General features: G+C 50.7%; 49 protein-coding genes (2 of these 49 cut by a window edge). 3 read left to right on the forward strand and 46 right to left on the reverse strand.

Annotation, left to right across the window (positions count from 1 at the left end; all coding sequences use genetic code 11):
- The 32 genes from DW817_RS01730 to ftcD form a co-directional block, all read right to left on the reverse strand.
- On the reverse strand, positions 1 to 813 hold the 5' portion of the coding sequence (locus DW817_RS01730) for a CCA tRNA nucleotidyltransferase (RefSeq protein ID WP_120110725.1). It extends 642 nt beyond the left edge of the window; the window shows 813 of its 1,455 coding nt (coding positions 1-813); the start codon lies at positions 811 to 813; the stop codon falls past the left edge of the window.
- Positions 814 to 834: 21 nt separating this feature from the next.
- Entirely contained in the window at positions 835 to 2,241 is a 1,407-nt protein-coding gene (locus DW817_RS01735; RefSeq protein WP_021736352.1) for an Rne/Rng family ribonuclease, read from the reverse strand.
- Positions 2,238 to 2,957: a TIGR03936 family radical SAM-associated protein gene (locus DW817_RS01740; protein ID WP_016459927.1), complete on the reverse strand. Its 720-nt coding sequence runs from the start codon at positions 2,955 to 2,957 to the stop codon at positions 2,238 to 2,240. Before DW817_RS01740 ends, DW817_RS01735 begins: the two co-directional genes overlap by 4 nt.
- Positions 2,954 to 4,816, reverse strand: a complete 1,863-nt coding sequence (locus DW817_RS01745) for a TIGR03960 family B12-binding radical SAM protein (RefSeq protein ID WP_009016074.1) — start codon at positions 4,814 to 4,816, stop codon at positions 2,954 to 2,956. The genes DW817_RS01740 and DW817_RS01745 overlap by 4 nt, the downstream gene beginning before the upstream one ends.
- Before the next feature lie 12 nt (positions 4,817 to 4,828).
- Complete coding sequence (rodA, locus tag DW817_RS01750; RefSeq protein ID WP_009016075.1) at positions 4,829 to 5,941, reverse strand: rod shape-determining protein RodA; 1,113 nt, start codon at positions 5,939 to 5,941, stop codon at positions 4,829 to 4,831.
- A 13-nt stretch (positions 5,942 to 5,954) separates the two neighbouring features.
- Positions 5,955 to 7,775: a penicillin-binding protein 2 gene (gene mrdA / locus DW817_RS01755; RefSeq protein ID WP_009016076.1), complete on the reverse strand. Its 1,821-nt coding sequence runs from the start codon at positions 7,773 to 7,775 to the stop codon at positions 5,955 to 5,957.
- A gap of 21 nt (positions 7,776 to 7,796) precedes the next feature.
- A complete protein-coding gene (mreD, locus tag DW817_RS01760; RefSeq protein ID WP_009016077.1) occupies positions 7,797 to 8,303 on the reverse strand; it encodes a rod shape-determining protein MreD in 507 nt (168 codons plus the stop codon).
- Positions 8,300 to 9,187, reverse strand: coding sequence for a rod shape-determining protein MreC (gene mreC, locus DW817_RS01765; protein ID WP_009016078.1), 888 nt, complete (start codon positions 9,185 to 9,187; stop codon positions 8,300 to 8,302). The genes mreD and mreC overlap by 4 nt, the downstream gene beginning before the upstream one ends.
- 14 nt (positions 9,188 to 9,201) lie before the next feature.
- Complete coding sequence (locus DW817_RS01770; protein ID WP_120110728.1) at positions 9,202 to 10,236, reverse strand: rod shape-determining protein; 1,035 nt, start codon at positions 10,234 to 10,236, stop codon at positions 9,202 to 9,204.
- Positions 10,237 to 10,253: 17 nt separating this feature from the next.
- Positions 10,254 to 10,943 carry a DNA repair protein RadC gene (radC, locus tag DW817_RS01775; protein ID WP_009016080.1) on the reverse strand — a complete coding sequence of 230 codons (690 nt, stop codon included), beginning with the start codon at positions 10,941 to 10,943 and terminating at the stop codon, positions 10,254 to 10,256.
- Positions 10,882 to 11,505, reverse strand: a complete 624-nt coding sequence (locus tag DW817_RS01780) for a nucleoside triphosphate pyrophosphatase (protein WP_021736351.1) — start codon at positions 11,503 to 11,505, stop codon at positions 10,882 to 10,884. Before DW817_RS01780 ends, radC begins: the two co-directional genes overlap by 62 nt.
- A 10-nt stretch (positions 11,506 to 11,515) precedes the next feature.
- Positions 11,516 to 11,785 (reverse strand): DUF4321 domain-containing protein, encoded by a 270-nt coding sequence (locus DW817_RS01785; RefSeq protein WP_009016082.1) that lies wholly within the window; start codon positions 11,783 to 11,785, stop codon positions 11,516 to 11,518.
- Position 11,786: 1 nt separating this feature from the next.
- Positions 11,787 to 12,212: a SoxR reducing system RseC family protein gene (locus DW817_RS01790; protein ID WP_009016083.1), complete on the reverse strand. Its 426-nt coding sequence runs from the start codon at positions 12,210 to 12,212 to the stop codon at positions 11,787 to 11,789.
- 10 nt (positions 12,213 to 12,222) lie between these two features.
- Complete coding sequence (locus DW817_RS01795) at positions 12,223 to 12,723, reverse strand: hypothetical protein (protein ID WP_014128090.1); 501 nt, start codon at positions 12,721 to 12,723, stop codon at positions 12,223 to 12,225.
- Between the two features lie 206 nt (positions 12,724 to 12,929).
- Positions 12,930 to 14,060: a sodium ion-translocating glutaconyl-CoA decarboxylase subunit beta gene (gcdB, locus tag DW817_RS01800; protein ID WP_009016127.1), complete on the reverse strand. Its 1,131-nt coding sequence runs from the start codon at positions 14,058 to 14,060 to the stop codon at positions 12,930 to 12,932.
- A 37-nt stretch (positions 14,061 to 14,097) separates the two neighbouring features.
- Positions 14,098 to 14,535, reverse strand: a complete 438-nt coding sequence (gene gcdC / locus DW817_RS10925) for a sodium ion-translocating glutaconyl-CoA decarboxylase subunit gamma (protein ID WP_009016128.1) — start codon at positions 14,533 to 14,535, stop codon at positions 14,098 to 14,100.
- Between the two features lie 78 nt (positions 14,536 to 14,613).
- Positions 14,614 to 14,940: a sodium ion-translocating glutaconyl-CoA decarboxylase subunit delta gene (gene gcdD / locus DW817_RS01810; RefSeq protein WP_009016129.1), complete on the reverse strand. Its 327-nt coding sequence runs from the start codon at positions 14,938 to 14,940 to the stop codon at positions 14,614 to 14,616.
- A 47-nt stretch (positions 14,941 to 14,987) separates the two neighbouring features.
- Positions 14,988 to 16,487 carry a carboxyl transferase domain-containing protein gene (locus DW817_RS01815; RefSeq protein WP_035196092.1) on the reverse strand — a complete coding sequence of 500 codons (1,500 nt, stop codon included), beginning with the start codon at positions 16,485 to 16,487 and terminating at the stop codon, positions 14,988 to 14,990.
- Between the two features lie 389 nt (positions 16,488 to 16,876).
- Positions 16,877 to 18,166, reverse strand: a complete 1,290-nt coding sequence (locus DW817_RS01825) for a [Fe-Fe] hydrogenase large subunit C-terminal domain-containing protein (RefSeq protein ID WP_009016131.1) — start codon at positions 18,164 to 18,166, stop codon at positions 16,877 to 16,879.
- A 21-nt stretch (positions 18,167 to 18,187) separates the two neighbouring features.
- The gene (locus DW817_RS01830) at positions 18,188 to 18,619 is read right to left on the reverse strand and encodes an ATP-binding protein (protein ID WP_009016132.1); all 432 of its coding nucleotides are present in this window, start codon (positions 18,617 to 18,619) and stop codon (positions 18,188 to 18,190) included.
- Complete coding sequence (locus tag DW817_RS01835) at positions 18,603 to 18,971, reverse strand: DRTGG domain-containing protein (protein WP_014128087.1); 369 nt, start codon at positions 18,969 to 18,971, stop codon at positions 18,603 to 18,605. Before DW817_RS01835 ends, DW817_RS01830 begins: the two co-directional genes overlap by 17 nt.
- A 35-nt stretch (positions 18,972 to 19,006) precedes the next feature.
- Positions 19,007 to 22,057 carry a tetratricopeptide repeat protein gene (locus tag DW817_RS01840; protein ID WP_243634042.1) on the reverse strand — a complete coding sequence of 1,017 codons (3,051 nt, stop codon included), beginning with the start codon at positions 22,055 to 22,057 and terminating at the stop codon, positions 19,007 to 19,009.
- 260 nt (positions 22,058 to 22,317) lie between these two features.
- Positions 22,318 to 23,568, reverse strand: a complete 1,251-nt coding sequence (hutI, locus tag DW817_RS01845; RefSeq protein WP_009016135.1) for an imidazolonepropionase — start codon at positions 23,566 to 23,568, stop codon at positions 22,318 to 22,320.
- Positions 23,569 to 23,689: 121 nt separating this feature from the next.
- Positions 23,690 to 25,738 (reverse strand): urocanate hydratase, encoded by a 2,049-nt coding sequence (locus DW817_RS01850; protein ID WP_009016136.1) that lies wholly within the window; start codon positions 25,736 to 25,738, stop codon positions 23,690 to 23,692.
- Positions 25,739 to 26,017: 279 nt separating this feature from the next.
- A complete protein-coding gene (gene hutH / locus DW817_RS01855) occupies positions 26,018 to 27,580 on the reverse strand; it encodes a histidine ammonia-lyase (RefSeq protein ID WP_120110736.1) in 1,563 nt (520 codons plus the stop codon).
- 130 nt (positions 27,581 to 27,710) lie between these two features.
- Entirely contained in the window at positions 27,711 to 29,021 is a 1,311-nt protein-coding gene (locus DW817_RS01860) for a Na+/H+ antiporter family protein (RefSeq protein ID WP_016459975.1), read from the reverse strand.
- 658 nt (positions 29,022 to 29,679) lie between these two features.
- Complete coding sequence (gene hutH, locus DW817_RS01865; protein WP_021736354.1) at positions 29,680 to 31,206, reverse strand: histidine ammonia-lyase; 1,527 nt, start codon at positions 31,204 to 31,206, stop codon at positions 29,680 to 29,682.
- Positions 31,207 to 31,210: 4 nt separating this feature from the next.
- Positions 31,211 to 32,800, reverse strand: coding sequence for a BCCT family transporter (locus DW817_RS01870; RefSeq protein WP_120110740.1), 1,590 nt, complete (start codon positions 32,798 to 32,800; stop codon positions 31,211 to 31,213).
- Positions 32,801 to 33,097: 297 nt separating this feature from the next.
- Positions 33,098 to 34,783: a sigma-54-dependent Fis family transcriptional regulator gene (locus DW817_RS01875; protein ID WP_243634043.1), complete on the reverse strand. Its 1,686-nt coding sequence runs from the start codon at positions 34,781 to 34,783 to the stop codon at positions 33,098 to 33,100.
- Between the two features lie 132 nt (positions 34,784 to 34,915).
- On the reverse strand, positions 34,916 to 35,536 hold the full coding sequence (locus DW817_RS01880; protein WP_009016042.1) for a cyclodeaminase/cyclohydrolase family protein: 621 nt from the start codon (positions 35,534 to 35,536) through the stop codon (positions 34,916 to 34,918).
- Between the two features lie 29 nt (positions 35,537 to 35,565).
- Positions 35,566 to 37,236 carry a formate--tetrahydrofolate ligase gene (locus DW817_RS01885; RefSeq protein ID WP_120110748.1) on the reverse strand — a complete coding sequence of 557 codons (1,671 nt, stop codon included), beginning with the start codon at positions 37,234 to 37,236 and terminating at the stop codon, positions 35,566 to 35,568.
- A gap of 30 nt (positions 37,237 to 37,266) precedes the next feature.
- A complete protein-coding gene (ftcD, locus tag DW817_RS01890) occupies positions 37,267 to 38,172 on the reverse strand; it encodes a glutamate formimidoyltransferase (RefSeq protein ID WP_120110752.1) in 906 nt (301 codons plus the stop codon).
- Positions 38,173 to 38,403: 231 nt separating this feature from the next.
- Between ftcD and DW817_RS01895 the strand changes: the two genes are divergently transcribed.
- On the forward strand, positions 38,404 to 38,973 hold the full coding sequence (locus DW817_RS01895) for a HutD family protein (protein WP_016459973.1): 570 nt from the start codon (positions 38,404 to 38,406) through the stop codon (positions 38,971 to 38,973).
- Between the two features lie 10 nt (positions 38,974 to 38,983).
- Positions 38,984 to 39,613: a formate/nitrite transporter family protein gene (locus DW817_RS01900; RefSeq protein ID WP_120110756.1), complete on the forward strand. Its 630-nt coding sequence runs from the start codon at positions 38,984 to 38,986 to the stop codon at positions 39,611 to 39,613.
- Positions 39,614 to 39,654: 41 nt separating this feature from the next.
- On the opposite strand, the gene DW817_RS01905 is transcribed toward DW817_RS01900, so the two are convergent.
- From DW817_RS01905 to DW817_RS01920, 4 genes are all read right to left on the reverse strand, one after another.
- Positions 39,655 to 41,250, reverse strand: a complete 1,596-nt coding sequence (locus tag DW817_RS01905; RefSeq protein ID WP_120110760.1) for a hypothetical protein — start codon at positions 41,248 to 41,250, stop codon at positions 39,655 to 39,657.
- A 144-nt stretch (positions 41,251 to 41,394) separates the two neighbouring features.
- Entirely contained in the window at positions 41,395 to 43,272 is a 1,878-nt protein-coding gene (gene ftsH, locus DW817_RS01910) for an ATP-dependent zinc metalloprotease FtsH (RefSeq protein ID WP_009016036.1), read from the reverse strand.
- A gap of 99 nt (positions 43,273 to 43,371) precedes the next feature.
- Entirely contained in the window at positions 43,372 to 44,430 is a 1,059-nt protein-coding gene (gene mutY / locus DW817_RS01915) for an A/G-specific adenine glycosylase (protein WP_120110763.1), read from the reverse strand.
- A complete protein-coding gene (locus tag DW817_RS01920; protein ID WP_016459971.1) occupies positions 44,414 to 44,899 on the reverse strand; it encodes an 8-oxo-dGTP diphosphatase in 486 nt (161 codons plus the stop codon). Before DW817_RS01920 ends, mutY begins: the two co-directional genes overlap by 17 nt.
- A 373-nt stretch (positions 44,900 to 45,272) precedes the next feature.
- Between DW817_RS01920 and DW817_RS01925 the strand changes: the two genes are divergently transcribed.
- A complete protein-coding gene (locus tag DW817_RS01925) occupies positions 45,273 to 46,823 on the forward strand; it encodes an AbgT family transporter (protein ID WP_009016033.1) in 1,551 nt (516 codons plus the stop codon).
- A 447-nt stretch (positions 46,824 to 47,270) separates the two neighbouring features.
- Here the strand turns inward: DW817_RS01925 and DW817_RS01930 are convergent, their stop codons facing one another.
- The 10 genes from DW817_RS01930 to proB all read right to left on the reverse strand — a co-directional run.
- A complete protein-coding gene (locus tag DW817_RS01930) occupies positions 47,271 to 48,380 on the reverse strand; it encodes a M20 family metallopeptidase (RefSeq protein WP_120110771.1) in 1,110 nt (369 codons plus the stop codon).
- Between the two features lie 76 nt (positions 48,381 to 48,456).
- Complete coding sequence (locus DW817_RS01935) at positions 48,457 to 49,464, reverse strand: biotin-dependent carboxyltransferase family protein (RefSeq protein WP_009016031.1); 1,008 nt, start codon at positions 49,462 to 49,464, stop codon at positions 48,457 to 48,459.
- A complete protein-coding gene (gene pxpB, locus DW817_RS01940) occupies positions 49,461 to 50,234 on the reverse strand; it encodes a 5-oxoprolinase subunit PxpB (RefSeq protein WP_014128078.1) in 774 nt (257 codons plus the stop codon). The genes DW817_RS01935 and pxpB overlap by 4 nt, the downstream gene beginning before the upstream one ends.
- 12 nt (positions 50,235 to 50,246) lie before the next feature.
- Positions 50,247 to 51,434 carry an NRAMP family divalent metal transporter gene (locus DW817_RS01945; RefSeq protein ID WP_009016030.1) on the reverse strand — a complete coding sequence of 396 codons (1,188 nt, stop codon included), beginning with the start codon at positions 51,432 to 51,434 and terminating at the stop codon, positions 50,247 to 50,249.
- Positions 51,435 to 51,503: 69 nt separating this feature from the next.
- Positions 51,504 to 52,271 carry a LamB/YcsF family protein gene (locus tag DW817_RS01950; RefSeq protein ID WP_120110775.1) on the reverse strand — a complete coding sequence of 256 codons (768 nt, stop codon included), beginning with the start codon at positions 52,269 to 52,271 and terminating at the stop codon, positions 51,504 to 51,506.
- A gap of 460 nt (positions 52,272 to 52,731) precedes the next feature.
- Positions 52,732 to 53,946 carry an ABC transporter permease gene (locus tag DW817_RS01955; protein WP_120110887.1) on the reverse strand — a complete coding sequence of 405 codons (1,215 nt, stop codon included), beginning with the start codon at positions 53,944 to 53,946 and terminating at the stop codon, positions 52,732 to 52,734.
- Position 53,947: 1 nt separating this feature from the next.
- Positions 53,948 to 54,631, reverse strand: coding sequence for an ABC transporter ATP-binding protein (locus tag DW817_RS01960; RefSeq protein WP_009016027.1), 684 nt, complete (start codon positions 54,629 to 54,631; stop codon positions 53,948 to 53,950).
- 21 nt (positions 54,632 to 54,652) lie between these two features.
- A complete protein-coding gene (locus tag DW817_RS01965; RefSeq protein ID WP_016459970.1) occupies positions 54,653 to 55,717 on the reverse strand; it encodes an efflux RND transporter periplasmic adaptor subunit in 1,065 nt (354 codons plus the stop codon).
- 150 nt (positions 55,718 to 55,867) lie between these two features.
- Positions 55,868 to 57,124 carry a glutamate-5-semialdehyde dehydrogenase gene (locus DW817_RS01970; RefSeq protein WP_009016025.1) on the reverse strand — a complete coding sequence of 419 codons (1,257 nt, stop codon included), beginning with the start codon at positions 57,122 to 57,124 and terminating at the stop codon, positions 55,868 to 55,870.
- 12 nt (positions 57,125 to 57,136) lie between these two features.
- On the reverse strand, positions 57,137 to 57,671 hold the end of the coding sequence (gene proB / locus DW817_RS01975; protein ID WP_009016024.1) for a glutamate 5-kinase. It continues 590 nt past the right edge of the window; 535 of the gene's 1,125 nt are visible here — the last part of the coding sequence; its start codon lies off the right edge, out of view — the gene reads right to left on this strand; the stop codon is at positions 57,137 to 57,139.

Consider the following 57,671-nt stretch of genomic DNA (forward strand, 5'->3'; position numbering starts at 1 on the left):
ATGCCAGATATGGCCCCATACATCAAAGGGATGGAAGCGAGGATTTTGAGGGACACCCACAAGATCGAGAAGCTCCGGCAAAATGGGGACGCTTTCATAGGTTCCCTCTTTTTTGATTCGGCACGACATCCCTGCAAGACCGCTTTGGACCATGAGATTCATGCCCTGACCAGCGTAGGGTGCCCTAAGAAGTTTATGCAGCTCCGCCTTGACACGGGAAAGAGAGAGGCCCTTTGCACGCGATGCCTCCGCCTTGATTGCCGGGAGGATACCAGCCTCGGGAAGAAAGCCGAGCTGTGCGACAAAACGGCAGGCCCTGAACATGCGCAGGGCATCTTCAGAAAAACGGTCCGAAGGAGATCCTACCACACGCAGGACATGATGCTCAAGGTCACGCTGTCCGCTATAGGGATCGGTCAAGTTCCCCGCAAGATCCATCGCCATGGCATTGACCGTAAAGTCCCTTCGTGCCAGGTCTTCTTCCAGGGTCTGGCAGTACGCAACACCGCTAGGGCGGTGCGCATCCGTTCCATAAACTTCCTTGCGGTAGGCAGCAACTTCAACGGCTCGTCCTTCTACAAGAAGGACCAGGACACCGAAATTTTCGCCCAGGTTTTCCACAACAGAAAGACCCGCCCCTTTGCAAAGACGGCGGGTTTCTTCCGGTCGGGCGCTCGTGACAATATCGTAGTCATGGGGATGCTTTCCGCAAAGCAGATCGCGCACGGCTCCGCCAACGACATAGGCTTCAAATCCATGTTTTCGGAACAGTTCCAGAACCGTTATGACATATGAAGGAAATAGGGCCGCCATCAAGGGGCCTCCTTTCATGACTTAATCCCCATCAGGGGCATTGAGGAGCGTAAAGACACCCACGGCCAATGATGGATTGGAAACCAAGCGAATCTTGGCACCAAATTCCTGTTCCATGTCTTTCATCCCATGGATGCGAATCCATTCCTCTACCAGAGGGTGAACAGAAAGGACCAAACTGCGGGCCATGGCATGATCGAGATAAAGGCTGCGCAGCCGGCGCCGGATTTCCACATAGACCGTTTCTGGCGATTCCACACGGCCGCTTCCCTGACACATGGGACAAGTCGTATAGACGGTACCAAAGAGATTGCGCCGCGCCTTCATCCGCGTCATCTCCACAAGATTCAAGGCTGTCATGCCCATAACACGGGGCTTCATGCGGTCCATCGCAAATTCCCGGCGCAAGAGGTCCAGGATTTCCTCCTGTTCCTCCTTGCGCTCCATATCAATGAAATCAGCAACGATGATGCCGCCGATATCCCGCAGCCGTAACTGACGGGCAATTTCCAAGGCCGCTTCCCGATTCGTGGCAAGGCTCGTCTCCTCCCTGTCACTGCCAGTTGAATAGTGCCCGCTGTTGACATCAATGACCGTCATGGCCTCCGTATAGTCAAAGACAAGAGAACCACCGCCAGGCAGGGGAACCACCCGGTCAGAAATGCTGGCAATTTCTTCATTGAGTCCATAATGGGTAAAGAGATCTTCCTTTTCCTGATACCATTCGGTCCGGATTTCCGTAAGGCCCATATCTTGAAGAAGTTCTTCCACCGTATGATAGGTCGCTTCATCATCGACAATGATTTTTTGCACATCTTTTGTCACATAGTCCCGGATCATACGGATGGACAGATCCAGTTCCCGATAAAGCAGCTGCGGGCCCCTCCCCACTTTGCTTCGGCGCAGAAGGACCTGCCAACTGGCAAGGAGCTGACGCAAATCATTTTCGATTTCCTCGTCGGCGGCCTTAGCCGCTGCGGTTCGGATGACAACCCCCATCCCCTCAGGAAGACTCTTTTGGACGAGCGTCCGCAGACGAGTGCGGAGGGATTTGCAGGTAATCTTCCGCGACAGGGAAATACGATTGCCAAAAGGTTCAAGGACGATGTAACGGCCCGGCAAGGTCACGTTTCGCGTGACACCCGGCCCTTTGGTTCCCCGACAGTCCTTGACAACCTGGACAAGAAGCATCTGGCCTTCCGTCAGGCGATCCTGTTTATGCAGTGTCAGGAACCCATTTTTCCCCACATTAAGATCGATAAAGGCAGCCTGGATGCCAGGCACAACATTCGATACACGGCCTCGGTAAATATTGCCAACAAGGTTTCCCTCCCCACGGCGCTCAACGGCAAAGTCGCGGAGCTTGCTGTCAAATACCAGTCCCATGCGGGTTTCTTCCGGTTTGACACTGACAAAGATGGCGGTCATAGGGCGCCGCTTTCCAGCGTCATACCATCTGCCTGAAGGAGCGGCCTTTTTTCTCCATTAGGGCCTGCTGCGTATAGGTCAAGACGGGCAATATCCGCTTTTTCAAGGTCAAGGGAGAGACCGAAGTCATCGTGAAGGACCTTCAAGAGCTCGGCGGCCTTCATGCTGCCTTCCTGGGAAACCAGACAGTCAAATTGGAGCGTCAGCATGCCCCCTTCATATGAAGCCTGCACATAGGGGACGAAAGCTTTGGCATCCACGATGCGCGGGCTGCCCTTGCCCTTGCCATGTGTTTTCGTATAAAGAGCCTTTTCCGCCCTTTCATAGCGCTGAAGCCCGTCTGAAGGATCTGCCGCACAGGGGACCTTCACCAAATAAGTCGTTCCTGCAACCGAAGCCATGAGTTTCGGGGCCTTATCATCTGCTAGGTCGGCACGTACGATATGGATGCCCATGGGAAGATTACAGGAAAGGGCATCAACGAGGTCCTTTAGGGGGACGGGCTCCCGCAGATATAGTTCCAGAAATTCGGCCCTGCTCGTCACCCCTACACTCAGGGCAGAAGCCAAGGAAAACTTCATATGGGGATTAAAGCCTTGGGAATAGGCAACAGGAATCCGAGCCCGACGAATGGCTTTTTCCAAGGTTTTCAGATATTCCAGATGGGAAATGAACCGGATTCCGGATTCTTTTGTGATCTGCAACCGTAGTTTCATGCTTCCTTCCCCTTCCAATCAATGATCTTGACCCCCAGCTGCTGACAGACCTGACAGCCCGTACAGGCTCCACGCCGACAATCCGGGGTCAAAGCAGCTTCCTGGGCCCGTTCGTATTCTTTCCACAGGAAGCCACGGGAAACGCCGCAGCTCGTGTGCTCCCAAGGAAACTTCTCATTTTTTCCGCGCGGGCGGTTGTTGTAGAAGGCCATATCAAGTCCAGCTCCTTCAATGGCTTTTTTCCAGCGGTCAAAGGAAAAATGTTCGGACCAGCTGTCAAAACGGGCCCCGTCCCGAAAAGCCAAGTAGATGGCTTTGGAAAGACGGCGGTCGCCCCTGGCAAGGACGCCTTCCATGAGACTTGTGAGGGAATCATGATACTGGAAATTGACATTTTTCATCGTGTCGAAGACTTCCTTAAGGAGCATATGCTTCCGGTCAAATTCTGTTTTTGTATTCTGTCCCACCCAAGCAAAAGGCGTATAGGGTTTGGGGACAAAGTTGGACACGCTTACCGTAACGCGGGCCCCAAAGCGGCCCGTAATCTTTTTGTACTGCCATTTCACGGCCCGGGCAAGATGAGCAATCGCAAGGATATCCTCATCGGTTTCTGTCGGCAGGCCGATCATGAAATAAAGTTTTACCTGGGACCAGCCATTTTCAAAAGCCGCGCCCACCGCATCCATGAGATTTTCTTCTGTAACTCCTTTATTGATCACATCACGCATGCGCTGGCTGCCGGCTTCAGGAGCAAAGGTCAGCCCACTCTTACGAACGGCCTGAACTTCCTGTGCCAGTTTTACAGAAAAACTGTCAATGCGCAGACTCGGCAGGGAAACGCTCACCTTGTCATCCTTGAATTCTTCCAAAAGATCCCGTACCAGGGGATCCAACTGAGAGTAGTCCGCCGTACTTAGGGAGAACATGCTCATTTCGTTGTATCCTGTTGCCGGTACCAGTTCGCGGGCCAGTTTCTTGACGTTCTCCGGTGTTCGTTCCCGAACCGGACGGTAAATGATGCCTGCATTGCAGAACCGACAGCCGCGGGAACAGCCGCGGAAGAGTTCCAGCATGATCCGGTCATGAACCGTGTCTCCATAAGGAACAATTGGATGGGTCGGAAAATCAAGATCGTTGATATCCGGTTCCACCCGCTTATAGACCGTTGCCGGAACGCCCGGTTCATTGGGTGTCACAGACTTGATGGTCCCGTCAGCATGATAGGTCACGGTGTAGAAACTCGGTACATATACGCCCTGGATCCTAGCCACACGGCGCAGGAATTCCTTCCGTCCACCGGGTTTTCCTTCTGATTTCCAGGCCCGGTAGGCATCGGAGACTTCCACAATGATGCGTTCCCCATCGCCAAGCATACAAAAATCCAGGAAATCAGCCAAAGGTTCACTGTTAAAGACACAGGGACCGCCAGCACAGACAAAGGGATCATCAAGGCCGCGGTCCTTGGCCCAAATGGGAACCCCGCCTAGATCCATCATATTCAGGATATTGGAATAGCTCATTTCATAAAGGAGGGTAAATCCTACAAGATCAAAATTACCAAGACGGCGGCTCGTTTCAAGGCTTTCCAAAGCAATCCCGCGCTCTCGCATCTTGTCTTCCATATCCACCCAGGGCGCAAAGACCCGTTCAGCTTGGATATAGGGCTGTTTATTGAGAATGGCATAAAGGATCTTAAACCCCAGGTAACTCATGCCAATTTCATAGGTATCAGGAAAAGCGAGGGCAAAGGAAACCTCGACCTCGCTTTCCGGTTTGACGATGCTGCCAAATTCCATTCCCGTATAACGGGCTGGTTTTTCAACAGCACTGAGGATATCAATCGGTAAATCCTTGTGCATAGGGCCTCCTTACTAAAATCTCAAGGTCTTGGGATGAGCATGGATATTCATTAAAAGAGCCACCATGAGCATATTGGTCGTAAGGGAACTGACACCATAGCTCATAAAGGGCAGCGGAACCCCTGTTACGGGCATAACATTGCTCGTCATGCCCACATTGACCAGGATATGAAAGGTAAACATAGAAACAATCCCAACAGCAAGCAGGGTTCCAAAATCATCGCTTGCATGAAGGGCAATCGTGATGCCCCTGACGATGACAATCAAGTAGAGAATCAGGATCAGTGTCACCCCAACAAACCCAAACTCTTCGCCGGCCACGGCGAAAATAAAGTCCGTGTGATTTTCAGGAAGAAAGTTAAGCTGGCTCTGGGTTCCATTAAAAAGACCACGGCCAAAAAAAAGACCGGAACCAATAGCAATCATGGACTGAATGACATGGTAACCACTCCCGTACGGTTCAAGTCCGGGATTGAGGAAGACGCGGATCCGGTTTTTCTGGTACTCATGAAGCATGTGCCAGATAAGAGGTGCTGAAGCAAGACCCAAACCGCCCATGATGAGAAAATAACGGATCCTGAAGCCGCAGATGATCATTGTACCTAAGAGAATCGCCATAAAGACGAGGCTTGTTCCTAGGTCAGGCTGACGCATAACCAGGAGAAAAGGAACAAAGACATAGAGAAAAACAGGGATCCAACTGCGAAAGTCCGTTAACGTCGGCAGCCGCGATTCCACAAAAGAGGACAGACAGACAATCATGATAGCTTTGGAAAACTCACTGGGCTGAATGCTGATGGGGCCCAATTGGAGCCAGCGCTGCGCACCTAAAGCACTTTTCCCGACAACCATGACGGCAACCAGCATAACCAGATTGAAAATATACAGAGGTTTGGCAACATGTTTTAAGATGCGGTAATCAAAACGCATCAGGTAACCGCCCAAAATGAGGTTCACGATAACAAAAAGAGCCTGCCGAAAAACAAAGCGGTAGCGATGGGGACCGGGAATATTGGCATGGGTAGCACTGGCAATCAAAACAAGGCCGATAGCAATGAGCAGCATGACGCTCAAAAAAAGGACCTTATCCACGTTCCGAAAATACTTTTTAAAGGAATGACGCATGCTTTCTCCTCACTTACCCTTTCTTCTTCGGGGTCGTTTTATCTTTCGAAGACCCGCTGCCGGGCTTTTTGACACCCGGTGTCGTAAAGGCATATTCCAAGATAGACTGAACAATAGGCGCGGCTGAAACCGACCCATAACTGCCCTGCTCCACAACGCAGACCACAACAAGGCTGGGATTCTTGGCCGGAGCATAAGCAATGAACCAGCCATGGTCCCTGCCATGGGGGTTTTCTGCCGTACCGGTCTTACCGGCCACATCAACAGGCAGGGATTTTAGGGCCGATGCTGTCCCACCTTCTTCCGTCACCGCTCGGAGACCGTCCTGGATAAGGTCCAAGGTTTTCTGGGAAACCGGCAGACTACCTTCTTCCTGCGGTTCAAAGCGTTCGGCTACACTGCCGTCGTCGTTGATGATCTTGCTCACAAGATGGGGCTTGTAGCGCTTTCCATCGGTCGCCACAGCCGCAAGCATTTCCGCAACCTGCATGGGTGTTGCCAAGGTAAAGCCCTGACCAATGGCTGTATTGAACGTATCGCCCAAGTACCATTCGTCTTCAAAGACCTTTTTCTTGTAAGCCGGGGTTGCAATAAGGCCTGAGGCCTCCCCATGAAGGTCAATCCCAGTTTTCTTCCCAAAACCGAACTTTTCGGCATATTGGTCAAGCAAATCGATGCCGAGGCGATTGCCCATTTCATAGAAATAGACGTTATCCGAAGCGGATAGGGCCCGTTTGAAATTGATCCATCCTAAGGCTTCACCGCCAGCATTGCGCATATCGACGAGCCAGTGTCGGCCAGAGTCAAAGATGAGTTCATCGGGAGTAACTTTCTTTTCTTCAAGGGCTGCCGAACCCGTAACAATCTTAAAAGTCGATCCCGGCGGATATTCGCCGGCAATGGCTTTATCCGTCATAGGATGAAATGGATCCGTATTGATGTAGTTCCAGTTCTTTTCACTGATACCGTTTACGAACCAGTTGGGATCAAAACCAGGTCGGGAAACAAGGGCCTTGATTTCCCCGTTATTGGGATCAAGGACCACGACGGCGGCACCGCGGGCTCCAATGGCTTTGAGCTGCCGGTCGACGGCGGCTTCAGTGATACGCTGGAGCTTAGCGTCAATAGTAAGCACCAGCCCTTGACCAGGCTTTGGTTCCACCTTGTCCATGACCTGGATAACGCGGCCATTGACGTCGACTTCCTCTCGGTAACTGCCGTCCGTACCGCGCAGGTACTTATCATAATAGCTTTCCAGGCCAAATTTACCGATGATGTCACCTGCTTTGAGGTTTTCATAAACACCCTGTTCGATTTCATATTCACTGACTTCGCCCACATACCCCAAGGCGTGGACAGCCAGTTCCTTATTGGGATAAGTTCGGACAGGCTGGACCTCAATCATGACATCAGGCAGGTAGCGCAGGTTTTCTTCTACTTTGGCGACCACGTCGGGCGGTGCGTTGCGCACAATACGGATAGGTTCTGCCGAACCGCCATGGAGATTGATGGTTTCCTTGATCTTGTCCACAGGAATATGGACCAGTTCCGATAGGCGCTCGATTGTTTCATCCCTGTAGCCCGTGTTGCGGTGTGCCAAGGAAACCATGAAACCGGGCTGATTATTGGCCAGTTCCTCCCCATTACAGTCATAGATGATGCCCCGCGGCGCAAGGATCCGCGTGTAGCGCGTCCGATTACCCTCGGCTTGACGGCTGTAGTAACTGCCCTTGATGATTTGCAGATAGAACATGCGGCCAATCAAGAAAAAGACGATGAGGGCAGAAGCGACGAGCATGAATTCCAAGCGATACGCATATTTTTTATTCAGCACGATGGTATCCTTCCTCACTCGTTACAGATGATAATAATAGGAATGGCGGCGCAAGAAGCGCTCCTTGACCTTTTGGTAGATGACCCAAACAAGAGGGGCCATAATGAGGTTCCAGCCAATGGAACGCAGTGTCCAAAGCGCAAAGGGGACAAAAGGCATCCAGCGATGGAGCATGACGCAGAGAAACAAGCCCCGCACCACACCCAGAAGGAGCGTCACGAGTGCGGTTAGAATCATATAAGTAGGCATCCGATCAGCAAAGACGTTCATACGGTTGCTGCCAATAAAAGCACCCACCAAAGCGCGTGTCACCAAATGATAGCCAAAATAGCCAAAAGAGACCACATCGAGGAAAAGCCCCATACCAATTCCATACAGGGCCCCTTTGCGGCCTCCTTGATCAAGGGCATAGAGGATAAGCAAAAGAAGAAGAAAATCAGGAGAATCATACGTGGTAAAAAGGAGGAACCAATGGGTTTTCAAGGAAAAGAGGAAGAGATTAAGGAAGAGCCACAAGAAGGTGTTCATCGGCCAGCTCCCCCTTTAATGTTCTTATTAGGATCTTTTCCCTCTTCGCGGAGAAAGTCAGCAAAACCGGCATAGTTCGTAATGACAAGGGCTTCTTCCAGATGGGTATAGTCCACAGAGGGAATGATTGAAGCCGTTTTGGTCAGACCTCCCGGATCCATCTGAACATCTTCCACGGTGCCAATGACAAGCCCCTCTGGATGATAGCCAGTATATCCGCTTGAAACAATTGTATCACCAGGGAGCACATCCGCGTTCCGGGCAAGGTTGCGCATTTCAAGGGAAAGATCGGGGCCGGCAACACCATTTACAATCCCGGCGGCCCTGGAATCACCGCGCAAGTTAAGCCCTCCCAAGCTGCTCCGCGAACTCGTAATCAAAAGAACCTTGGACATATGGGGATAGACCGCATCGATGATGCCAATGATCCCGGAAGCATTGACGACAGGCATATTAAGTCGCAGCCCCTCATCACTGCCTTTATCAATGAGGATAACATCCTTAAAATCCCCCATGTCCCGGCTGATGACCTTGGCCGGCATGAGTTCGTATTTGGGATGGAGCTCCTTGAACTTCAGAAGTTTGCTGAGCCGTTCGTTCTCTGCCTTCATGGCAATGAGTTCCACATTGTTCTGACGCAGGTCGTCGTTCTCCGTCTTGAGTGCCGCATTTTCTTTCTGCAGCGTCCCTTTCGACGTAAAAAAATCCGATACACTGCGGGCGCCAGAAGCGGCCCCACCGACTATGAAATTGATGGGTCTTACAAGGGTGGCAATGGCCGAATTGACCACAGTAAAACGTGAGAGGGCATCAAGGATGATTCCGCCCACGAGAAGGCCAATGACCACAAAAATGGCCAGCCTAATTTTTCTTTCCTGCATCATGCTTCTACTCTTCCTTATTTATGACTCTTGGCAGGATGGTTCTTCCGCCGGAATGAATTAAAGTTGCGTGCGGCCCTACCCGTACCGAGGACAACACAAAGAGGTGCATCGGGCGCAATCCGTACGGGCATGCCCGTATCACGGGCCATGACCCGGTCGAGATTGCGCAAAAGAGCTCCGCCGCCCGTCAGGACAATGCCCCGGTCCATGATATCGCTGGCAAGTTCCGGCGGGGTCATTTCAAGGGTGGTCTTCACCACATCGATGATTTCACGAAGGGGCTCGTAAAGTGCCGGCAGAAGTTGATTCTGGTTTATTGCAAGCGGCTTGGGAAGGCCTGTAAGCAGATCCCTGCCCCGGATTTCCATGGCCTGGGGCTGTGTACTTTCAGCAAGGGAACCAATTTCCATCTTCATCCGCTCAGCCATTGCGGGACTGATCATGAGATTGTACTGTCTCCTGATATACTGAACCAGAGATTCATCAAGGGCATCGCCGCCCAATCGGAGCGTCCGGGAAAGGACAATCTTTCCCATGGAGATGACCGCCACTTCCGTTGTACCGCCGCCCAGGTCCACCACCATGTTTCCCGCCGCTTCCCGGACGGGCATATCAGCCCCCAATGCAGCAGCAAGGGGTTCCTCAATAAGATAAGCGTCCCGCGCGCCGGCTTGAGTTGCCGCGTCGATGACAGCCCTGCGTTCCACGGCTGTGACACCGCAGGGAACGCTGACAACAAGCGTGGGCTGAACAAATTTACGCCCACGAAGTGCTTTTTTGAGAAAGATGCGCAGCATCGCGGCAGTTACATCGAAATCAGCAATGACCCCATCACGCAAGGGACGAAGGGTTTCAAGAAAATCCGGTGTCCGGCCTTCCATCTGTTTGGCTTCGCTGCCAACAGCCAGTATCCTGCCCGTTTTTTTATGGCGCGCTACCAAGGAGGGTTCCCGGACAATGATGCCATTTTCTTTTGTATAAATCAAAGTATTGGCTGTTCCCAGGTCCACGCCCATGGTGGAAGACAGGGAGCCGAACAAATCAAACACGCATGATCCCTCTTTCTTTATAACTGATCCGCATCTTTAAAACTGTAGTAGATTCCATCACCAATAATGATATGGTCCGCCAGCGGAATGTCCATCAAGCCCCCCACTTGAGCCAGGCGCTCTGTCAGACGGATATCGGGACGACTGGGCATTGGGTCCCCGGACGGATGGTTATGGACAAGGATCAAGGCAGACGCATGATGATGAAGGGCGGTCTCGAAGATTTCCCGGGGATGCACCGTTGCCTGACTGGCACTGCCAACAAAGACCTCTTCGATTCCCAGTACTTTTCCCTTGGCAGAAAGCAGAAGAGTCAGGACATGTTCCTTCACTTCATAGCGAAGCCGTTCCATAACCATACGGGCGGCATCGCCGGGACATCTGATCCGGTCTCCTTGGCGGCTTGTTTTTTCCGCAAGGCGACGGCCCAATTCAAGGGCAGCGACAATGACCGAAGCCCGAGCTGGGCCAAGTCCCTTCACATGGGTGAGTTCCTCAATCCTTGTCACACGGGCCAATTGGTCGAGATCCATCTCCCTACTGGTCAAAAGTGAAGCGATTTCAAGGGCCGATGCACTGCGCGTTCCCGAACCAATGAGAATGGTCAATAGTTCCGTTACGCTTAGGGCCTTGGCCCCTTTTTGCTTAAGCCGTTCCCGAGGCCGTTCCTCGCGAACAATTTCGTGCATGGAGCAGTGTTGTGTCATCTAGTTTCACATCCAGTTCATCGAGTGCTGTAAAAAGAGTGGCAAGAGGCAGACCAACAACATTGCTGTAGGAGCCTTCTATGTGAGGAATGAAAAGGGCGGCCGCCCCTTGGATCCCATAGGCCCCAGCCTTATCCATTGGTTCTCCTGTTCCAATATAGCGATGAATAAGCCTGTCCGTAAGGGGGCAAAACGTAACCTGCGTTGTCGTCACGGAAAGATGTTCTTTGCCGCCTAGGCTCACATAAAGACCTGTATGGACCTTATGGGTCCTACCGGAAAGGCGCCGCAACATGCGTACGGCCTCCTCCCGATCCTTCGGTTTGCCAAGGATGCCACGCTCATCAGCGACAACCGTATCAGCAGCAATAACCAGGGCATCTGGTGCCACCGCAGCCGCAACTTTCCGCCCTTTGCGAGCGGCATTTTCACGAACCAGGGCCTCTGGAGAAAGGGCTTCCGTCACTTCCTCCACATAGCTGTCCATCACAAGTGGATCCATGCCGACCTGCACAAGAAGATCCTTGCGCCGAGGGGACTTTGATGCCAAAATGACCTGCATGACAGCCTCCTTATAGATGCTGAAAGATCACAAGGGCCAAAATCATGCCGATGATGGCCACCAAATTGGGAGAAAACGTAAAGCCAAAGGTAATCTTGGCGATATAAAGGTCCACATCGACAGGGGGAATGTTAAGGACCTGATACTTATGGATCAAAAAGGCCGTACCAGCCCCAAAAAATTGAGACGCTTCAAGGAAGTTTCCCAAAAGACCGCCGATGATGGCACCGGCCGCAAGAAACAGGAAGAACCAGAAGCGATCCTTGGAACCAAAAGTCATATCAGCTTTCCACCCTTTCTTCCGGAAGCATGCCTTCCGTATAGTATCCTGTAACGGCCCATTGCTTACCGCGGCGGCTTGTGACATCCCGTTTAAAGGTTCGGGCATACTGAAATCCCAAAAGCCCCCAGACAATAGCGCCTATGAACATAGTCACGCCGAGGTCAAAGGGCAGATAGCGGGATACAGCACGGCCAAAAATAGCTCCCGCAAGAAGGGTCAGTAAGGGAATCCCACGAACGATCCATTTACCCTGCCGCTCACCAAGGGTCTGTTCTTCCACTTCCACATAGGTTCCTTTTTTCGCTTCACAGGTATTCCAGCAGTCAAGGATGCGCGGTTTTTCACCCTTTTTGAGGCCCCGTTCAATACGGACCTTGGCTCGTTGTCCACTGACTGCTGTCACAATTCCAATATAACGCTCCATAAAGGCCTCCTTATGCTCCGAAATCGAGAAACTGGCTGGGGTAACGGCGAGCCAGTTCGGCAATCATGCGGTCTGAACACTTAAAGAGCAGGCCGCAAAGTTTCTTTCCCTTCCGATAGACCAGGATGCGCTGGGGATTGGGATCAAGTGAAGAGTAACGATGGGTATAGCTGCCAATCTTCGTTTTCCTAAAGAAACTCTTCTTATAGTGGTTGCTGAAGCTTTCCATGTCGTTAAGGGAGATGGAAAGACGCCGTTCAATCCCTAAGCCATACATGATAATAATGAAATGACTGGGCGTCAAGGCATAGGTATAGGAAAAAGCGGTCCGCCACAGATAAAGCAAAAGGAACAAAACATTAAAGCCCCATCCCATGAGGCTGAAGCGGTATAAGGCAAAGGTGCGATACCCTTCATAGACCCAGAAAAGGGCAATGACAAAAAGGGTGACATACTGCAGGGTCCGGCGGGTTTCACCGATACCGGAGAATTCTTTCATTTCCTCGATCAATGGGAGTTCTCCTTTATAAAAATTGCTTATAGGGAACAATGGGTTCCCTTCCACGATAAACATTCTATATTATATCAAAAAATCCCTCGTTTTCATACCTTTTCCCATAGGAAAGAGTGCCTTCTTGGGCATAGAAAAAAGGACCGCTGCAGAAACCTGCAGCAGTCCTTTTATTGATGACAGAGAATTGTGCGTCATGCACAAAGTTATTTGGCCGCGCCAATCATGGCCAGCATGGTACCAGCCGCAACAGCCGTACCAATAACACCGGCTACGTTCGGGCCCATGGCATGCATGAGCAGGAAGTTGGACGGATTGGCTTTCTGGCCGACAACCTGGGAGACACGAGCTGCCATCGGAACGGCGGAAACACCGGCACTGCCGATTAGCGGATTGGTCTTGCCATGATCCAGGATGCACATGAATTTGCCGAAGATGACGCCAGCAGCGGTACCACCGGCAAAAGCGACGAGCCCCAGGAAAATAATCAGGATTGTTTGCGTCGTCAGGAAGCTTTCGGCCTTCATCGTAAGGCCGGTCCCCGTTGCCAGCATGATGGTCACGATGTTCATGAGGGCATTTTGAGCCGTGTCGGACAGACGGCCCAAACAGCCTGCCTCGGTAAAGAGGTTACCCAGCATGAGCATCCCAATCAGGGAGCATACGGAAGGAAGCAGTAAGGAGATGAAAATGGTGCAGACAATGGGGAATACCACTTTTTCGAAGTGGGAAACCGTACGGAGCTGAGCCATTTTGATCTTGCGGTCTTCCTTGCTCGTAAACAGCTTCATGATTGGCGGTTGAATAAGCGGTACAAGGGACATATAAGAATACGCAGCTACAGCAATGGCACCTAGCAGATGCGGAGCCATCTTGGAAGCAAGATAAATGGAAGTCGGACCATCAGCACCGCCAATGATGCCGATTGCAGCGGCTTCCCTTACGTTAAAGCCAAGAAGCATAGCGCCAAGAAGAGCCACGAATACGCCAGCCTGAGCAGCAGCACCAAGAAGCAAGGTCTTCGGGTTAGCAATCAGCGGACCAAAGTCCGTCATTGCCCCAACACCCATAAAAATGAGCGGTGGAAAGACTTCATACTTGATACCAGCCAGGATCAGCTTCATAACACCAGGATCGGTTTCAAACCCGGTTCTGGGGATATTCGCCAAAAGGCACCCGAAAGCAATCGGGGTAAGCAGCAACGGTTCAAAGCCCTTGACGATGGCCAGGTAAAGCAGGATGCACCCAACCAGGATCATAATGGCATTGCCCGCTGTAAAAGCCATGAAACCACTGTCCGTCAGGACAGATTTCAGAGCTACCAGAAAAGCATCCATAATCTAAACGTCCTCCTTTGATATAGGTGGCGTGAGATTAGAGAACAACCATCACGTCGCCAGTAGCAACCGTATCGCCAGCGCTGACGCGGACATCAGATACAGTACCATCTTCCGGAGCCATGATTTCGTTCTGCATCTTCATAGCTTCAAGGATCAAGAGGACATCGCCAGCTTCAACTTTGTCGCCAGCTTTGACGTTGACGGACAGAACCTTGCCAGGCATCGGAGCTTCAACCGTAATGGAACCGGCAGGAGCAGCGGCAGCTTCTTTCTTAGGAGCCGGAGCAGGAGCAGCGGCCGGAGCGGCAGCAGGAGCCGGAGCAGCAGCAGGAGCAGCGGCAGCAACAGGAGCAGCGGCCGGAGCAGCAGCAGGAGCAGCAGGAGCAACAGGAGCAGCAGCGACGGTGCCGCCGACTTCTTCAACTTCTACAGAATAAACCGTACCGTTAACGTTGACATTGAATTTTTTCATGAGAAAACCCTCCTTAAAAATGTAACTGAACTGTTTGCCTAATGGCGAATGATTGGTGAATAGTCCCTCTTCTATTCATCAAAAGTAGTGATGAGGCAGCGCCATCGGTTCCATCTTCCGTTTGTGTTCGGCAATGGCGGCCATGAGTGCTGCAGCAACTGCGTCATCCTCATCCTGGATCATAGCCAGGACAGCTGCGATGGCAGCTACCTTTTCTTCCTCTTGGCGCTTTTGAGCGGCATTGGAAGCCGGTTTTACTGGGACGGCAGCTTTCTTAGGCTGCGCTTTCTTTTTTTTTGTCGGATCGATCCAGTAAATCACTTTCATCAGGATTCCAAGGATGATCAACACACCAAATACGATGGTCATGTTGATGACCGCAATGAGCCAAGGATTCTCTGTCATGAATGTCACCTCTCTTTCCTTTTCGTAGGTAATGGTTTATATCAAAATCACAGAGGAATATTACCGTGTTTTTTCTTTGGCCGGTCTTCCTGCTTGGATTTTAACATACGCAGCGCTTTGATCAAGGTCGGACGGGTCGTCTTCGGTTCAATGACCATTTCGACCATCCCGTGTTTAGCCGCATAGTAAGGTGTTGCAAAGTTCTCGATGTATTCCTCCGTCTTTGCTTCGACATCTTCCTCATGACGGAAAATAATCTTAGCAGCTCCCTGAGGACCCATAACGGCAATCTCGGCTGTCGGCCAAGCAATGACGTGGTCGGCGCCAAGATCTTGGGCGCACATGGCAAGGTAGGCCCCACCATAAGCTTTGCGGGTCACAAGAGTAATCTTGGGAACCGTGGCTTCACAGTAAGCATACAGCATCTTGGCCCCGTGACGGATGATGCCGCCGTATTCTTGATCTGTTCCCGGCAGGAAGCCCGGTACATCAACAATGTTGATGAGGGGAATCCCGAAGGAATCGCAGAAGCGAATGAAGCGGGCCGCCTTATCGGAAGCATTGATATCAAGACAGCCAGCCATGATACGCGGCTGATTGGCAATGATGCCGACCGTACTTCCGTCCAAGCGGGCCAAACAGGTAATGATATTGCGGGCATACATACGATGCGGTTCCACATATTCACCGTTATCGACGATACTGCGAATGATCTTATACATGTCGTACGGCATATGGGACCCATCAGGAATGATGGTATTGAGTGATTCATCCATGCGGAACGCGCTGTCACCTGTATCATAGACCGGCGGCTTTTCCCGGTTGTTCGAAGGCAGGAAGCTTAAAAGATACCGGATCTGTTCCAAGCAGTCTGCATCGTTTTCCGCCGCAAAATCAGCCACGCCGGAGCGGGTGCTGTGCGTGAAGGTTCCACCCAGGTCCTCCTGACCAACATCCTCGCCGGTTACGGATTTGACGACTTCCGGACCGGTAATGAACATCTTGGAGCTCTTTTTCACCATGTAAATGAAGTCTGTCAGGGCCGGGCTGTAAACAGCACCGCCGGCACAAGGGCCCATGATGGCCGAAATCTGCGGAATCACACCGGAAGAAAGGGTGTTCTGCTTGAACATCTTCCCAAAGCCAGCAAGGGCATCCGTAGCTTCTTGAATCCGGGCCCCACCGGAATCCGCCATGCCAATGATGGGTGCACCCGTTTTTAAGGCCATGGCCTGAACCTTGGCAATCTTATTGGCATGCATCTCACCCAGGCTACCGCCTTCGACGGTAAAGTCCTGTGCAAAGACAAAGACTGTACGACCATTGACCGTACCATAGCCAGTTACAACCCCATCACCAGGCAAGTATTTCTTTTCCTGGCCGAAATTGGAGCAACGATGTTCCACAAATTTATCAAGCTCTACAAAACTGCCTTGGTCCAAAAAAGAATTGATGCGTTCACGAGCCGTCATCTTTCCGGAATCGTGCTGTTTGGCAACTCTTTTGGCACCGCCGCCAGCTTCTATTGTTTCGTAGCGCTGCAGCATATCATCGATTTTTTCTCTAGTAGTCAAATGCGATACCCCCTTATGGATCTGTATCGAAAATCTAAAAATTCATTAATTTACTAAATATTTAAAACAGAGTCATTGTAACATAAATTGCAAAAACTGACTAGTTGTTTTCACCAAATAGCCTATAGGAAAAAGCTTGCCCCCCCATGGGATTTTTCTTATATATCCAAGAAAGGCAATGTAACGGTTTTCGTTCAAGGCACTGCATTGTAGATGATAGCAAGATTTCTGACAACTTGCAAGCAAAGGGGAAGCGCATTTTTCCCACACGTTTTTCAAGCCCGCATGGGTTCTCATTCTCTTTCCCTTCAGCCCATAAGTTTTCTCAGTTTTGCCTTCAATATGAGTTGACACCCCAGCCGTCATTTCTTTCGAGATTGGCGCGACCGGATGATGCAGTCTTCCTCCTTGGCAAAGCCCCGAATGACATCCTCTGCAAAGATGCGGCAGGTTGGCGCCCCGCAGGCTCCGCAGTCAAGGCCGGGGAGCCGTTCCGCAAGGGCCGTCAGCCGCTCCATCTTTTCCATGGCCGTCCCAAAATCAGGGTCAAGGGGCGGAGCCGGTTTTGCCTGGAGGGACTTGATAAAGTCCTTGGACCTTGGGAAATTTTCACAGATGCGGGCGGCCTGCATCGCTTCCCTGCGGTCCTCCCGCTCCCGTTCATGCCGCAGCATGGCCCGTCTTTCAAGGTTCTTTGTCCCGACAAATTTATTGACGGCCACACTGGGCCCACCGACACAGCCACCGTCACAGATATAGCAGCTGACGTATTCAACGTCGGTGAGACTCCCCAACGTAATCTGCTTTAGGACCTCATCCACGTCTTCCGGTCCGCTCACGCTGAGTCCATGACGGCATCCCGTAGAAAGCAGTTCTCCTCGCTCGGTGCCCCAAAGCAGTTCATAGCTGGTTCCCACGAGAGCTTGGGGCAGTTCATTTTTTTCTTTCCGGATCTCACTGATGACAACGGAAAGAGGTCCATAAAGGGATGCCAGTGTAAAAGAGCCGGTTACGGCCGTATGGGCTACATCCACCGACTGATGGATATTCGTGCCCTTCGCGGGACAGGGAGAAAGGAACCATATGCCTACATCCTCCGGCACCAGATTCAAGCGCTTCATGGTTTCACGCCGTACATAGATAGCGGCCGCTTCAGCCGGTGCAAGGGCTGGAACAACGTGACAGATGAGTTCCGGATATTTTGTTTGAATCAGGCGGAGCACAGCAGGACAGGCAGAGGAAATCACAGGATAGGACCCTTCATAGGAATCAAGATAGGCTTCGATTTCCTCACTGATATAGTCCCCGGCAAGGGGCACATCAAAAACACTGTCAAACCCAATTTCCTTGAGTCCCTGCCAAAGGATGGATGCAGAAATGTTTCCATCAAACTGGGCATAGAAAGACGGTGTTGCCAAAGCAATGTTGACCTTGTAGCTTTTCAATTCCTCCAAAGGTTCCACCAAAGCGGCAATGGCTCGGGTCGGACAGCAGCGGATACATTCCCCACAGTCAATGCAGCGGTCGGAAATAATGACCGCTTTGCCATCCCGGACCCGGATGGCCTGGACAAGGCATTTCTTGACACAGAGGAGACACCCGGTGCAACGGTCCTCTTCGACACGAACGGAATTCAAATAGGAACGATCCACAGAGGGTCACCTTCTTTCTCGTTACTGACAAAGGAAGGTCATGATGACCGTAGTTCCTTCCCCTACCTTTGTCTGGATTTCAAACGCATCGGATACTTTCTTCATATTGGGAAGACCCATGCCGGCCCCAAATCCCTTGGCACGGATTTCTTCCGAAGCCGTGGACCAGCCTTCCTGCATGGCCTTCTGTACATCCGGGATCCCCGGACCATGGTCGATGACCCTTACAGTAATGGCTTTCGGCGAAAAATCCGCAAGGACCTTGCCCCCGCCGCCATGGATCAGACAATTGATTTCCCCTTCGTAGGTTCCAATGGCAACGCGGCGCACAAGTTCCGGCGAGAGCCCCAGCTGCTGGAGCATTTCCTTGATGGAAATTGACGCCGCACCGGCCCGTTCGAAATCGTCTTTTACAACAGGATATTCCTTTTCCACGTCAGCGACTCTCCGCATCCTTCGCGGTGCAGCCTCGCAGTCCCAGACTGTAGAGACGGCCACAAGCTTCGAACATGGTGCACTTCGTGTAAAGAACGGGGATATCCTTTCTCTTGGCGGCCATGAGAACATCGCTTTCAGGATGCTTGTCACGAACAAAAATAATGGCAGCAATATCGCTGACATCAGCCGTACGGACAACTTGGATATTGAGAAGTCCCGTCAAAAGCACTGCCTTGTTCTTGGCATAGGCCAGGACATCACTCATCATATCACTGCCGCAGGCCATTTTTACTTCCCGGTTCAGGAGATTTTCCCCACTGGCCACTTGGGCATCCAGGACTTCCACTGCTTGTTTCAAAGTAATCATGTTTTTTCCTCCTCTTGGTGATCAATCAAATCGCGTTAGGAACGTCGTGTAATACAAAACAGACTTTCCAGCTGCTGCCGTTCCCAAGCATCCCGATGGGAGTCAAGGGCCTGCAGCGCTTTGGTCGCATAGCTGGACATACTTCCCGGGTAATGGATACTGATGGAACGTTGGGGATACTGATGCTTGATCAGGGCAATTGCCATATAGACATAGCCCGCTTCCCGGGGATTATTCATCTTACTGAGTTTCTGCACAGCATCATCTAGGAAGCACTCAGCCTCCTTTTCCTGCTCCTTGCGCATGGAAAGCAGCGCCAGATAGGCTTCCACGATTGGATGGCGCCAGCAGAAATTATAACGGGGGAAGAGTTTATAGGCCTGGCGAAAATATTTCTCAGCCTGCTCATAACGACCCATGGCATAACAAACGACACCGGCATTACAGGAAAAGACAACCCAAGAGCTGTAGGCATCCTGGTCCCGTGCGTATTCCATGGCCTTGTCATAGTAGTCAAGGGCTTCTTGGTAACGGCCCATGCCGCGCCGGATTTCACCCAAATAATTATAGGCACCAGCAATATTCAGGGCATACCGCCGCTGGACGCTCTGGGTCACCATGAAAGTGGAAATTGATTCCTTGAGGAGCCGTTCCGCTTCAGAGAAATTCCCCTGCATGATCATGTTAAGCCCTTTGAGACGAAGGAGAATACCCATTTCCTTATGATAGTTGCACTCATCGGCTACATTGAGAGCAAGTTCCAGATAGTTCCGCATCTCTTCCGTATTGCCAATCTGGATGTCGTAGTAAATCATCTGCTTGTAGCCCATAAGGAGATAATCGAGATTTCGCACCTCGGAAGCAATCTCCACAAGGCTCAAGATGTTCCGGACCCCTTTTTCATATTCACCGGTCCGGATATAATGGCGGCCCATAAGGTGCAGGTAAGTCATATCAAGGTCCTTGACCTCACTGGTTTCCCCATAGGTCCGATGGATGGTGTGCATCATCTCATCGACTTCACTCACCAGTTCATCCAGGTGCAGTTCCAAAGAAGAGCTTTCAAGCCGGCTTTCTTCCACACCGCCGGTCACGTCAAGGACAGGAAACAGTTCATTGCTGAAATTGAGGTAATACATGAGGGTCTTGAGCTTATAGCGCCCCATGTTCACCAGTTCCCCCGACTCCTTATAGTGATATTCCAGATGGCGATAGATCCGGATATCCTGAGTGGAATGAGTGAGTCGTTTTTCCCAAAGTCCGGCCACGTAGCTATGAAGGATCCGCCATTTTTCCGGTGAAATCTGCTGTTTGACATAACTTGCCAGTTTCTGCTGAATGATTTCATAGAGCACTTCCGGCTGTTGGGGAATGGCCTTGATAAAGCCTGTTTTTTCCAGAACTTCCAGGCTTTCCAGGACCTGAAGGTTATTGAGGTGCATATATTCCGAAATCATGGCCAGCGGCGCGCCGTCGTAGAAAAGAGCGATGAAGTCAAGAATCTTGCGCTCTTCATCGGACAGAGCAGCACAGCCATTGCGGAAAATGGTTCGAACATTTTCCGTCAAGTTGTCGAGGCTCCCCGTCGTTTTCAAGGCCATAAGGTATTCCTTGAGAAGAAAAAGATTGCCCTCCGAATCCGCAAGGAGTTGACTAATGATGTCGTCTGTAAGGGGAACGCCCGGTTGGGAGGCTTCACTGACAGCCTTGACCGTGTCCTTCGTCAAGGGCAAAAGCTCCACACGGTGCACTTTTTCATACATGGAAACGGTTGAGACAAATTGCTGAAAGTCCTTGTCCTCACTGCTGCGAGCCGTGAGAAAAAAGAGGAAGCGATGGGATTTTTGATGAAGGATCAGGCTTGTCAGAAGCGACAGACTGAAGGGATCCATCCACTGCAGGTCTTCAAAAACAATCACGAACGGTCTTGCAGCCGCCACTTCTTCCAAAAGGGAATAAAAGGTATGGAAAATGGCATCAAATTTCAGCATTTCCTTGATTTCGCCAAGACCTGATTCATGTCCATCCGTCACGTCAAACTGTGGAAAAAGTTTGTAGATCCGGTTGGGATCGATGGTGGAGACCCGAATATGTTCCTTTTGGATCAGGCTGCGCAGCGCATCAAGGATGCTTGTCCACGGACGTAGGAGAATATTGCGTTCCGGCTGAAAGCAATTGGTCTGGACGATAGCAAATTCCGGAGGCAGCTGATCCAAAGCCGCATCTTTCACAAGGGTCTTGCCGCTGCCCGCATTGCCATAAAGGAATATGGCTGTGTTTTCCCCCGCCCTCACAAAGCGATCCAGTTGGTTCCGAAGCAGCTGGGTTTCTTTTTCCCGCCCCAAAACATTCGGTCCCAGGCTGCTCAAGGTGGAATGTCCCTTGGCTTCTTTTGCCGAAGCCTCCTTCATCATGGTTTCAATTTCCGGCGGTACGCTGCTCTGGAGTTCTTCACGGAAGAGTTTTTTCATCTCATCGTAAAGCTCCAACGCCTGCCGCATATTGCCCTGCTCACAATAAGTACGCAGCAAGAGGATATAGATGCTTTCATCATAGGGGTTATGGGTAATGAGCTGCCGGCCGTAGCGCGTGACTTTGGCCATGTTGCCAATGGCAACAGCTTCCTTGAGCTTTTGAAAAAGAACGTCCAGATAAAGGCCTTCAAGACGGTCACGTTCCGTAAGATACCAGGATTCATATTCCGGGGAATCCTTCACATAAAAACCTTGGAGGAAACTTCCTTGGTAAAGGTCCAGCTGGTTGCCCGGGTCCCTTTCAAATTCCGTAACGTCCACCTTAAAGTCAATGTCCGGATTGACCTTGATAATCGCCTTCCGTGGGGAGACAAAGACATTGGGTCCCAAGAGCTTTTTCGTTTCATAAATGGCATTGCGGAGATTTTTCCTAGCAATGGCATCGGATTTATCCCCCCAAAGGATTCCACTCAGCTCATCACGCATGACCGTTCCTTTGACGAGAATATAATATACGAGGGCATTCACTTTATTGTACGGAAAAAAGACTTCCTGCCCATCTTTTTTGATTACTGGTGCGCCTAAAAAACGCGCCTCAAGAGTATGCGCCATGATCCCTTTCCCTCCAATCATCCGGCACGCATCCGCATCAGATGTCATTACTCAAAGTCTCCTCCATTATAATATAAAAACGCCGATATGACAAAGGAATCCGGTCGTAACGTTGGCTTATTTCCTACCGTTTCCGCAATTTGCAGTTTGGATGATCGAAGCTTTTCCTTACGTCTTTAGAGAAGCAGCATACAAAAGCCTTGCGCCGCGCAAAAAGGCAAAAAAGGAAGCTCCCACCCGAAAGCAGGAGCCTCCTTTGATTAAACGGAAGCCGTATGAACGAGCTCACCTTTCTTGATGACTTTTTCTACAATGTTGACGCCTGTATGATAGGGGAGGAACTTATAGGAAGGATATTGAAGAATCGTCAGATCTGCCTGTTTACCGACTTCAATGGACCCAATCCGGTCAGCTCTCCCTACGGCAGCAGCCCCATTCAAAGTAAGGGCCGTAATGGCTTCCTCGGCCGTCATATGCATATAGATCACAGCCAGGCCAAGCATGAGCGGTACGGAGAAGGTAAAGCCGCTTCCCGGGTTGAAATCCGTTGCAAGCGCCACGGCACAACCCGCGTCAATCATCTCCCGAGCCCGGGCAAAAGGTTCACGCAAGCAGAACGCGGTCGTCGGCAAAAGGGTCGAAACGACACCATTTTCAGCCATGGCCTTGATGCCTGCATCGGACGCGTGAAGGAGATGATCTGCACTTGTGGCTTTAAGTTCACCAGCAAGTTCCGAACCGCCAAGGGATACGATCTCATCTGCGTGGATCTTGAGCTTGAACCCCATCTCCCGGGCTTTCTTAAGGTACTGACGGCTTTCGTCAACGGAGAAAACCCCTTCTTCACAGAAAATATCGCAAAATTCGGCAAGGTTTTCCTTTTTGACAACAGGCATGACTTCCTTTAGGAGGAAATCCAGAAACGCTTTGCTGCGCCCTTTATATTCAGGCGGGACCGCATGGGCCCCAAGGAAGGTAGAAACCAATTCAATCGGCTGGGAAGCATTCAGCTTCCGCGTCACATGAAGCTGCTTGATTTCTGTGTCGTAGTCCTGCCCATAACCGCTTTTGGCTTCGACCGTAGTCACACCCATGGCGAGCATCTTCTTGAGATGGTCCATGGCATGATCGGCAAGTTCCGCTTCCGACGCTTCCCGAGTTGCTTTCATGGTGTTAATGATTCCGCCGCCGCGGTTCATGATGTCCATATAGCTCATCCCGCCCATACGCCAGAGAAATTCATCTGGACGATATCCGCCAAAAACAAGGTGGGTATGGGAATCAACAAATCCGGGGAGGACCGCTTTGTGAGCAGCATCGATCTGGTTTTCCCGGGGAACTTCCTTTTCCCATTGGGCTGGGTCACCAATTCCTTTGATGATTCCATCCTCGATAAAGATGGAAGTATTTTCATAGACCTTGACATCACCCATTGCCTTGCCAAAGCAGGCCGAATGGCCTTGGGGCGTCACAATTTGGGATGCATTGCGAATCAATACTTTTTTCGTCATAGTGGGCTCCTTTTTCAGAGGGGGGAGAAGACTCCCCCATCATATCGTCAAAGAGATTGCCGCCTTAAGGCAGCAATCTCCCGACCAAAATGATGAAGTTGAAGAGGAATCGAAGGGAAACTCAATCTTTGATGACATGAGCCGTCGGATATACCTTGGCAACAGCCTCCTTGACCTTCTTATCATCAGCCAAGTAAGGAATCGTCAGGTGCCCAATCCCAGCGCGGGTACCATTGAATTCAACAGCCGTTTCCATAGCATGTTCGTTGCGGGCCCAACTGCGGCGGGCAACCCCGCTCATAACATCCCAGCTCAGTGCGCTGCGAATGATTTCATCAACTCTGTGGCTGCCGTCAAGAACAAGGCCGAAGCCGCCATTGATGGCTTTACCAATCCCGACGCCGCCGCCATTGTGGAGGGCAACAAGGCTCATGCCGCGGGCCGCGTTACCCGCATAAGTTTGAACGGCCATATCAGCCATAACGTTGGAGCCATCTTTGATGTTGCTCGTTTCACGGAACGGGGAGTCCGTACCGGATACGTCGTGATGGTCACGTCCCATCATGACAGGACCGATTTCACCTTTGCGGACCAGTTCATTGAACTTGAGGGCAATATTGACACGGCCGATTTCATCCTGATAGAGGATACGGGCCTGGGTACCAACGACCATCTTGTTCTTTTCAGCGTCGCGGATCCAGATGTAGTTATCGCGATCTTGATAGCGACGGTTCGGATCGATGCAGCTCATGGCAGCCATATCGGTCTTATGCAGATCTTCCGGCTTGCCGCTCAGGCAGACCCAACGGAACGGGCCATAGCCGTAATCAAAGAGCTGCGGTCCCATGATATCTTCGACATAGCTCGGCCAAATGAAGCCGTCCTTATCATCAACGCCGTTCTTGGAGATTTCCGTTACACCGGAATCAAAGACAGCTTTCATGAAAGAGTTGCCATAGTCAAAGAAATAGATTCCTTTGCTGGTAATGCGTTTCAGTGCATTGTAATGGGCATGGAGGGTCTTATCAACGAGTTCACGGAAATGCTTGGGATCTTCGGCAAGCATCTTCGTACGTTCTTCAAAAGTCAGGCCCTGCGGGCAGTATCCGCCGTCATATACGTTGTGGCAGCTGGTCTGGTCGGACACAAGGTCAACATGGACATCATGGTCAGCGATATATTCAAGAAGGTCGACAATGTTCCCATGATAAGCGTAGGCTTTGCCTTCCTTTTTAGCCATTGCATCCTGAGCCAATTTGATGACCTCCGGAATGGAATCAGAGACTCCCGTAATCCAGCCCTGATCAAGACGGGTCTTGATGCGGGATGCATCGACTTCAGCAATGATGGCTGCGCAGTTAGCAATGATAGCCGCCTTGCCCTGAGCGCCACTCATACCGCCCAAGCCGCTCGTGACAAAGAGTTTGCCGCCCAGGTCCCCATCTTCTGGAATCCCCAGTTTCATACGTCCGGCGTTGAGGATCGTATTGAAGGTCCCATGGACAATCCCTTGAGGGCCAATATACATCCAGCCGCCAGCAGTCATCTGACCATAGTTGGCAACGCCCATTTCTTCGGCGATTTCCCAATCATGGAGGTTATCATATTCGCCAACCATGATACCGTTGGAAATAATGACACGCGGAGCTTCCGGTTTAGAACGGAAGAGGCCCAGGGGATGACCGGATTCCATGACAAGGGTCTGATCCTGTGTCATTTCTTCCAAGTAGCGTTTGATCAGAAGGTACTGCATCCAGTCATGGCAGACGGATCCTGTTTCACCATAGGTGACCAGTTCATACGGATAGAGGGCAACTTCAAAGTCCAAGTTGTTGTCAATCATGACCTGGAAAGCTTTGCCTTCCGTGCATTTTCCTTTATATTCATCAATTGGTTTGCCATAGATGCGGCCTTCCGGGCGGAAACGATAGCCATAGATACGGCCGCGAGTCGTCAATTCTTCGAGGAACTCTGGGATGAGTTCATCATGATATTCTTCAGGAATGTAGCGCAGGGCATTTTTCAGTGCCAGTTCAGTCTGGGCAGGGCTGAGGCGGAAGCCGCGGTCAGGGGCTCTGCGGATGCCTTCCTGGAAAGGTTTCTTCGGAGGAAGTCCATTGGGGAATTCCAGTTTGATTGTCATTGCCTTTGCGATATCAGCATTTTTCATGTCGTAACCACTCCTTCTTTCACACGATATCCTGATGAACGGGGCTTTTCCCCCATCTCGTTTACGACCTTATTCTATCGATTCATCATCTAAAAAACGTCGAATTTGAACAGTCAAAGAAAATCATTTTAAAAATATTTCCGACTGTTTTTTGACGGAAAAACGCTTCACCGTCAGAAAAACCGTCCAAAAAGGAAGTACTTTTCCGCCTTATGAACAAGAGCAGCCGCCCAAGGCCGCTGCTCTTGTGTAACCGATAACTCCGGTTCAAAGTATGGATCAGAAGAACTTGAGGTCTGCCTTATCTTCAACGGCTTCAAGGATGTCACCACGCTTGACGACGTCCGTAATCTTTTCGAGTTCCTTGAACATTTCAATATCCTTATCATAAGCGATGAAGGCATTGGTCTTACGAACCGTGTCGTAAGCAGCCTGTGTACCATCACCCAGTTTGAAGCCTTCACCAGCACGCAGGTCGATAGCTTGGCAGGCGGCGAGGATTTCCGTTGCAATCACGCGGCGGACGTTGAAGCAGATTTCTCCCGCTTTGCGGGCTGCCGCAGCGCCCATAGAAACAAGATCTTCCTGATTTTCGCAGCTTGGGATGGAGTCGACCGATGCCGGATGGGCAAGAACCTTGTTTTCACTGACAAGGGCAGCGGCTGCATATTGGGTGATCATGAAGCCGGAGTTCAGGCCCGGATGAGCAACGAGGAAGGACGGGAACCCACTGAGGGAGTTGTTGATGGTCCGTTCCAAACGACGTTCCGAAACGTTGGCAATTTCCGAAAGACCAATACCAAGGAAGTCAAAAGGAAGGGCCATCGGTTCACCATGGAAGTTGCCTCCGGAGATGACTGCGCCATCAGGCAGGACAATGGGGTTATCCGTAGCGGAGTTGATTTCGATATCAACCTTTTCTTTGACAAAGCCCAGGGCATCCTTGCTGGCGCTGTGGATCTGCGGTACGCAGCGGAGGGAGTACGGATCCTGAACCTTCAGTTCCCCCTGATGGGTAACGTAGGTAGAGTTTTTCAGGAGGCTGCGGATGTTGTAGGCCGTATCAAGCTGGCCGCGATGAGGACGGATCGTATGGAGCCGTTCGTCAAAAGCATCAATGATGCCGCGGTTAGCTTCCATCGTAAGGGCAGCAGCGATATCACTCTGCTTGAGAAGGAGCATGCCATCCCAAAGGGCGAAGGTACCCATAGCCGTCAGGATCGGAGTCCCATTGATGAGGGCCAGACCTTCCTTGGCAACAAGGCGGATGGTCGGGATCCCAGCGCGATCCATGGCTTCCTTGCCGCTCATCAGTTTGCCCTGATATTCAGCATCACCCAATCCAAGCATCGGAAGGACCATATGAGCTAACGGAGCAAGGTCACCGGAAGCCCCGAGGGACCCTTTTTCGGGAATATAGGGATGAACACCCTTGTTGATCATATCGACGAGAACATTCAAAGTTTCCAAACGGATACCGGAGTACCCTTTGACCAAAGCATTGGCGCGGATCAGCATGGCAGCGCGGGTCACTTCACGGGACAGGGGATTGCCATAACCGCAGGAATGAGTGCGGATGAGGTTTTCCTGGAGCTGGCTGCAGTCTTCCTTGGAAATGGAAACACGGCAAAGGGAACCGAACCCGGTTGTCACCCCGTAAACAACTCTTTCATTATCTACGATATCATCGATAAGGGCACGGGAAGCCTTGATGCGGTCAATAGCGTCAGGATCGACCTTGATCTTGGCGTCGTAGCGGCTGACAGCCACCAATTCTTCGAGGGAAAGGTCATTTCCGGTCAGGACTACTTCTTTAATGTTCTTTACATCTTTCAACAGCATTGTTCGTCATCCTCCTTACAAGATAAGCACATGGTTTATGGAATGTATGGATCCAGCATTACAAAAGAGAGAATTTCCAAAGGAATCGGCTGCCTCTTTGCAGGGAAGGGGCAGCCGGCCAGGTAAAGCCTTACCCGAGAATCATGGCGCCAATGACGCCGCCAATCAGCAGGGTAATATCGTAGAAGATAAAGGTAGGTACACAGGTGTCCCAAATATGGTTGTGCTGACCATCTGCATTCAGACCGGACGTCGGGCCCAAGGTAGAGTCAGAAGCCGGGGAGCCAGCATCACCCAAAGCGGCAGCAATACCGATGAGCAGGATGATGGAGCCAGTCGAGAAACCAAGTTTGTAGCCCATAGGAATGTAAATGGAGGCGACAACCGGGATGGTCCCGAAGGAAGTCCCAATCCCCATAGTGATGAGCAGCCCAACAAGGAGCATGACGATAGCACCGCTCAGCTTGGTGTTGATGACAGCCGTCGTCGCATTGACAAGGGATTCCACAGAGTGGGTTTCACGAAGGACCTGAGCATAGCCAGCAGCTACGAGCATAACGAAAGCGATGAAGCCCATCATGGCAACGCCGCCATCAACGTATTTGTCGATTTCTTTCCATTTGATGGCACCCGTAAGGATCATGACAAGAAGTCCACAGGAAGCACCAATCGGCAGGGATTCGAAATGAAGCTGGGCAACAAAGGCAACGATGGCAGCAGCAAGGGCCTTCCAGCAATCAGCCGACATCTTGACATCTTCTTCGGAAATTTCATTGGCACCAGCAATGGGCAGATCTTCATATTCACGGTCTCTCGTGCCATAGAGCATAACGGCCAAGACAAGACCCACAAGCATGGAAGCACCGCCGATCCACATAACGGAAGAAATATCTCCAATTCCTACATCCACTTTATTGGCAACCATCTGATCTTTGATGATGGTCATGAAAAGCAGACCAAACCCAACAGGCAGGGAAACATACGGAGCTTTCAGGCCGAAGGTCAGTGCACAGGCAACGGCACGGCGGTCCAGCTTCATTTTGTTCATAACGTGCAGCAGGGGCGGGATCAAGATAGGAATGAAAGCAATATGAACAGGAATCAAGTTCTGGGAGAAGCAGGCAAAGAAAGCAATGGTGAAGCAGAAAAGGATCTTCTTTGTGCCGACAGCCTTTGCAATCTTGCGGGCTGCAATATCAGCCAACCCGGAGCGGCCAATGGCAACGGCCAAGATTCCCAGCAGAATGTAGCTCAAAGCCGTTTCCGAGTTTCCCCCCATCCCAGCAATAAGGGTGCTGAATGTCTTGGGAAGATCCATGCCGCCCGTCAATCCAGCAATGACACCGGAAATCAGGATGGCCAGCAGTACGTTCATTTTCATCAAGCAGAGGGCAGACATGACAACAACAGATATGACAATTGGGTTGGTCAAAATATCCATGTAATCCTCAACTCCTTTTCATTTTGGTTTTTCCGTACCAATCAAATCATCGGGAAGCTGCCTGCTCAACTTCCTGTTAATTTACGTTTTCATTTTAGTCAGTGTCTGACAAAAAAACGTCAAAAAGATTTTTGTTGTCAGTTATTTTTCTTTTCTGCAAAAAGCCGAATTTTTTTGACGAAAGACAATGATATACCACGCTAAAGCACTTTTACCGTCACAAAAGGCTCACAGAGCCATTATTTCTTTATAACTGCATTCTGTATACAGTTTATCATTTTAGATGATTTGCTTTTTCTCAAACGTAAAATTACGAATATAATAGGTATTACTTATATTTTTATTTATATCATATCGAATAATAAAGAGTTTATTTTCTTTTCTATTTTCCCTCTTAATTTTCTTTAAATTTTATAAAGTCCATTTTTACTCCCTTATTTAGCATTTTTTCGTTCTGGATGCCCATACACGTCATAAGTAATGGTGCCCCTTTTTCCATATAGAAGGAATGTTTCATCAATCAATGAGTAAAAAGAACGTAAACTTTCTCCTTCTCCCTGCTTTTTATACCGCTCCCAGCATATCACACAAAAATAGGACCGCAAAGAAATGAACGCATCATTTCTTTGTGGTCCCGTATCAACAGTCGTCCTCTGTTTCAGTTCAGTTTCTTTCCCATCCCTTTTTCTGCCCAGTCGATGATCCTGCCTTCATGGATCATATCCCGCAGCCACTCGATATGGGGATAAAGGAACATATCATTTTCCATGACGGGTACTTTCTTGCCAATTTCCGCTAAAATCCTAGCAGACGCTTTTCCCCGCTTGATACCAGGTTGAACAAATGGCTGGGCCTCATAAACAGACAGGAGTTCAATGGCAAGGATATATTCAAGTTTTTCTGCTGCAATGAGCGCTTTTTTGGTTGCATTATACCCCATGGCCACGTAATCTTCTTGATTGCCGCAAGTCGGTGTATTGTCAATGCTTGCCGGGGTTGACAGGATGCGCATTTCGTTGAGAAGACCAGCCTGGGTATATTGAGGAATCATAAGACCGGAATTAAGGCCCGGATTTTTGATCAGGAACCATGGATGACCTGAAAGACTGCCATCAATCAGACGATTGTTTCGCCGCTCCGACATCTTTGCCAGCATGGTGGCTGCGATAACAGATGAATCCATGGCAAGCCCGACGTAGGAAGAATCCGGATTGCAGGCTGAAATAACGTCAGCGTCCTTCTTCCCTGGCCAGATAATTGGATTGTCGCAGCAGGAATTGATCTCCGTTTCGATGCTTACGAGCGCGTCGTTCAATGTCTTTTTTGCTGCTCCATGAAGCTGGGGAATACAGCGCAGCGAAAGGGCATCCTGAACCCGGCTTCCTGCCGCCTTTTTGATGACAGCAGAATCAGCAAGAAAATTTCTGACGTTTTCCGCTGTTTTTCCTTGATCTAGATGAGGGCGCACAGACATGACCCGCTCATCAAAAGCATTCATGACGCCCTCGAGGGCTTCTACACTCATGGCGCCAATAACATCAGCCGTTCTGGCCGCCTTAAGGAAATCATAAAGAGCGATGGCTGCCATTGCAGTCGGTGATGTCGTTCCCGAAACGAGCGCAAGCCCCTCCTTACTTGATAGTTCAAGAGGAGAAAGGCCGACTTTCTTAAGCGCCTCCGCACCAGATAAAAGCTCCCCGCCTGACCACGCCTTCCCTCGCCCCGTAAGGACAAGGGCCATATGGGCCTCAGGGCTTAAATAGCCGACACTTCCCTCCCCCGGGGCCCAGGGGATCACTCCGAGATTGAGGCACTGCCGGATCTGCTCCAATACGCACAGGCGCACACCGCTATAGCCCTGTCCCAAGTTCTGGAGCATCATAAGCAGCGTGCCCCGTACCACTTCTTCTGAAAGGGGCGCCCCCACAGATGTCGAATGGGAAAGGATGATATTGGTCTGGAGCTGGGCCGTTTCCTTCTTATCGATGGCTTTGGTGCAAAGGGCACCAAAACCGGTTGTCACCCCGTACATGACTTTTTCTTCATCCACCCATTTTTCCACCAAAGCCCGGGACGCATTGACCCGGTTTCGATAAGTTGCCGAAAATTCCACCTTGGCGTGACGGCGAACAATGTCTATAAATTGATTGAGGCAGAGGTGTTTGCCCAGACAAATCGCTCCCATACGATCACTTTCCTTCCCTTTCTACTTGGTCAACACTGTCTACAATATCCTTTTTCGTCTGATTGTCGAAGAAGAAGACCTTGACAGCAGCCAGTACCTGAAGAATAAAGATGGCTAGAACCACAAATCCCCCACAGGCTGCAAGGAACTTGACCCCGTCAACTCCTTGGGCACCGCCGCCAAAAGCAACCATGATGCAGGCAATGGCGCCGATGGAAACGCCCCAGACCACCTTCTGCCAAAGAGCCGGTTCCTCATCGTGACGGGCACCAGCCGTGCAAAGTGCGGCAATCGTCGTGGACATCGTATCGGCCGTCGTAGAGAAGGCAGCGATGAGTGTGACAATGATAACAGGAACCAGGAGCGATCCCAAAGGAATTGCCTGAAGGAAGGTCCAGATCCCAGCCACGGCGCCGCCGGTCTTAATGGCCCCTACGATGTCAACACGGCCGGAAAGCTGCCAATCAAGAGCGGTGCCGCCCCAAACGGCAAACCAAACAAGGCCAAAGACGGCCGGCAAGATCCAGTTGATGAGCAAAAATTGCTTAACGGTGCGGCCATAGGCGCTCATGGCAAAGAAAATTCCCATGAGCGGTGCATAGGCAATCCAAATGGCCCAGTCATACATGGTCCACCAGGTCACAAGCGCCTTGCCGCCTGCAATATAGGGATCAAGCCCCCATGTCCAAAAACGGTCAAGCCAGTAGCCCACACCTACATTGGCTAGGTTCAAGATATAAACCGTCGGGCCAATGATAATAAGCAGGAAAAGCAGCAAATAAAAAATCTTTGTCGTCAGGTTGGCCAGCCACTTGATTCCCCGATCAATGCCAAGAACCGAAGCAATTGTGAACGTCGCCGTAATAATAGCCGTCAGGATGATCCAGACAGAAGGACCCTGACTGATACCATAAGCGGCGGTAAGGCCAGATCCAACAAGGGCAAGGCCCGCGCCTAAGGAAGCCGCAAGACCAAGACCAATGGCTAGGACGGAAAGAGTATCGACAACGGACTTAAAGACGCCTTTTGTCACCTTTTCCCCGAATAAAGGTGTTAGGGAAGCAGAGACCGAAAGTTCTTCATGCCGATTGTAATACATGTAGGCAATGATCACACCGCTCAAGGCATACATGGCATAGGGAATGAAGGTCCAGTTATAGAAGCAGCGGGCCATGGAAAAAAAGACAGCTTCTTGGGAATAGGGCTCAATCCCCGAGCCTTCCAGTTCACCATAGATATTTCCCAAATAAATGATAGGTTCATTGACACCATAGGTAATGAGGCCAGTTGCAATTCCACCGGTAAGCGTCATGGCAAACCAAGCGCCAAAGGAAAATTTTGCCTTGGCATGGGGCCCGCCGAAGCGAATCTTGCCCAGGGGAGAAAATGCCAAGATTGTAATGAGGAGCAACGTCCCTAAAGCGACCCATTGATAGAGCCATCCAAACGTTTCCAATGACCAGCCAAAAATAGCGGACGTAACTTTTGTCAGCCATGCATTATTGACAACACCTAAGATGGCGGCGCCGCCAATCACAAGGAAGCAGGGAATGAACACATCCCAGCGTACAGCTCTTTCCTTCTTTCCATCCATGATCTTTCAACCTCCAAGGGCACATACAAGGTTTTACCAAGAAAGCGGACGGGATGCCCCATGACCCTCCCTCTTCTTTTGGCTAAGTCAGCCATTTCTTTACTAAAGTATATTGCAAAAGCCATGCCAACTAAAAAAAGAGTTCAGGGGTCTGCCAAGCCAATAGGTTCTGTTACTTATCTTGCAGATCTTGTACAAAAAGCGCTTGGCATGAATTCATTTTCCCATCATTCCAAGCGCTTCCTACTTTTTTCTTAGAAGAATTTTTTGCAGCAAGATTTTCTGGCGCCAATATTTCTATTTATCTAATAGCCTATCCCCGCTTTCCGTTTCCTGGAACTTCTTCATATGATACTGGAAATTTTGCCGCGTAAGACCTAGGGCCTCCGCTGCTTTTGTTACGTTTTTCCCGCAGGATAGATAGGTATTCCACAAAAGGTTCCGTTCAAAATCGTCCATTTGCTCGGCAAAGGTCCTTCCCACTGCTGCAGGAACCGGATCCATCTCTTCCCGTCCGGTTTCCTTTCGTTCCAAAGGAGCGGAATGACGCAGAAAATAAGAGGGAAAATCACGTTCATCGAGTATGCCATTTTGGGATACACTGATGGCATAGCTCAAGATATGAAAGAGTTCCCGCACGTTGCCTGGCCAATCATGTTCCAAAAGACGGCGCCAAAACTTGGACGTTAGTTCATGGATGGGCTGAGCCGTCAGATGTGGATGGTGGTCGATAAAATATTGGACGAGCTCCGGCAGATCTTCCATCCGTCTGCGGAGAGGCGGAATTTCAAGGATAAGGGAAGATAAACGATAAAAAAGATCCTGACGCATCTTCCCCTCTTGACTTAAGCGATACACATCCTCATTGGATGAGGAAAGGATCCGGACATCAATGGGAATAGAACGGGTACTTCCTATCCGCTGCAGCGTCTTTTCCTGCAGGACGCGGAGCAATTTTGCCTGCATGAGAGGACTCATGGAGTTCACTTCGTCGAGAAACAAGGTTCCGTGATTTGCCGCTTCGATGAGACCAATCTTATCCGTGGCGCCTGTAAAAGCACCCTTGACCGTACCAAAGAGCATACTGTCAATGAGGGTTTCCGGAAAAGCCGCACAGTTCACGGCGATAAATTTTTCCTTCTTCCGGGAGCTATATTGATGGATGCTCTGGGCAAGGATTTCCTTTCCCGTCCCCGTTTCCCCTTCAATGAGGATGTTCATGTCCCGAAGCGCCATTTTCTGGGCAAGGCGAAGGGTTTCCCGAAGAACGCTTGAAGACCCGATAAAATCGTCAAAGGTGTAGTGGACATCACTTTTGACGGTAAAATCTTCTGTCAGATGCCGCATCAGGATGGCTTCCACTTCATGAAGAACCTGTAGCTGAGTCTTGACAGACTTCATGTCCCGCTCCACGGAAAAGGCCCCAATCAGACTGCCCTTTTCGTCAAAGACAGGTTCTGCTTCTACAACGGTCATGAGCTCCTTTCCAGTCGTTGACTTGTAGGAGTCGTAGCGGTGATGGACGGGATTTTCGCTTTTAAGAGCTGTAAAGACAGAACTGTAATCCGGATCCAAGGAAAAAACATCAAGGAGAGCCTGTCCTTCCACACTGTCTTCAAGGGGAATTCCCAGGAAGCGGCGGCTCGTTTGATTGAAAAAGGAGATGCCGCCGCTTTTGGTGTAGAGCTGGATAATATCCGGTGAGGCATCGAGAGCAGCAGCCATGAGCTTTTTTTGAATGTCTTCCTTCTTTATAAGGAAACAAGTTCCCTGGGGGATACCAAAGGAAGTATAGCCATACGTTTCTCCTTCATAGGAAAGGGTCATATCCTTTGCATTCCAAATAAAGCCTGGCAGGCTCCCCACTTTCTGACCTACATAAAAGGCCGCGTCCCGCTGTCCAGTCCAGGCCATGCCAAAAAATACCTGAAAAATAACACCGTCACCGCCAAGAAAAATGGCCAGGTCAAAGATTGATGTCATAGGCTCACCTCTTTTTGCATTGTTTTTTTCATTGTAACGGGATTTCCAATTAAGCACAATAAAAGAAAGGCGGAGAACCCGTTTTTCCATACAAAAAGAACTGCCGCAACCACTGCGGCAGTTCTTTTATTTTTAGAGATTGACTTTGCCAAGAAGGGCCTGTTCCTTCCCATCGACTTCTTTCTCGATGGCGGCCATTTTACCATTAAGGTCATCTACAAAAGTCTGGTCCTTAATGCTTCCCAAATTAATCTTGACATTAAGGAAGGCACCGCGGACAGCGGCCCGAGTGTTCATCGCAGCCACGGCACCGTCCGTGACAGCATTGGTGTTACCGCGCGTAATGACCACATCAGCCAGGGCAAAGAGTTCATTCGCCGTTTCACCAACTTTAAAAGGAACCAGAGCAGCGCCCTTAGTGGCTTCTTGGATGGCTTTGCTGCGAACAGCCTTTTCCTCGTCCGACCCTTTAGGCATCCTGAAGGCTGCCATGATCTTATTGAAGGCATTGCTGTCTTCGTCAATGAGGGCCAGGAATTGATTCTTGAGGGAAGCTGCTTTTTCAGCCACTTCCTTCATTTCCTTTTCCACAGCTGCATATTTTTCCTTGCCAAGGGTCAGATGAGCGACCATTTCGATGAGGGCTGCAGCAGAAGCCGCATTCAGGGCAGCAATGCTGCCGCCGCCCGGTGCGGGAGAAGAAGAACTCGTTTCCTGGACGAATCCCTCCACCGTCATTTTCTTTAATTCCATATCTTGATTCCTCGTTTCCTACTGTTATGTTAGAAGAGACCCGAAATCTTGCCTGATGCATCGATGTCCATATTGAGAGCAGCCGGCTTCTTCGGCAGGCCTGGCATGACCATGATATTGCTTGTCTGGCAGACAATGAAGCCAGCCCCATTGGAAACACGGACATCCTGGACAGTGATCCGGAACCCCTTGGGTGCCCCCAGAAGGGCCGGGTTGTCACTGAGGGAGTACTGGGTCTTGGCCACGCAGATAGGCAGTTTATCAAGGCCCCAATCTTCGAGCAGTTTGATCTGTTTCTTGGCGTTAGGCGTAAAATCAACCCCATCACCGCCATAGACCTTTGTCACAATCGCTTCAAGTTTATGCGGAATCGTATCGTTTACATCGTAGAGTTCAACCGGTTTGGACGTATCATGTTCGAGCAGATCAACCAGCTTGTTTGCCATGTCGATACCGCCTTCGCCACCTTTTTCCCAGCACTCGTTGAGGCTGACATCCACACCGTAGCTTTCGCATTTCTTAAGGAGCATATCGATTTCGGCCGGTGTATCCGTAGCGAATTTATTGATGGCAACCAGGACCGGCAGTCCAAAGCCGCGCATATTCTCGACCTGTTTGGCAAGGTTCGTAAACCCATCGCTGACAGCCTGGACGTTTTCCTGGGACAGTTCCGTTTTCTTGACGCCGCCATGCATCTTGAGGGCACGGATTGTAGCAACAACGACAACCGCGTCAGGATACATATTGCCATAATGGCATTTGATGTCAAGGAATTTTTCAGCGCCAAGATCAGCACCGAAACCAGCTTCCGTAACGGTAATATCACCCAGTTTAAGGGCCATCTTGGTAGCAAGAAGGGAGTTGCATCCGTGGGCAATGTTCGCAAATGGACCGCCATGGATGATAGCCGGCGTATGTTCCAGCGTCTGGACGAGGTTCGGTTTGATGGCGTCCTTCATGAGCATGGCCATAGCCCCTTCGCAGCCCAATTGATGAACGTAGACCGGGTTCCCATCAAGGTCCGGGCCAATGACAATACGGCCAAAGCGTTCCTTCAGGTCTTCAATATCATGGGCCAGGCAAAGGATAGCCATGATTTCGGAAGCAACAGTGATCATGAACCCGTCTTCGCGCACAAAACCGCAGGGTTTGCCGCCTAGACCGACAACAACGTGACGGAGGGCTCGGTCGTTCATATCCATGACGCGGCGCCAAGAAATCTGACGGGCATCGATCCGCAGTTCGTTGCCTTGATGGATATGGTTGTCAATCATGGCAGACAACAAATTATTGGCAGCCGTAATAGCGTGCATATCCCCCGTAAAATGCAGATTGATATCGTCCATAGGAACAACCTGCGCATAGCCGCCGCCAGCAGCACCGCCCTTAATTCCAAACACAGGGCCTAAGGAAGGCTCGCGGAGTGCTACGATGGCTTTTTTGCCAATCTTGTTAAGGGCTTGGACAAGGCCAATGCTCGTTGTGGATTTACCTTCCCCAGCAGGGGTGGGCGTGATGGCCGTTACCAGGACCAATTTCCCATTGGGTTTCTTTTCCAAACGTTTCAGTACATCAAGGGAAATCTTTGCTTTATAGTGACCATATTGTTCCAGTTCTTCGGGATGGATGTCCAGTTTTTCAGCAATCTTACTGATTGGCTCCATATCATTTTTTTGTGCAATCTCGATATCGCTAAACACGATAGTTCCCCCTTCCTAGATACGGGCCGCTTATTCTTCTGCATCAAGCAGACGTTTTTCAAGGATTTCGTCCATATCGAAGTTTTCGATTTGGAGATAGTACTCAGCTGCCATAAGCAGGCTCTTCATAGGAACCGTCCCAATGACTTCAGAACCAGCTACGGCAACGCCATAACGGCGGGCTTCCATCTTGACCATTTCAAAGGCGCGGTAAACAGCGGTCTTTTCATAGTTGACAAGGTTCATGGAAACCTGGGTCATGTTGCGGTCTTCCAGCTTCAGGCCAATGGCCTTGACATAGTGAAGACCGCCGCCGATATTGCGGACTTTCTTAGCAATGGCTTGAGCGATTTCAACATCCGGCGTATGCAGGTTGACGTTGAAAGCAATGAGGGGAACGCGGGCGCCAACGGCGGAGCAACCGCTTACAGCGTTCATTTCGCTGGGGCCATAATCCGGTTTCCATTCCGGTTCCTTGATCTTATCAAAGAAGCCTTCGTACTGGCCTTTGCGGACCGTAGCCAAGTTGCGCCGACCTTCACTCGTAGCGGCATCTTCATAAAGATAGACAGGAATGCCCATTTCACCATAAGCCTTACCGACCTTGTTGGCGATTTCGACACATTCATCCATGGTTACGCCCATAACCGGTGTAAAGGGAACAACATCAACGGCACCAAAACGAGGATGAGCCCCATGATGTTCACGCATATCAATCAAACCAATGGCTACCTTTGCCATATTGATGGCAGCTTCCGTTACCGCTTCAGGAGACCCGATGATGGTAACAACGGAACGATTGTGGTCAGGGTCGCTGGAATAATCCAGGATCTTCAGCCCGGAAATCTTGCGGGCTTCATCAACAATCTTTTCTACCTTTGCTTTGTCACGGCCTTCACTGAAATTCGGAACAAATTCAACCAACTTTTTAGCCATTTGAGCACCTCCATAAGATTTTACCTGTTATGTCCGTTCCCCAAAGGGACGGCTTTTTTCTGAACGACTTCATTCTATGATGGGACCGACAAAGAAACGTCTGAAAAATAAAAAAAGCGAAAAAAACTTCTTTTGACTAAAATTTGACGGTTCCACAATAGCATGGAAGCGACAGCACAGCAGGGCTGTTCCTGCTTTTCAATGGTTACCATAAAGAAACGAGGTGTCCCGATGACAGTATCAGTAATTTCCAGAAAAGACGCCGTTTCGACGACCTGGTCGGGCGGAACGACAACTGAATTCTACCTATTTCCCCGTGATGGCTCCTACAAGGAACGTCGCTTTGACCTTCGCATCAGTTCCGCGACGGTAGACCTTGAAGCATCCGATTTCACCCTTCTGCCGGATTACCAACGCATCATTACGCCCCTTGAAGGAGGCTTTACCCTCACCTACAAAGAAACAGGGGAAAAGGTGACCCTTGCCCCCCTGGAAGAAGACTTTTTTGATGGAGCCTACCATACCCATTCCATCGGAAAAGCCATTGATTTCAATGTCATGTATAAAAAAGGCATGCATGCCGCCTATAGCGTCATCAATGCGTCAAAAAAATTTGGTCTTGCCGATTTCCGCTTTCTTTACGTTCCCTTTATAGACGCAAAGGACCTCACGGGAAGTACCCTGAATGAACACTCCTTGACGCGGGACACGCTCTATGTCAGCGATGACAGGTCAGATGCCTTCGTCCTCGCCCTCAAAAAGCCGGTTTCTCTCATTTATGTTTCGGTTCGCAAAGCCTAAAGGAGCGTCAATGAGTCCCTTCACACTTTTCCGTTCCGCGGTCTGCGCAGGCTTTGCCATCGGCCTTGGCGGGGCGGTATACTTACAGCAGACCAGTAAGGCCTTGGGCGCCCTGCTCTTTACGATTGGTCTATTTGCGGTCTGTGAATGCCGGTTCCATCTTTTTACAGGCAAGGTCTGCTATGCCCGGGAACGGTCTTGGCGCAGCTATTGGGAGTACCCAGTCATCTTAGGGGGCAATTTTATTGGTGCCGGCCTGATGGCCCTCCTGCTGTCAGGTACGCGGCTTTTCAGTTTTACACAAAAAGCCGCAGCCGTCCTGATTGCCGTCAAGAATGCGGACAGTCTTGGTTCCCTTTTCATTCTGGGGTTCTTGTGCAACATCTTTGTTTTCCTTGCAGTTGAAGGCTGTCGTTCCTTTCCACACGCCATTGGAAAATACGCCGCCATCTTTTTGGGGATTGCCGTCTTCATCCTAAGCGGCTATGAACACAGCATTGCCGACATGTTCTACTACTTTACAGCAGGCGCTATGGACCTAGCCGCTTTGGGACGAATCCTTGTCATTGCCCTGGGCAATACCTGCGGCGGTCTCATTTCCCATGAAGCCGTCCAATTTGCCCGCAGAGCACAAAAATAAAAATCCTGGAATAAAAAAACGGTGCTTACGGCACCGTTTTTTCATTCCAGCCCTTTCTGGTCTTTCATATAATTGACAAAATCCTCAAATTCCAGGGTCTTGTGGTTGAGCAGCTCGTCAATCCGCATCCGAAGAATGGGCTGCGTTGTCAGTTCCCGCGCCCTGACAAGCGCCATTTGCAATTTCCCGTTCCACTTCTTATCGGGCCAAGCCTCAAGGACCTCCACAGCCACGCTGCGGGCTCCTTCGTGGAGGGAGCTCAAGCACTCGGCAATAATGTCCCCGCCCCAAGGGGGAACACTCATAAGCCCTCGCAGAAGAGGAATGACAAGCCGTTCATCCTGAAGATATGCATCCAGATGAAGCATAGCAAAATCCGTGACCTTTTCAAGACGTGCCTTGCTGCCCGACTGGAGCAAATAGGGATAAAGGAGGGTTCGCATGGGATCTTTCTTAAGCAGGTTCCATACCTGGGTATGGATGTCTATGCCCAGGATATCTGCCAGCTGCAGAGGCAGGATATTGACGGATCCATCTTTTGAGAGGATTTCCTTGGGAAGGATCTTCTTCCAGTCCCGTCCCATAACAACACCGTCCAAGGTCCCCACATAAAGATGGCACTGATTCATGCTGAGATAATCCCAATTTTCATGATCGATCATTTCCTGCAGTTCTTCCCGAAGGCTCATGAGACCTGCCACTTGTTCGAGGGTCGTCTGATGCTGCCTAGCGTGTTCAAGAAGCCGTTCCAGAACGTGGCTATAGGAAAGAGGCGGCAGTTCGAGGACCTTATCCACCCCGCCTTCCACTGGCTGTGCTTCAAAATTGACTAAAAAATCGAGATAATCAACCATGGTGTGAAGCACGGCATCAAAGGTTTCATCATCCATCCGTTCTTTTTCAAGCATTTCGAGAAAATTGCTTTTCTCGATGACAAGAAGAGCCACTGCAGGATAATCAACCGTGAGATCACAGCCATGGAGGAGAAGCCAATGTTTTTCTTCCGGCGTAATAAAATCATAGGTCGACATAGCACAGACCCGACCCCAGCCCCGCGTATGGGTCAAGATCTCCCACAGGTCCTCATTTTCAAGGAGATGCCCCAGTTCCATGGCATAGACCACAAAGCTTGTCAGTTCCTCACAGCGGGCAAGAAGCATGAGATCCTTGTGGAGGCGTTCCACTTCGTTCAGGTTCTCCTCGTTCAAGAGATGAAGACCGGTCACGGTAATGGCAAGTTTCAGGACCTCCGGGGCAAAGGCATGATAGAGCCAGCGATGGCAAAGGTTCCAAAGGGCGTCAGGGATTTCCTGCGTGGACAACAGGTCGACAAGGTAATCATTATAGATAATAAATGGAACGCTCGAGATGGAAGCATAGAGCTCCTTTTCAGCCTTGGAGTCGGGATTTTTCGCATACGCCGCAAGGGCTCCGGCGATAACAGAGCCCACCTCTTCCTGAGGTCGGTCGGGCATGCTGGCCATGTAAGAGTCGCTTGTTCCCGGTTCCCGAAACAGGACCGCATACGTGTCGACAAAATTTTGATCTTCAATGAGGTCGGGATCAAAATACCCTTCCTGATCAAGGTGATCTTTTATGATTTGGTAGAGACTGCTCTCTTCCTTCCAAAATTCCATAGTGTTCCCTTCTTTTAATCGGAGGATTCCCTCGGCTTTCCGTAGGGTAGTTCGCTTATTATATCACACTTGTCCCCGTTTGTCAGAAGGCGTCGTTTCAGAAAAAAAGCCCCGTCCCTTGCAGGGCAGGGCCAGCTTATTTTTTCACGCCCCTTCTTGGGGGCTGTTGGGAACTTGTTCGGCTGCAGCAGAGGCTGGGTCCGTTCCTTTCAGGATGGCCATGAATTCATCGCCCGTAATGGTTTCCTTCTTCAAAAGATACTGGGCAAGTTCATCCAGCTTCTGTCTATGGGTCTCAAGGATAGTCCGGGCCTTCTGGTGGGCCTCCTTGACAACTGAAAAGACAGCTTCATCAATGCGGGCGGCCGTTTCCGGCGCGCAGGCAAGGGAGGTATCACCACTCAGGTAGGCATTATTCACGGTTTCAAGGGCGACCATATCAAAGTCGCTGGTCATGCCAAACCGGGTAATCATGGCCCGAGCAAGTTTTGTTGCCTGTTCAATATCATTGGACGCACCGCTCGTGACCTTGTTGAAGACAACTTCTTCAGCAGATCGTCCCCCTGTCAAGGTAACAATCTTGTTGAAGAGTTCCTCTTTCGTCATAAGGACCTTTTCCTCTGTGTCAACCTGCATAGTATACCCCAAGGCACCGCTCGTCCGGGGAATAATGGTGATCTTATGGACCGGTGCCGATGCGGTCTGACTTGCAGCCACAAGGGCATGGCCAATTTCATGATAGGCAATGAGCTGCTTTTCCTTCTCTGAAATCACGGCACCCTTTCTCTGGGCCCCGGCAATGACCACTTCCACAGATTCTTCAAGATCCTCTTGGATGACTTCCGTACGGCCCATACGAACGGCGCGAAGGGCAGCTTCGTTGACGATATTGGCAAGTTCCGCACCGGAAGCACCGCTTGTAGCAAGGGCAACCGTATGATAATCCACATTAGGGGAAATCCGCACATCATGGGAATGAACCTTCAAAATGGCTTCCCTTCCCTTAAGGTCCGGCAGTTCCACGGGCACACGGCGGTCAAAACGGCCCGGCCGCAGGAGGGCCTTATCAAGGACTTCCGGACGGTTGGTCGCGGCAAGGATAATGACGCCCTTGCTGCCGTCAAAACCGTCCATTTCAGAAAGGAGCTGGTTCAGGGTCTGTTCCCGTTCGTCGTTGCTGCCAAAGGCGCCATTATCACGCTTTTTGCCAATGGCATCGATTTCATCGATAAAGACAATGCACGGAGCCTTTTCCTGAGCTTGTTTAAAGAGGTCGCGGACACGAGCTGCCCCCATACCAACGAACATCTCAATGAATTCTGAACCGGAAATAGAGAAGAAGGGAACCTTGGCCTCGCCGGCAACAGCCTTGGCAAGAAGAGTCTTACCCGTACCGGGAGGGCCTACAAGAAGCACGCCCTTCGGCATGGTTGCCCCAATGGCCTGGTAGCGGGATGGGTCATGCAGGAAGGACACGATTTCCTGAAGGGCTTCCTTCGCCTCGTCTTGACCCGCTACATCCTTGAACGTCTTTCCCGTCTGGGCTTCAATATAGACCTTGGCATTGCTCTTACCAAAGCTCATCATATTGCCGCCGCCCAGTTTAGGGCCCAAAAACCGCATGATCAGCTGACCAATGACCATAAAGAGCAGGAAGGGGAAAATCCAGTTGTTGAAAAATTTGGTCAACGGCGAATCCTCCCGAGGGATAACCTGGGAAAACTCCACATTAGCCTTGACCAAACGATTGACAAGTTCTGGATCCTCAACGCGGCCCGTGACAAAGATTTCATCTTTACCATCCTTGTTGCACAGAAGGGCGATGCGGTTCTGATTGATTTCTACTTTGGAAGCCTTGCCTTCATCAACCATCTTCAGGAAGTTGGTATAAGTAACTTCCTGGACGCGAGGTTTAAAGAACATGGGCGTAATGATCGTATTGATAACGAGAATGATGAGGATGGCCGCAAGGTAATAATAAAAGACACGTTTGGAATGATCTTGATGAGGAGAATCATTCATAGTGATCACCTTCTTATTCTAAAAAAATAATATCATGGATTAAGACGTATTATATCATATGAATCCGCGCTTGTATACCCCATAAGGGTACTTTGCAGTTCACCGCGTAAGTATGACTCCTGGAAGGCAAGCAGCAAGACATTTTTCTGCGGGTCCACAAAGGGGCAAGGTCCCGAGGGTCCCTTCATCGACCCACACATAAGAGGGATCGGGCAAGCTGCAGGGAATCGTTCCTAAGTAGACCGTCATCTGCCAAATTTGATGGGTAAAGACATGACGATGGGTCCAGATTATCTTTCCTTCAACTGTTCCAAGCATCCGTTCCGCTTCCTTTCGGCTTTCCTTTTCCGTCTTGCCGAGGAAGGTCGGAAGCTCCCATAAGGAAGCAAGGAGACCTGTTTCCGGTCTTTTATGAAGAAGCAGGGCTCCTTGCTTACGGATGAAAAGACTTGTCACTTCATAAATGGTCGGTACCTTTTTCTTTTTGCGGACTGGCAGCTCGCTGGTCCGATTTTCCAGGAATGCGGTACAGAAATCTTTAAGAGGACAAGATCCGCAGCGCGGGACGCGGGGAATACAAATCGTGGCACCAAGGTCCATCAATGCTTCATTGAAGTCTCCCGGCCGGTCTTGAGGAATGACGGTTTGAGCGATTCGTCCTATGATTCGTTTGCCCTTAAGGGAAAGGATATCATCCGAGATCCCAAAAAGACGGGCCATTACCCGCAACAGGTTGCCATCTACGGCGGGGACAGCGTGTCCAAAGGCCATGGATAAAATGGCACCTGCCGTATAGTCACCGATGCCGGGCAGGGCACGCACCGCCTCCAGCGTATCGGGAAAAATTCCATGATATTGGAGGACGATTTCCCTTGCCGCTTTATGGAGGTTTCTAGCCCTAGAATAATAGCCCAGGCCCTGCCATAATTTGAGGACCTCCTCTTCAGACGCCTGCGCCAAAGCGCTTACGGTAGGAAAAGCGGCCATCCAGCGAACATAATAATCCTTTACGGTTTCCGTCCGCGTCTGTTGGAGCATGATTTCCGAGACCCACACATGGTAGGGATCACGAGGATGATTGGCTCGCCAAGGAAGGTCTCGTTTGGTCTCATCGAACCAATGCAAAAGGGCGGGAACCCACTCATTTTCGACTGTCAAGATGAACCTCCCGGAAAACGGCATCAAGGACCGTGCTGCCATCTTCAGCAAAAGCAATGGTGCCCCGAACCTGTTTATTCTGAAGAATCAAGGGAATCCACGTTTTATCCGCTTCCCACATGTCCTCATAAGGCAGGTCTTCCAAGGAAAACCAGCGAGGTTCCATTTCGTCGCTGGCTTCAATAGTACCGGTAAATTTCTTGAGTACATAGACCATGCCCCCATGGGACCAATTCCCATCAGACGGCTGATCAAAATATAGGTCTGCCACGAGGATCAGGTCCTTTTCCTCGGCAAAAAGACCGCATTCCTCAAATAGTTCCCGCAGGGCGCATTCCCGCATGGATTCGCCGATTTCCATCTTGCCGCCAAAGCCGTTCCATTTACCATAGCCCATACCCCGTTTCTTGCGGCCCAAGAGGATCCTGCCCTGTCCATCCAGGGGGAAAACCAAGGAAGTATCACGCATATTTGCTGCCCCCTTCACCTTTGAATAATTATCGAATGGAATGATTTTTCGCTTCCTTCTATCATACCACAGTTTAGGTGCCTTTGCCGGTTCCACCTTCATTTTACGTAAAATTTTTCCCAGTATAAAACCTCATTTCCTTATTATTTTTAGGTTTTTTATTTTTGCACTATTCATATTATTAAGTTTTTGGTAAAATAAGATTGGAACTGATACAAAACTTACGGAAAGGAGGTTCTTGAGACAGAGGGGAATTGTCTCATCACTTGGAACAACGTGCCTATCATGCTCATATCATCATCCAGATTCACATTTCAGAACAAGGAAATCCTCTTATGGACCCTTGTTCCATATGTACCCAAGGAGAGAAAAAATGTCTGAAAAAGAAAAAATGAACACACAGAACAAGAAAGAGATCAGCGGCTTTTTAAAAGGAGTTGAAATCATCGGCAATAAATTGCCCCATCCTGCCATGCTCTTTCTGCTTTTAGCGGTCATCGTCGTCATCATATCCCATTTTGTTGCTGCCCAAGGCGTCTCCGTCACCTATTTTGACGCCCGTGCCAAGGCCGAAGTCACCAAAAAAGCCGTGTCCCTGCTCACCCCGGATGGCCTGCGCTACATGTTCAACTCTGCAACCAAGAACTTTACCGGATTTGCCCCTTTGGGAACAGTCCTTGTAGCCATGCTCGGTGTCGGTGTTGCTGAATGGACGGGACTCTTCAATACATCCCTGAAAAAGCTTCTCATGAACGCTAACCCGAAGTTCCTCACCCCCATTGTGCTTTTTGCCGGGATCATGTCCAACATTGCCTCTGATGCAGGTTATATCATCGTTATTCCCATTGGCGCCTTGATCTTTGCCATGGCCGGACGGCATCCGCTGGCAGGGATGGCAGCCGCTTTTGCCGGCGTATCGGGCGGCTTTTCTGCAAACCTTCTCATCGGCACGACGGATCCCCTCCTGACCGGCATTACCAACCAAGCCCTCAAGGCAGCGGGAATTGATATGACCCTTGACCCAACCTGCAACTGGTACTTTCTGGCTGCTTCGACTTTCGTCCTGACCCTTATAGGAACCATCGTGACGGATAAGATTGTCGAACCGAACCTGGGCACCTACACCGGTAAATACAGACCGGACAACGCCCCTGTCACAGACCTTGAAAACAAAGCTCTCCGCAATGCCACCATCGCTCTTATCATTTACGTCCTGATTATGGGACTCCTGATGTTCCCAGCCAATGCCCTTTTCCGCAGTCCTGAACCAGATGGGGTCCTGACCCTCAAAGCCTTCCTTCATGACGGACTCATTCCAGCCATCCTGCTTCTCTTCCTCATCCCGGGCGCTGCCTACGGCTGGACGACGGGCAAACTCCGCACCTCACATGACCTTGTTGCCGCTATGACGGAAGCCATGAAATCCATGGGCGGATACATGGTTCTTGCTTTCTTCGCCTCCCAGTTCATTGCCTACTTCGGGAAAACCAACCTGGGCCTCATTGTTTCCTTCAAAGGTGCCGATGCGCTTGAAGCAGCAGGCCTTACAGGGCTCCCACTCATTATTCTCTTCATTTTCCTGTCCGCCTTCCTTAACCTCTTTATGGGGTCTGCATCGGCAAAATGGGCCATCATGGCCCCCATCTTCGTTCCCATGATGTATCGGCTCGGTCTTTCCCCTGCCCTGACACAGGTTGCCTACCGCATTGGGGACTCTTCCACCAATATCATTACTCCCCTCATGTCCTATTTTGCCATGATTGTCGTCTTCATGAATAAATATGAAGAAGATGCCGGACTTGGGACCCTCACTTCCATGATGCTGCCTTATTCCATGAGCTTTCTCTGCTTCTGGACCATCATGATGGCTCTTTGGATGATGGCAGGCCTGCCAGTTGGGCCGGGGGCCGGTCTGTTCCTCTAAGCACGGTTTATTCCCTGATCCTGTCTCATCTTGTTTCAAAACCATCGAATACCCGATAGGGTCCCTGCCTCTGCTGGGAGAAAAGGGACGAAAGAAACGCAAAAAACCGCTGTGGCTTATGCTGCAGCGGTTTTTCGTATTTTTCCAAAAAACAATCAGCGCGTCTTCTAAACAGCCAAAGAAAAACAGATGCATGGATATTCCCCCAGCCTTTACCCTCACTTTGTTTTATCGGCGCTGTATATTCCTTGTCGCCAGTTGATCCACCGTCCCCATTTAATGGGCAAAGGGGCAGACCGAAGGCCATCACATTCCATTTTCAAGGCATAATCAACAGGAAATCAAGAACAAGGGGCCGGACAGGGCCCCTTCATCTAGGACCTATGAGAACAAAAGGCGAAAACAAGGGCCTTTTCTCAGACCCATACAGATTACGACCGTCTTTTCTCAAAGAAGGCTGTCAATGAGCGCTTTAACAAAAGCATAACGCGGCATGATGCTGCTGATCTTTCCATATTCATCCACGGAATGCGCCTTGCCGCCAATGGGTCCCAATCCGTCGATCGTGGAAATTCCAAGGGCAGCGGTAAGGTTGCCGTCACTGCCTCCGCCGGATTTGGTCCAACCAAAAGAGAGGCCCACCTTTTTTGCGGCTTCTTCCGCTTTCCGGCAGAGGGCCTCTGTTTTTTCCGAAGGGTTCATGGGCGGTCGTTTCATTCCCCCCTCGACCATAACTTTGACGCGGTCATCAAAAGGCGTCTTGGCCCAGGCACGAAGCGCTTCATCGATGCGATGCCCTTCTGCCTCATCCTTGACGCGTGCGTCAATGACGCATTCGCAGTGGTCCGCGACCACGTTAGCAGCGGTTCCTCCCATAATGGTGCCAATATTGACGGTTGTTCCTTTTTGGGGATTGGCAAGGCCAACAATCTGCTGGCCCCAGCGTATACATTCATGAACAGCGCTGGCCCCTTGATCGGGATTGACGCCGGCATGGGCTGCAATCCCCTCAAAGATAAGTCGGTACTTGCTGATGCCCTTCCGTTCCTTGACAAGATCCCCATTGGGGCGCGCTGACTCCATGACGAGAACGGCCTTTGCCTTTCTGGCTTCCCCTTCAATGACAGGACGGGAATAAACAGAGCTGATTTCTTCATCCGGCGTGAAAAGAAGGAGGACATGGCCGGAGCTTTTCTCTCGGGCCAGGTCTTCTGCCAAATGGACCATGAAGAGGTCGCCGCATTTCATGTCTGAAGCACCAGGTCCTTTAAAATCATCCCCCTCCGTGGAAAAAGGCCGCTCCACGGCAGTGCCCGCCGGAAAGACCGTGTCCATATGACCTAATAAGAGCACATCATAGGTCTTGCCTTTGCCCCATTCCGCACGCAAGATAGGCCCCACTTCCTTACCGACAGAAATCAGTTTGGTCCGCCAAGCTGCCGCATCCAGACGTTTTTTGATCCACGCCGCTACCTTACCCGTACCAACCGCATCCCGACTGAACGATTCCAAGGCTACAAGTTCCTTGAGTTCTTCTAAAAAGATAGTTTCATTCATGAGCTACCCTCCTGTGGAAATTAAAAAGACAAAGACTTGAAAAGGGAGCCCAGCCGCAGCGGGGTTCCCCTTCAAGTTAATTTTTTTTCTGCAAGGTTGCCGCAAGGGAGTCCTTAAGTGCCGCCAGATAAGTTTCCTGCTTGGCATAGCTTTTTTCTGCCTCGGTCAGGGTGGTCCATGCAAAGCAGATCTTATCACCCGGCCTCATCTGAGCAAGACGCGGCAAATCCACCAAGGCCACCTGACCAATCTTGGCATAGCCGCCTGTCGTCTGCCGATCCGCCATAAGGATGATGGGATTGCCGTCAGCCGGAACCTGAATGGCACCAAAGGTGACCGGTTCAGAAATAAGGTCCCGTTTTTCCCTAAAGGTGAGCTTCACACCTTCGAGGCGATATCCCATGCGGTCTGCCTGCATCGTAATGGTATAGGGTTCCGTCACAAAGGTGCGCTGGCTTTCCTCTGTGAACCAATCGTATTGGAGCCCTTCCATGATGCGGATGGGGCCTTTAGCAAAGACAAAGCTGCCATCAATGGACCAGGGAACCGTGACAAAGGAATCTCCTTCCTTGGCGCTGCGTTCCATTCTTCCCACAAACGCTGCTTGATGAGGACCAATGGTTCCGATAGGAAGTTCATCCCCTTTATCGATGGGACGGCCCTTGACTCCGCCGATTTTAGCCCGCAGATAGGTACTCTTGCTTTCCATGACCTGAGGCACGTCAAACCCGCCTGCAACGGAGAGGTAGGCCCGGCTGCCGGTCTGGGCAAAGCCAAAGGTCAGGATGGCCTCCTTACGGACATAGATAGGACGATAACGGGGCACAGGCTTACCGCCCAAGGTCGCTTTCATATCGGCACCGGTCAGGGCAAAAACCAGCCCTGCCGGCAGTACCAGAACAGGCCCGCTCATGGTCATTTCCAAAGCCCCTTCACCAGGATCGTTCTGGACGAGCAGATTGGAAAGGCGCAAGGATACATCATCCATGGCCCCACTGACAAGAACACCAAATTTTTGATAGCCGTAGCGTCCCAGGTCCTGGAGGGTCGTCAGGGGTCCGCCTTTTTTAACGAGGATTCTCATTGTGGCCGGCCTCCTTCCTCTTTCTCCTTAAGTTCCTTATATTCTTCCGGCGTAATGGAATAAAACTCAATGCGGTCCCCCGCTTCAAGCATGCTCGGATGAGCCAAGTCGTAGGGACGGAAGAGATCCAACGGGGTACGACCAATGAGCTGCCAACCGCCCGGCGTTTCAAAGGGATACGCCCCCGTCTGGGAGCCCGCAATCCCTACGGAGCCAGCAGGGATGACAAGACGCGGTGTATCCCGCCGTGGTGTTGCAATTTCTGGGGGCAAGCCGCCTACATAAGGAAAGCCCGGAGCAAAGCCAATCATATAGACGAGGTAATCCCCACTGGTGTGGATGGAAACCACTTCTTCCGGCGTCATCTTATGGTACTCGGCTACATATTCCAGGTCAGGCCCATATTCACCACCGTAGCAGACAGGAACGCGGACCTTTTCCCGCACCGATGCTTCGCCAAAGCGCAGATCCTTCAAAAGCGCCTCCACACAAGCCTTGGCTTCGCGGTAACCCTTGGAAAGGCGGCTGTCTTCGGCAAGATGACTTGTGCGCGATAGAATCAAGGGATCATAAAAGACCGTGACTCCCGTATAGGATGCTTCCACTTCCCGAAGTCCCGGAAAGGGATGGTCCTTTAAGGCCTCTACAAGGGCACTGGCGCAGCGCAGGATCTCAGGATGGATGGCATCGCCAAAACTGACCATGAACGCGGCCTCCCCAATAGGTTGGAAACGGGGATGACAAACAAGTTCTTTCGCATCGTATTCCATGAAGTTTCCTCCTTAGCCCAACAATTTTGGCAGCATCTTCATGACGGTCTGTCCTGCCATGTAGAGCATGACCAGGAAAACGCCCCAACCAGCATAGAACAGGAATGAAGAATGCTGGTAGCTTCCCACAATGGATTTTTTTCGGGCCGCAAGGAGCAGGGCGCCCAGCACAATTGGAAGGATCAGTCCATTGAGTGCGCCAACCACAACAAGGACCGTGACCGGGCGACCAATAAACGAGAAGATGAAGGACGAAAAAATGATAAAAGCAATGATGAGATAACGATGGTATTTTTCAAGGACAGGGCTGAAGGTCCGAATAAAGGACACAGACGTATAGGCGCAGCCTACAACGGACGTAATGGCCGCTGACCACATGACAATCCCAAAGATCTTGTAGCCCACATCTCCCACTGCCAGCTGGAATACAGAAGCAGGTGGGTTCTTTGGATCAAGAGTCAGTCCTTGGGCAATGACGCCCAAAGCAGCTAAAAAGAGCAGGATACGCATAAGGCTCGTGATTCCAATGCCCATGAGGGAGCTGCGGTTGACCTGGTCCAAGTTTTCTTCACCGGAAATCCCCGCGTCAAGAAGACGGTGACCGCCGGCAAAGGTGATATAGCCGCCAACACTACCGCCAACAAGGGTTATAATACTCATGACGTCAATTTTTTCCGGCATGAAGGTATTGGAAAGGGCAAGCCCAATGGGCGGGTGGCTCGTAAACGCCACATAGATCGTAAGGAGCACCATCAAGCCTCCGACAATCTGGGCAAAGCGGTCCATAAGGCGCCCCGCTTCCTTGTTAAGGAAAATAAAAACGGCAATAACCGTACTGATGAGAGCACCAGCAACAGGGGAAATCCCAAAAAGAACATTCATACCGAGACCGGCACCGCCAATATTGCCGATGTTGAAGGCAAGTCCGCCGGCAACGACAAGGGCCGAAACGAAGTAGCCAAGACCCGGCAGGACTGCGTTGGCAATATCCTGACCTGGTTTTTTGGAAACGGCGATGATGCGCCACACATTGAGCTGGGTAATCGCATGGATGATGATAGTGACGAGGATGACAAAGCCAAAGCTCCCTTTGAGCTGGCTTGTAAAGACCGTTGTCTGCGTGAGAAACCCCGGTCCAATAGCACTGGTTGCCATGAGAAAGGCGGCGCCCAAAAGGACGCTGAGGTTGGATTCTTTCATATTGGTTGCTCCTTTTCAGCTAATATTCAAAAGCAAGGATCGAATCAGGAAGGACCCATGGCCCCAACCTTACCGCAAAAACGAACCAGCGGGGGCAATCTCCACACCTTTTTCCGCAAGGGCCTTACGAATCTTCTGCACAAAGAGAAGAGCCCTCGGGCCATCACCATGTACGCAGATAGAGTCAGCCTTGATGGGAATGACCTTACCGGACAGGCAGGTCACCTTGTGGTCAAGGACCATGGAAAGCACCTGGGCGATGGACGCGTCTTCATCGGTAATCATTGCACCGGGTTTGGACCGAGGCGTCAGTGTGCCGTCTTCCTGGTAGCTTCGGTCAGCAAAGACTTCCGCAGCCGTAAGAAGGCCAATCTTTTCTGCCGCCTTGATACTTTCCGTTCCTGGCTGGGCAAAAAGGATCAGGTCCTTATCGACATCATAGACAGCCTGGGCAATGGCTTCTGCTAGGGCAGCATCCTTGGCCGCCATATTGTACATGGCTCCATGGGGTTTGACATGCTGCAGCCGTCCACCAGCCGCCTTGGCAAAAGCAGCCAGGGCACCCACTTGATAGACCACCATGGCATAAACGTCCTTAGGACTGACGGCCATGGTCCTACGGCCGAAGCCGACAAGGTCGGGATAACCGGGATGAGCCCCTAATCCAATCCGGTTTTCGTGGGCAAGGGCAATGGTTTTCTGCATGACCGCCGGATCGCCGGCATGAAAACCACAAGCAATATTGGCACTTGTGACCAGGGGGATGACCTCTTTATCCATACCAATCGTATACGCGCCAAAACTTTCACCAAGATCAGAGTTCAAATCAACCTTCATGTAACTGCACCTCCCAAAAATAACAACCTAACCGCTCGGACAGTCCCTTTAAAAGTGGTCCTCTCCCTGCGAAATTTTTTTCGCACCATTTGTTTTACCACACTAATACGGAACTGTTCTAAATCGACTTCTTTATTATACGGTATCGCCGATTCTTTTGCCTACTAATTCAAAAAAATCCATTCCCCGAAAGGAATGGATTCATAAAACTGTCAATTTTTATACAATTCATCGGGGGTTTTTTCACCTTTCCCACAGGCAACGCGAAAAGGGTTTTATCTACCCGCGCTTGCAAGAGCGGATTCAGTATCCCAATAAACGGACAATAAAATAATAAATGACTGCAAGGATCACAAAATAACAAAAAGCTTTGCCGCGATCCTTTAAATCAAAACGGGTCTTTGGTGTGTGGAGAAAAGCCCAGAAACCGCGGGCTTTTTCCATAAGGATTGATTCTCTCTTATTCATAACGAAGCGCGTCAATCGGATCAAGAAGAGCCGCTTTCTTGGCAGGATAAAGCCCAAAGAAAAGACCAATTCCAACAGAAAAGACGACTGAAATAATGGTTGCAAGGACCGAAATGACAATCGGCCAGCCAATGATCCGCGCGGCAATGACAGAAACAATTGTGCCTAGGATCATGCCCGTCGTTCCGCCCGTGACACCAATGACCATGGATTCAACGAGGAACTGCAGCAAGATATCATGGTAGGTCGCCCCAAGGGCCTTGCGGATACCGATTTCCCGCGTCCGTTCCGTTACGGAAACAAGCATGATGTTCATAATACCGATGCCGCCGACAAGAAGACTGATGGCCGCAATGATAGCCAAAAGCAAGGTGATGGACTCCGTCGTTTCCTGAGCGGTCTTGATGATTTCTGCCAGATTCCGAACACTAAAGTCATCGTCTTCGCCCGTACGGATCTTGTGGCGTTGCCGCAGCAGCGTGACTACATCGGATTGGACCTGTTCAATCGTATTTTCATTCTCGCACTGGATCGTGATATTTCGGATATAAGTAATGCCCATCAGCCGCTGCATAGCCGTAGTAAGGGGAACAAAGACCACATCATCCTGATCCTGCCCCATAGAGGATTGTCCTTTGCTGTTTAGGACACCAACAACCCTAAAAGGGGCTTTATTGATACGGACAGTTTTCCCTACAGGATCTCCTTCGGGGAATAGATTGTCTGCAACCGTCTGTCCTATAACACAAACCCTGTCACGGCTCGTCAGTTCTTTTTCCGTATACATACGGCCTGTCTTGATGGTATAGTTCCGGATGTCAATGATATTAGGCGTCATGCCCTGGACCTGCGTATTCCAGTTTTGGTTTCCCGCAACAAGCTGGTAGCTGCTTTGTACGCCAGGCGCCACGTATTTGATGCCATCGACATTCTTTTCAATGGCCTTAGCATCATCATACGTCAAATGTGCCCCGCTGCCGCTGGCAATCCGCTGTCCATTGGCGGTACGTCCGCCGCTCATGACAATGAGCAGGTTACTTCCCATACTGGAGATGTTTTCCTTGACTTTTTCCTGCATCCCAAGGCCCAAGGAAACCATGGCAATGACAGCACCGACACCGATGATGATGCCCAGCATGGTAAGAAAAGTCCGGAGCTTATTGGAAAGCATGCCTTCGAAGGCCATCTTGATGCATTCCTTCAGCATATCATTCCCTCCGTTCATCCTTGATGAGCTTCCCATCCCGGATGGTCAGGATGCGCTGCGTCATATCAGCCAGTTCCGGTTCATGAGTAACCATGATGACGGTCTTGCCCATATGGTTCAATTTTTCAAAGATATCTATGATTTCCAAGGTTGATTTGGTATCAAGGTTTCCTGTCGGTTCATCGGCCATGATGATAGCCGGGTCATTGATGAGCGCCCGCGCAATGGCGACACGCTGACGCTGCCCACCGCTCATCTCATTGGGTTTATGGTAAAGCCGCGCGCCGAGCCCCACTTCAGTAAGGGCCTTCTCGGCCCGCTCGGTCCTCTCCTTGAGATCGACCCCAGCGTAGATCAGGGGAAGAGCCACATTGTCTACAGCCGACAGGCGGGACAGGAGATTGAAGCTCTGGAACACAAAGCCAATGCGGGCATTGCGCGTATGGGCCAGTTCATCATCTGTATAACGGGCAATATTCTTACCTTCGAGGATATACTCCCCCGATGTCGGGCGGTCAAGACAGCCCAAGACATTCATCAACGTCGACTTCCCGCTTCCTGAAGGCCCTACGATGGAAGTAAATTTACCCTTTTCGAAACTGACAGTAAGATGGTTCAGGGCATAAACCGTCGTATCCCCCATCGCATAACTTTTTACAATATCCTTTAGTTCAATGACGTTCATGGATTCGCTTTCCTCCCTTCATCAAATGGGAGGACCTCCGCGCTGCTGCGTCTTAACGGTCACAGTCTTGACTTCAAGTTCATCGCCCTCCTCAAGGTCACCGCTCACCGCAATCCGGTCTTCACCCTGCATAAGGACCTTGACGTCCACTTCCCGTGCTGTGCCCGACGCCCGATCAAGGACCTTCACATACTTTCTGTCCCCGCTGGTAAAGAGGCATTTGGAAGAAATGGAAAGGGCATCATCCACTTCCCCGATGATGACATTGGCCCGTGCCGTCATGGTCGGAAGGAGCTTGTTGTCCACATTGTCAACATCGACATAGCAAGTATAGTAATTGACATTGTTAGTTGTCGTCGCACTTCGGCTGATGAGGGAAATGATTCCCTTAAACGTTTCATCAGGATAGGCATCAACGGTAAACTCAACTGTCTGGCCGTCCTTGATCTGGCCAATATCGGATTCATCGACCATGAGCTCAATCTGCATCTTATCCAAGGTCGCTACATTCATGATGACCTGCGGCGTCGAAACACCGGGCGATACCGTCTGTCCTACAGGAGTCGGTTTGCCAATGACATACCCGTCAATCGGGGACGTAATGATCGTATCGTTGGTATTTGAAACAGCCTGTTCATAGTCTGCCTTGGCATAATCATAATTGGCCTTGGCCGTATCAAAGACGCTCTGGGAAATGGCGCCTTCCTCGAGAAGCTGCGCATCCCGCCGATAAGTGGCTTCCCGGTCTGACAGAGTAGCTTCTTTCATCACCTGGGTCTTCATCAGGGACGTATCATCAAGTTTCAAGAGCGGCTGTCCTGCCGTAACATGCTGATTTTCCTTGACATAGACCGCAACGATACGACCCGTAATCTTCGAGTTGATTTCAACATTGTCTTGGGCACTCAGTGCGCCTGTAGCCGAAACAGTCTGGCGTACTGTTTCCCGGCTCACCGTGTCCGTACGGATCTGTGCCAAAGCCTCTTTGGCTTTCTTGTCCTTGTACCAGAGGCCGCCAGCTGCCGCGGCTGCCAAAAGAACGGCCAAACAGCCGACAAGGATACGATGTTTCTTCAAAAAATCCACGTTATTCCCCACCTCATTTACTGTAAGCGGAAGGAACCCTTGGACCAAGGCTCCTCCCGGCAGGAAAAAGGTCCTGCTCCCCACTCCACATACTGGGTTTATGATAACAATCCTTCATGAAGAAATCATGAAGGATTGTAAAAGATTCCGTTACGAACGGATCTGTCCATTTCCACAAATCAGGTATTTGGTTGTCGTCAGCTCCGGCAGGGCCATAGGGCCGCGAGCATGGAGTTTCTGCGTACTGATGCCGATTTCCGCGCCAAACCCGAATTGGAACCCGTCCGTAAACCGTGTCGATGCATTCACGTAGACGCAGGCCGCATCAACCACTTGCTGGAAGCGGCGGGCTGTTTCGTAATCGTCTGTCACAATGGCTTCAGAGTGCCCCGTTCCATAGCGGCGAATATGGGCAACCGCTTCTTCCATGGAATCAACGATACGGATGCTCAGGCGAAGGTCATTGTATTCCGTGGCCCAATCTTCATCGGTAGCAGGAATCATGCCTTTTTCATAAGCCAAGGCCCGATCATCACCAATCATCGTCACATGAGCCTTTTGATAAGCTTTCACCATAGCCGGCATAAAGGCATCCGCAATTTCCTTATGGACAAGAAGCGTTTCCATGGAATTGCATGTACTGGGCCGATTGACCTTGGCATTGAGGGCAATGGAAACGGCCATAGCCACATCGGCCTTTTTATCCACATAAGTATGGCAGACACCGGATCCGGTTTCGATAACAGGCACCGAGGCGCCGCTTACAACCGTGCGGATAAGTCCTGCACCGCCGCGGGGAATGACCACATCGACAAGACCGTCGAGATGGATCAGTTCCGTGACCGCTTCCCGCTCTGGAATATTGATAAACTGGACGGCGCCTTCGGGAAGACCGGCCTTGCGGCCTGCTGCAATGAGGGCATCGCTTACAGCCTTATTGGAATGGAGGGCTTCCCGGCCCCCCTTCAAGATCACGGCATTACCGCTTTTCACGCAGAGTGCGATGGCATCGGCCGTCACATTGGGGCGAGCTTCATAAATGATGCCAATCAGTCCCAGAGGGACGGTAACCTTTGTGATTGTAAGGCCATTGGAAAGCGTCCGTCCGCTCAGGACTTTTCCCACGGGGTCCTCAAGGTCTGCAACCTGCCGAATGCCTTCGGCCATCTGGGCCAGCCGCTCATGCGTGAGCAGCAGCCGATCCAGGAAGGAATCCTTAAGCCCGCCTTGACGTCCATTTTCCATATCAGTGGCATTGGCAGCAAGGATTGCCCTTTCTTCTGCCATGAGTCCTTCAGCCATGGCAAGAAGGATCTTATTTTTTACATCCGCACACAAAAGGCCAAGAGTAACAGAAGCCTCTTTTGCTCCTTCAGCCTGCATCCGGACCATTCCCTGTTCGTACACGGTCACGCCTCCTTACATGATGACGAGATTATCTCGGTGGATGACTTCATCCGTATGGATATAGCCCAGAACTGATTCCACATCGCCCGTCTTTTTCCCAAGGATCTTACGGATCTCCTGGGCATCGTAGTTTACAAGTCCCCGAGCCAGTTCATGTCCCTTTTCATCAGCCACGCTAACAGTCACGCCGCTTTCAAAGTCCCCTCTGACAGCCTTGATGCCGACCGGAAGAATGCTGCAGCTGCCTTTTTGCTTGAGGGCCTTTTCAAGGCCAGCATCGACAATGAGCGCACCCTCCACCTTAGCGCCAAAAGCCAGCCACTGTTTCCGGGCCTGGAGATGAGAAATATGGGGAACAAAAAGGGTCCCCACGGCATCTCCCCGAAGGATCTGGCGCAGCACCTCCGGGTCTTCCCCGGAAGCAATGACAAGGGCAATCCCCGAAGAATTGGCGACCTTTGCCGCTTGAATTTTCGTAATCATCCCGCCAGTCCCATTCTTGGAACCAGCACCGCCGGCCATGGCTTCCAGTTCCGGAGTGATTTCG

It is taken from the genome of Acidaminococcus sp. AM33-14BH, assembly GCF_003603525.1.
GTDB classification, from domain to species: Bacteria; Bacillota; Negativicutes; order Acidaminococcales; family Acidaminococcaceae; genus Acidaminococcus; species Acidaminococcus intestini.

Excerpts from the sequence above, each read along its gene's own strand:
- DW817_RS01735 (WP_021736352.1), bottom strand. The coding sequence starts at position 2,241 with ATGACCGCCATCTTTGTCAGTGTCAAACCGGAAGAAACCCGCATGGGA.
- DW817_RS01740 (WP_016459927.1), bottom strand. The coding sequence starts at position 2,957 with ATGAAACTACGGTTGCAGATCACAAAAGAATCCGGAATCCGGTTCATT.
- DW817_RS01745 (WP_009016074.1), bottom strand. The coding sequence starts at position 4,816 with ATGCACAAGGATTTACCGATTGATATCCTCAGTGCTGTTGAAAAACCA.
- rodA (WP_009016075.1), bottom strand. The coding sequence starts at position 5,941 with ATGCGTCATTCCTTTAAAAAGTATTTTCGGAACGTGGATAAGGTCCTT.
- mreD (WP_009016077.1), bottom strand. The coding sequence starts at position 8,303 with ATGAACACCTTCTTGTGGCTCTTCCTTAATCTCTTCCTCTTTTCCTTG.
- mreC (WP_009016078.1), bottom strand. The coding sequence starts at position 9,187 with ATGATGCAGGAAAGAAAAATTAGGCTGGCCATTTTTGTGGTCATTGGC.
- radC (WP_009016080.1), bottom strand. The coding sequence starts at position 10,943 with ATGACACAACACTGCTCCATGCACGAAATTGTTCGCGAGGAACGGCCT.
- DW817_RS01780 (WP_021736351.1), bottom strand. The coding sequence starts at position 11,505 with ATGCAGGTCATTTTGGCATCAAAGTCCCCTCGGCGCAAGGATCTTCTT.
- DW817_RS01785 (WP_009016082.1), bottom strand. The coding sequence starts at position 11,785 with ATGACTTTTGGTTCCAAGGATCGCTTCTGGTTCTTCCTGTTTCTTGCG.
- DW817_RS01790 (WP_009016083.1), bottom strand. The coding sequence starts at position 12,212 with ATGGAGCGTTATATTGGAATTGTGACAGCAGTCAGTGGACAACGAGCC.
- gcdB (WP_009016127.1), bottom strand. The coding sequence starts at position 14,060 with ATGGATGCTTTTCTGGTAGCTCTGAAATCTGTCCTGACGGACAGTGGT.
- gcdC (WP_009016128.1), bottom strand. The coding sequence starts at position 14,535 with ATGAAAAAATTCAATGTCAACGTTAACGGTACGGTTTATTCTGTAGAA.
- gcdD (WP_009016129.1), bottom strand. The coding sequence starts at position 14,940 with ATGACAGAGAATCCTTGGCTCATTGCGGTCATCAACATGACCATCGTA.
- DW817_RS01815 (WP_035196092.1), bottom strand. The coding sequence starts at position 16,487 with ATGCTGCAGCGCTACGAAACAATAGAAGCTGGCGGCGGTGCCAAAAGA.
- DW817_RS01830 (WP_009016132.1), bottom strand. The coding sequence starts at position 18,619 with ATGCGGAGAGTCGCTGACGTGGAAAAGGAATATCCTGTTGTAAAAGAC.
- DW817_RS01835 (WP_014128087.1), bottom strand. The coding sequence starts at position 18,971 with ATGATTACTTTGAAACAAGCAGTGGAAGTCCTGGATGCCCAAGTGGCC.
- DW817_RS01840 (WP_243634042.1), bottom strand. The coding sequence starts at position 22,057 with ATGGCGCATACTCTTGAGGCGCGTTTTTTAGGCGCACCAGTAATCAAA.
- hutI (WP_009016135.1), bottom strand. The coding sequence starts at position 23,568 with ATGACGAAAAAAGTATTGATTCGCAATGCATCCCAAATTGTGACGCCC.
- DW817_RS01850 (WP_009016136.1), bottom strand. The coding sequence starts at position 25,738 with ATGAAAAATGCTGATATCGCAAAGGCAATGACAATCAAACTGGAATTC.
- hutH (WP_120110736.1), bottom strand. The coding sequence starts at position 27,580 with ATGCTGTTGAAAGATGTAAAGAACATTAAAGAAGTAGTCCTGACCGGA.
- DW817_RS01860 (WP_016459975.1), bottom strand. The coding sequence starts at position 29,021 with ATGGATATTTTGACCAACCCAATTGTCATATCTGTTGTTGTCATGTCT.
- hutH (WP_021736354.1), bottom strand. The coding sequence starts at position 31,206 with ATGGGAGCGATTTGTCTGGGCAAACACCTCTGCCTCAATCAATTTATA.
- DW817_RS01870 (WP_120110740.1), bottom strand. The coding sequence starts at position 32,800 with ATGGATGGAAAGAAGGAAAGAGCTGTACGCTGGGATGTGTTCATTCCC.
- DW817_RS01875 (WP_243634043.1), bottom strand. The coding sequence starts at position 34,783 with ATGACATCAATCTTTGACCTGGCCATTTTTCTTGGCGGTGACGGTGTT.
- DW817_RS01880 (WP_009016042.1), bottom strand. The coding sequence starts at position 35,536 with ATGGAATTAAAGAAAATGACGGTGGAGGGATTCGTCCAGGAAACGAGT.
- ftcD (WP_120110752.1), bottom strand. The coding sequence starts at position 38,172 with ATGGCTAAAAAGTTGGTTGAATTTGTTCCGAATTTCAGTGAAGGCCGT.
- DW817_RS01895 (WP_016459973.1), top strand. The coding sequence starts at position 38,404 with ATGACAGTATCAGTAATTTCCAGAAAAGACGCCGTTTCGACGACCTGG.
- DW817_RS01900 (WP_120110756.1), top strand. The coding sequence starts at position 38,984 with ATGAGTCCCTTCACACTTTTCCGTTCCGCGGTCTGCGCAGGCTTTGCC.
- DW817_RS01905 (WP_120110760.1), bottom strand. The coding sequence starts at position 41,250 with ATGGAATTTTGGAAGGAAGAGAGCAGTCTCTACCAAATCATAAAAGAT.
- ftsH (WP_009016036.1), bottom strand. The coding sequence starts at position 43,272 with ATGAATGATTCTCCTCATCAAGATCATTCCAAACGTGTCTTTTATTAT.
- DW817_RS01920 (WP_016459971.1), bottom strand. The coding sequence starts at position 44,899 with ATGCGTGATACTTCCTTGGTTTTCCCCCTGGATGGACAGGGCAGGATC.
- DW817_RS01925 (WP_009016033.1), top strand. The coding sequence starts at position 45,273 with ATGTCTGAAAAAGAAAAAATGAACACACAGAACAAGAAAGAGATCAGC.
- DW817_RS01930 (WP_120110771.1), bottom strand. The coding sequence starts at position 48,380 with ATGAATGAAACTATCTTTTTAGAAGAACTCAAGGAACTTGTAGCCTTG.
- DW817_RS01935 (WP_009016031.1), bottom strand. The coding sequence starts at position 49,464 with ATGAGAATCCTCGTTAAAAAAGGCGGACCCCTGACGACCCTCCAGGAC.
- pxpB (WP_014128078.1), bottom strand. The coding sequence starts at position 50,234 with ATGGAATACGATGCGAAAGAACTTGTTTGTCATCCCCGTTTCCAACCT.
- DW817_RS01945 (WP_009016030.1), bottom strand. The coding sequence starts at position 51,434 with ATGAAAGAATCCAACCTCAGCGTCCTTTTGGGCGCCGCCTTTCTCATG.
- DW817_RS01950 (WP_120110775.1), bottom strand. The coding sequence starts at position 52,271 with ATGAAGGTTGATTTGAACTCTGATCTTGGTGAAAGTTTTGGCGCGTAT.
- DW817_RS01955 (WP_120110887.1), bottom strand. The coding sequence starts at position 53,946 with ATGCTGAAGGAATGCATCAAGATGGCCTTCGAAGGCATGCTTTCCAAT.
- DW817_RS01960 (WP_009016027.1), bottom strand. The coding sequence starts at position 54,631 with ATGAACGTCATTGAACTAAAGGATATTGTAAAAAGTTATGCGATGGGG.